We start from the raw sequence: 57,671 nt of genomic DNA on the forward strand, positions 1-57,671 counted from the left end.
TCAGTGGATGCGCGGAAATCGCCGGGGGCGATATATACTGCGCGCCATTCTTCAAGGGAGAGCCGTGTGGCCATCGATATTCACTGGATTCGCGACAACGATAGCCTCGGTCAGTTTTGCGCCGAGTGGCAGCAGCTGCCATTCGTTGCCCTCGACACCGAATTCATGCGGGTCGACACCTTTTACCCGATCGCAGGCTTGCTGCAGATCGGTGATGGCGTACGCGCTTACCTGATTGACCCACTGACCATCGACAACTGGCAGCCTCTGGCCGCGTTGCTGGAAAACCCGGCCGTGGTCAAAGTCGTCCATGCGTGCAGCGAAGACCTCGAAGTATTGCTGCGTCTGACCGGCAGCCTGCCGGCGCCGCTGTTCGATACGCAACTGGCCGCCGCTTACCTGAACCTCGGCTTCTCGATGGGTTATTCGCGGTTGGTGCAGGAAGTGCTCGGCATTGACCTGCCCAAGGGCGAAACCCGTTCCGACTGGCTGCAACGTCCGCTGTCCGACACCCAGATCAGCTACGCCGCCGAAGATGCCTTGCACCTGGCGGAAGTTTTCATACAGCTGCGTCCGAAGCTGTCCGACGACAAGTACGCCTGGGTCCTGGAAGACGGCGCCGAGCTGGTGGCCAACCTGCGCCGCGAGATCGATCCCTACGAGGTCTATCGCGAAGCCAAGCTGGCCTGGAAGCTCTCCCGCGCCCAACTCGCCGTGTTGCGTGAACTCTGCGCCTGGCGTGAGCGTGAAGCCCGCGCCCGCGACCTGCCGCGCAATCGCATCGTCCGTGAACACTCGCTGTGGCCGTTGGCACGCACGCAACCGGACAACCTCGGCGCGTTGGCGAAAATCGAAGACATGCACCCGCGTACCGTGCGTCAGGACGGCGAATTTCTGCTTGATCTGATCAAGCGCTCTGGCAGTGTGTCGCCAGATCAATGGCCGCCCGCCGTGCCGGAGCCATTGCCGGTGGACGCCGCCAATCTGGTCAAACAGCTGCGTGCGATCGGCCAGGCCGAAGCCGAGCGCCTGAACATTGCGCCGGAACTGATGCTGCGCAAGAAAACCCTGGAAGCGCTGCTCAAGAGCGGCTACCCCAACGGTCCTTACCAATTGCCTGATTCGCTGCGTGGCTGGCGCCGCGAATTGATGGGCCAGGCGCTGCTCGACAGCCTGGCCACCGCCGGAGAACAGCCTTGAAACGTATTTGCTCCATCTATCGAAGCCTGAAGAAAAACGAGATGTACCTCTATGTGCTCAAAAGCGATGCACTGGAGCGCGTCCCGGAAAGTCTGATGGCCGCCTTCGGCAAACCTCATCACGCTTTCGATCTGGTGCTGACCCCCGAGCGAAAACTGTCGCGCGAGGACATCACCGTGGTCCTGGAAAACCTTGAGAAACAGGGCTATCACCTGCAAATGCCACCGGCCGAAGACGAATACATCGAACACTTGCCGGAAGAATTGCTGCGACGCAACGACCCGATGTGATCGGCAGACAGGCTCTGTTCAGAGTCTGTGTGAAACACTGGAATGATTTTGGCGATGGCCAGGGCGACGGAGCGAAACTCCGTCGGCGGCCGTTTGCTCTGTTTTCGAAAGGTTTGAACCATGCGCGTTCTGATTGCTGAACACGACCACCCCGTGTACGCCCAACTGTTGCGCCAGGCTGCGCCTGATCTGGAAGTGCTGACCAGCGGCGACTCCGCCGAACTGGCCAGCCAGGCGGCCGACTGCCCGATCTGGCTGGGTCAGCCGGACCTGTTGGCGAACCTGTTGCGCCAGGGCCACCAGCCACAATGGCTGCAATCGACCTGGGCCGGCATCACGCCGCTGCTGGCCGACGGTTTGCGCCGCGATTACCGGCTGACGCGTGCGGTGGGAATTTTTGGTCAGGTCATGGCCGAATACGTCCTGACCTACATGCTTGGCCACGAGCGCGAAGTGCTGGCGCGGTTGGTCAGCCAGGTCGAGCGCAAGTGGGACAGTCGTCAGGGCCAGAGCCTGGCGGGACGCAAGGTGTTGATCGTCGGCACCGGTGACATCGGTTTGACCGTGGCAAAGTTCCTCGTGCCATTTGGTGTTGAGCTGTACGGTATCGCCAGCGAAGCCCGCGAGCAGGCGCCGTTTGTTGAAGTCGGCGTGCTGGCGGACTTGCCACGGCTGGTCGGTGAAGTGGATTTCGTCATCAATCTGCTGCCCAACACCCCCAATACCCACGACTTGTACGACGCGGCGCTGTTCAAGCAGTTCAAGCCGACCGGGTTGTTCATCAATGTCGGGCGCGGCGTGGCCGTGGTCGACGCGGACCTGGTGGAAGCCTTGAAAGAAGGGCATCTGGCGGGCGCGGTCATCGACGTTTGCCGTCAGGAGCCGCTGCCGCAGCGTCATCCATTCTGGACCGCCTGGGGCCTGCTGCTGACCGGCCACAGCTCGGCACCGACCTCGCCATCAATGATGGTCAAGCTGTTTGTCGAAAACTTGCGGGCGTATCAGGCGGGCGAGGCGTTGCGCGGGGAAGTCGACTTCAACCGCGGCTACTGAACCCACCGCTCACTCGAACAGTGTGCAAAACCTGTGGGAGCGAGCCTGCTCGCGATAGCGGTGTGACAGTCAACGTTGATGTTGACTGTGACGGCCTCATCGCGAGCAGGCTCGCTCCCACATGGGTTGTGCTGTGAATCCACTATTTTGTGAACACCAGGAATCAACTGTGGGAGCGAGCCTGCTCGCGATGGCGGTGTGACAGTCAACGTTGATGTTGAACGTGACGGCCTCATCGCGAGCAGGCTCGCTTCCACATGGGTTGTGCTGTGAATCCACTATTTTGTGAACACCAGGAATCAACTGTGGGAGCGAGCCTGCTCGCGATGGCGGTGTGACAGTCAACGTTGATGTTGACTGTGACGGCCTCATCGCGAGCAGGCTCGCTCCCACATGGGTTCTGCTGTGAATCCACTATTTTGTGAACACCAGGAATCAACTGTGGGAGCGAGCCTGCTCGCGATAGCGGTGTGACAGTCAACGTTGATGTTGAATGTGACGGCCTCATCGCGAGCAGGCTCGCTCCCACATGGTTTCTGCTGTGAATCCACTATTTTGTGAACACCAGGAATCAACTGTGGGAGCGAGCCTGCTCGCGATAGCGGTGTGACAGTCAACGTTGATGTTGACTGTGACGGCCTCATCGCGAGCAGGCTCGCTCCCACATGGTTTCTGCTGTGAATCCACTATTTTGTGAACACCAGGAATCAACTGTGGGAGCGAGCCTGCTCGCGATGGGCGTGTGACAGTCAACGTTGATGTTGACTGTGACGGCCTCATCGCGAGCAGGCTCGCTCCCACATGGTTTCTGCTGTGAATCCACTATTTTGTGAACACCAGGAATCAACTGTGGGAGCGAGCCTGCTCGCGATGGCGGTGTGACAGTCAACGTTGATGTTGAATGTGACGACCTCATCGCGAGCAGGCTCGCTCCCACATGGTTTCTGCTGTGAATCCACTATTTTGTGAACACCCGGAATCAACTGTGGGAGCGAGCCTGCTCGCGATGGCGGTGTGACAGTCAACGTTGATGTTGAATGTGACGGCCTCATCGCGAGCAGGCTTGCTCCCACATGGGTTCTGCTGTGAATCCACTATTTTGTGAACGCCAGAAATCAACTGTAGGAGCGAGCCTGCTCGCGATGGCGGTGTGACAGTCAACGTTGATGTTGAATGTGACGACCTCATCGCGAGCAGGCTCGCTCCCACATGGGTTGTGCTGTGAATCCACTATTTTGTGAGCACCAGGAATCAACTGTGGGAGCGAGCCTGCTCGCGATGGCGGTGTGACAGTCAACGTTGATGTTGAACGTGACGGCCTCATCGCGAGCAGGCTCGCTCCCACATGGGTTCGGCTGTGAATCCACTATTTTGTGAACACCAGGAATCAACTGTGGGAGCGAGCCTGCTCGCGATGGCGGTGTGACAGTCAACGTTGATGTTGAATGTGACGACCTCATCGCGAGCAGGCTCGCTCCCACATGGGTTCTGCTGTGAATCCACTATTTTGTGAACACCAGGAATCAACTGTGGGAGCGAGCCTGCTCGCGATGGCGGTCTGTCAGTCAATATTGACGGAGACTGATACACCGCCATCGCAAGAGACTCGCTCCCGAATTTCTTTTGCGCTGTGGCTTAGAGGGTGAAATCGCCTTCGGCCGCCAGTTCGCTCAGTGGGCGACGCGGGCTTGGTTCTTCGCGCGCTTGCAGGTAATCGGCCAGCGTCGCTTTATCGCCCAGTTTGCCCACGGCTACTGCCGCGTGCAGTGCGTAACCTTCAGGAATGTTCAGCTCTTTGCGGGTCAGGTCCTGGTCGAAACCGGCCATGCCGTGGGTGTGCCAGCCGCTGATGCTCGCTTGCAGCGCCAGATGGCCCCAGGCCGAACCGGTGTCGAAGGTGTGCCACAGGGCCGGGGTCTCTTCGGTGGCGCCGGGTACCGCGAAGGTGGTTTTAGAGATCACGATCACCAATGCCGAGGCGTGTTGCGCCCAGCCGCGGTTGAATTCATTCAGCAGGCCCAGAAAACGCTCCCAGTTCGGCGTATCGCGGCGCGCGTAGAGAAACCGCCAAGGCTGGGAGTTGTAGGCCGATGGCGCCCAGCGTGCGGCTTCGAAGAAGCTCAACAGGGTTTCTTCGGGAATGGTTTCGCCGGTGAAGGCGCGGGGCGACCAGCGATCGGTGAACTGAGGGTGGATCGCATACTCGGCAACGCGTGGGTTTGCACTCATCAAGAGATTCCTTGCTTCGTTTGAAAGTGAGGGGCGTCTAAAACCCGCAGGCGCAGTTCACCTGAATGCAACGCGGTTGAGCGTTAATGGCATTTGGGCATGGCTCCTTGCGACTGGCAAAACTACGTGGCGGCGCAAAAACTGACAAGTCCGATCTACCGGCAGTCGCCAATGCTTGGCCCGCAAGGGCCTTGGCACTAGACTGGCGGCCTTTTCACCACCTGATGTTGATGCTCGAACCATGGCCGCCAAAGTCGAACCGTTCTGGATACGCAAAACCCTCGATCAACTCGATCCGCAGGAGTGGGAATCGCTGTGCGACGGGTGCGGTCTGTGCTGCCTGCAAAAGCTCGAAGATGAAGAGGACAACTCGGTCTATTACACGCGCATCGCCTGCAAACTGCTGGACCTGAAAACCTGCCAGTGCACCGACTACCCGAACCGTCGTGACTTTGTGCCGGACTGCATCCAGCTCACGCCGGGCAAGGCCGAAGAATTCCGCTGGTTGCCGCCGACCTGCGGCTATCGATTGGTCAGTGAAGGCAAGGACTTGCCCCTGTGGCATCACCTGGTGTGCGGTGATCGCGATGCGGTGCACCATGAACGCATTTCCCAGTCCGGGCGCATGCTCGCCGAAGGCAGCGTGTCCGAGGATGACTGGGAAGACCATCTGATCTTTCGCGCGGGCTGAATGCCCCACTGCATGTGTGGCCACCAACAGGCAGTAACGACAAAAAAAGGGGCCGCTTCGCAGCCCGGCGCGAGCAAGCTCGCTCGCCACAACAGGAGTGTGTATGGCTGTGCGATTGCGGCGGGCGCTGGCCGTCGGGCTACTGGCCCTGAGTTCGTCCGTGTGGGCGGCGAAAAAAGTCGATCTGGATTATCACGTGCGCCTGATGCCGCACAGCGATCAGGCCGAAGTGCGGCTGACGCTGGCCCAGGGCTCGGCGGTGCGCAGTCTGGATTTCGATCTGGGCGACGGCAGCCACTACAGCGACTTCAAGGCCGACGGCCAATGGCAGCTCACGGCGGGCAAGCAGACGCGCGGCGTTTGGCGTCCGGCCACTGACAAGGCCAGCCTGACTTACCGCGTGCGCATCAGCCATGGACGCAAGAGCGGCAGCTTCGATACGCGCATGACGCCAACCTGGGCACTGATGCGCGGCGACGACCTGGTGCCGCCGGCCAGACTCGATCAGCAGGACGGCATCGAGCTGATTTCACGCCTTGAATTCGAACTGCCCAGTGGCTGGAAAAGCGTCGAGACCGCCTGGCCGCGCATCGGCAAGAACAAATTCCGCATCGATAACGTCTCTCGACTGTTCGACCGGCCCACGGGCTGGATGCTCGCCGGCCACCTCGGCAGCCGTCGCACGCGGCTTGGGGAAACCGAAGTCACCGTCGCCTCGCCTCAAGGCCAGGGCATGCGCCGCATGGACGTGCTGACGCTGCTGACCTTTGTCTGGCCGCAGGTTCAAGCCGTGTTCCCCCGTCATCCCGTCAAGCTGCTGATCGTCGGCGCCAACGACCCGATGTGGCGCGGCAGCCTGGCCGCGCGCGAGTCGATCTATCTGAACACGCGTCTACCGCTGGTCAGTGAAAGCGGCACCAGCGCGGTGGTGCGTGAATTGGCGCAGGTGTTCGGGCGGATCAACGACAAACAGCGCAGTGACTGGATCAGTGAAGGGTTTGCCGAGTATTACGCCATCGAGCTAGTGCGCCGCGCGGGTGGCATGAGTGATGAGCGGTATGAGAGTTTGCACCGCAGGCTGGTCAAGGACAGCCAGAAAGTCACCACGTTGCGTGGCGAACAGGCGAACCCGGCGCAGGTCTCCAAAGCGGTGTTGTTGCTACAGGAACTGGATCGCGAGATTCGTTTGAAAACGCGCAACAAGCGCTCGCTTGATGATGTGTTGCGCGGGGCGATGCATCTGGGGAGTGTGGATACCAAAGAGTTTGTTCAGCTCGCGGAAAGCGTGATTGGCGAGTCTTCCAAGGTCCTTGATACCGAGTTGCTTCAGTAAAACCGTCTTCGCGGGCAAGCCTCGCTCCTACAGGGTTTATGTGATCACACCAATTCTGTAGGAGCGAGGCTTGCCCGCGAAGAGGCCGTCAGCCTCAGCAAAAATCCCGGATCAAACCCCGGTCTTCGGCGACTTCAACGAATCGTTGCCTGTCACCGTAGCGGTATGGGTCGCCGCCTCGGCATTCGCCTTCAACTTGCCCAACTCTTCCCCGGCCCGCTCGATCTTCGCCCGAACGTTGTTCATGTCCTGACGGCTTTTCTCCAGCAGGCTTTTCGCCGAGCTGTGCCCGGTAATCCCGCGAGCCAGGGCGACGCCGCCGATGGCCACCTGGATCAACCCGAAAAACCCGCCGCGACGCAGGCCCTTGCCCATCATCAGCACGCCGCCGGCCAGGGAGCCGACACGTTCCCAGCCGTGAACGTTCTGCTCGGAATGAGTCTGGAACGGGGTGGATTCGATGCGTTCTACGCGCTTGAGTTCGCTCATGATCTGTCTCCTGGCAGGCAAGGCTGCTTCAACAATAGATAGTTAAGCTGACTGCCGGGGCGGGCGGCTTGTTCCATCGAATGTGAGGTGATTCAGCGGAATTTTGCCCCGGAGCGGGTGTTGAGCCCCTTGGACATGCGGTCGTAGAGCACGACGTTGACCGTGGCGGCCAGGTTCATGCAGCCAGTGGTCGGGATGTAGACCACGTCTTCGCACCAGTCGCGAATCTCTTTATCCAGCGAACCGTCTTCCGGGCCGAAGATGTACAGGGCGCGGTCAGGGTGGGTGTATTCCGGCAGCGAGCGGGCGCCTTCGACCAGTTCCACCGCGACGGGCACACAGCCCAAGGGCAGGATTTTCTTCAAGTCGTCGATGCCGATCAGCGGGATGTCGTAGTGGACGCGCTTGGTGTCGGTGACGAAGTCGGCGGCGCGTTCATAACGCTTGCCGGTGTAGAACACGGACGCGACGCCATAGCAGCCGGCGGCGCGCATGACCGAGCCGACGTTTTCCGGTGATTTGGGGTTATACAAACCAATGCAGCTGTACCGTTTGTCTGCCACGAGCGGGGTGCCTTCGGGGAAAAAACGGCGATTATACGGGGATTGGGGGAGGGGTGTCCGGTTTGGAGATTGGTGGTGACCGGGAGATTGTCTTCGCGGGCAAGCCTCGCTCCTACAGGGACAGAGTCGATCACAATTGGGTGAACGACATGTATCCGTAGGAGCGAGGCTTGCCCGCGAACGGGCCAGTCCAGCCAATGAAAGTCTTCAGTCGTCTTTTTTCATCAGCCCCGCCAACGCCGCAAACGGGTTATGCGTCGCCTTGGCGATTTTCGGCGTGCTCAGCGAGCCTTCGTGAAAATACTGCTGGTCGGTATACCGCGAGTGTTCGTTGTCGTGGCAATACAGGCACAACAATTCCCAGTTCGAGCCGTCCTGCGGGTTGTTGTCGTGGTTGTGGTCGCGGTGGTGCACGGTCAACTCGCTCAGGCGTTTGCCGGAGAACTCGCGGGCGCAGCGGCCGCACACGTGCGGGTACATCTTCAGGGCTTTGTCGCGGTAACCCATTTCCTTGTCGCGCTGGTTGTCGGCGAGGATGCGATCCAGCTTCGAGGTATTGGTCGGCGTTGACGAACTCATGGGTTCACCTTTGTAAAAGACTAATGACGGTTATGGCGTGAGTTTAGCTCAGCCCTTGAGCTTCTCGGCAATCCAGATGGTGTGGCGGGTGCCTTTGTTGCCGTGGGCGAAGACCTGGACTTCTTCGGCCTTGAAACCGGCCTTCTTCAGCTTGTCGGAAAACTGCTTGTCGGCGCTGGCCGACCACACTGCCAGCACGCCTTTGGGCCGCAGGGCCTTGGCGCAGGCGCTCAGGCCACCGGCGGAGTAAAGCCAGCTGTTGGCCCGTTGGGTCAGGCCTTCGGGGCCGTTGTCGACGTCGAGCATGATCGCGTCGAAACCTTGCGGCTCGGCTTGCAGGACTTTGGCCACGTCTTCCATGCGAATCACGGTGCGCGGGTCGAGCAGCGGATTGCCGGCTTTCTCGCCCAGCGGCCCGCGATTCCATTCCACCACGCCAGGCACCAGCTCGGCGACCACCACTTCAGCGGTCTTGCCCAAATGCTTGAGGGCCGAAGCGAGGGTAAAACCCATGCCGAGGCCGCCGATCAGCACTCGCGAGTTCGGCCGGCCGGCCACTTTGCGACACGGGATCTCGGCCAGGGCATCTTCTGAGCCGTGCATGCGGGTGTTCATCAATTGCCCGCCGTCGCCGCCCTGGATCTTGATGACGAAATCCTCGCCATACTCGAACAGGCACAAGGCGCCGCCGTTTTCAGGGATAGGGGCGGTGTCGAGCAGAACGAAACGTTTCATGGAAATCTCAAATTGGGGGAAGGCAAACAGAGGCAGTTGGGAGTAGCCTGCCAATGACAACAAGGCCAACGGAGCCATTGATGAAGCGCACCATTCTAACGGTCATTGCCTTGGCCGCGCTCTCGATAAGTGCAGTGCAGGCCCAGCAGTTGCAAACCATTCCAGCAAGCCCTGCGCCGATGCCCGGTTCGCCCGGCACGGCGACCCCGACGCCGTATCCGCCCATCACCCCGACCACCTTGCCCAAGGCCGGGCCTGGCAGTGGCGGCCCACCGCTGGTGCCGATCGAGATGCCCAGTCCGCCGACCAAGGATCAACCGGTGCCGGGGATTGAGCCGAACAGCACGAAAACCAAAACCCCAGGCGGTTAAACCTGCTGCGAGAGCAGTTGCCCGTCGGCCATGCGCAAGCGTTTGGAAAGGGCGACGGCGAGGGCGCGGATGATCTTGGCGGCGATTTTCGGCGCCTCGTTGATCATTTTTTCCAGAGAGTCCTTACCCAGGTTCAGCAGTTGGCAGTTGCTGGCGGCCACGCAACTGGCCGAGCGGCGCTCGCCATCAAGCACCGCCATTTCGCCGAACGAGCGACCGCTGCGCAGGGTGGCCATGGTCACCAGCTGCCCGTCGCCGTTGGTCTTCTGCACCGACACCTGGCCGGTATGGATGATGCACATGAAACTGCCGGCATCACCCTCATGGAAAATCTCTTCGCCTTCGGCGATGGTGCTGATGCTGAAGTAGCCGGAGGCCGCGGCGAAGTCTGCCGGCAGCAATTGATCGAACAGGCCGCAGTCCATCAGCCAGTCGCGGATTTCGTTGTTCAGTAAGGTCGGTTCTGACATGTCGGCACGGTCTTTTTCTTGTGTCTGGTTCCGGTTGTTCGGGATATCCCCAATCCCTGTGGGAGTTGTGTTGTATTGGGCCCGGTGTCTGGTCTTAAGACCGAAACACCGGGCCAAGTTCCTCAGGCAATCCCCAAAACCTTGAAAACAAATGCGTATTCGAGTGCTACGTCACGCAATCCCTGGTACCGACCGCTCATCCCGCCATGCCCGGCGCCCAGTTCTGTCTTGAGCAACAGGGGATTGGTGTCGGTTTTGGTCGCGCGCAATTTCGCCACCCACTTCGCCGCTTCCCAGTACTGCACGCGGCTGTCGTTGTAGCCGGCGATCACCAGGGTCGCCGGATAGGCTTGCGCGGTGACGTTTTCGTAAGGGGCGTAGGCCTTGATCCGATCATAAACGTCCGGTTCTTCAGGATTGCCCCACTCGTCGTATTCGGTGACGGTCAACGGCAGGTCCGGGTCGAGCATGGTGTTGAGCACGTCGACGAACGGCACTTCGGCAATGGCCGCGCCAAACAGCTCGGGTCGCTGATTGAGTACCGCGCCGATCAGCAAACCGCCGGCACTGCCGCCGCTGATCGCCAATTGTGCTGAGGTGGTGAAGCCGTTGTCGATCAGGTGCTCGGCACAGGCGATAAAGTCGCTGAAGGTGTTGTGCTTGTGTTCCTGCTTGCCGGCGCGATACCAGGCCTCGCCCAGTTCACCGCCGCCCCGTACGTGGGCAATCGCAAACGCCACGCCGCGATCCAGCAAGCTCAAGCGGGCATGAGAGAACCACGGGTCAAGGCTTTCGCCGTAAGCGCCGTAGCCGTAGAGATACAGGGGCGTCGGCTGACCGAGGGCTTCGCGCTTGACCACCAGGCTGATCGGTACTTGCGTGCCATCGGGTGCCGTCGCCCACAGGCGCTGGCTGACGTAGGCGTCGGCGTCGAACGGGCCGAGCACCGGGGTTTCCTTGAGTACTTTCTGCTCGCCACTGTCCAGCTCCAGCTGGCGAATTTGCGCCGGACGGTTCAGGGCTTCGTAACGCAGACGGATCCGCTCGCTGACAAACTCCAGGCTGTTCTGCACATGCAGGCTGTACGCCGCATCCGGCAGTTGCACACGGTAGCTCGGCAAATCCTGCGGGTGGACTTCAATCACCGGCAAGCCACCGACCCGCAGGCTCAACGTCATCGCGCCGACGTTCAGGCTCATGCCCTCGATCATCGTGCTGTCGCTGTGGGGGATAAGGTTCTGCCAGTCGGCCTCGGTGGGCGCAACACCGGTATCGACGGCGGTGTACAGGGCAAAGTTGATGCCGTCGCGATTGGTGCGGATGAACCAGGCCCACTCGCCGTTCAGCGTGCCGTGGTCGACGTCGTATTCATGGTCTTCAACCCGTGGCGCCAGGCAAGTGAAGGCCTGCTGCGGCTGCGCGGCGTCGAGGGCCCAGACTTCGCTGGTGGTCTTGCTGCCCAGCGACAGCAGTAATTGCTGTTCGGAACTGGAGCGATAGCAATGCAGGAAGAATCGGCCGTCCGGCTCGTTGAACACTTCCTCGGCCGCCGTGCCGTCCAGTCGATAGCGCAGCAGTTTGTGCGGACGGTGGGTGTCGTCCAGCTCGCCGAAAAACAGCGTCAGGCTGTCATTGGCCCAGGTCATGCTGCCGTCGCAATCCTGGAACTCAAGTTCACTGACACGGCCGTTGGACAATTCCTTCACGAACAGCGTGTAGATCTCATCGCCCGTGGAATCGATGCTGTAGGCCAGGCGCTGGTGATCCGGGCTGACGCTGAAGGCGCCGAGGGAAAAGAAGCCGCCATTGGCCAGTTCGTTCGGGTCCAGCAGCAGCTGTTCCTGGCTTTCGTCGAGTTGCAGGCTGTCATCAGCCGGGCGTGGGCAGCGGTAGTGGCGGGCGTATTCGTCACCGGCGGTGGTGCGCGTGTAATACAGGTACGGGCCCCAAGGGGAGGGCAGCGACAGGTCGGTTTCGAGAATCCGGCCCTTGATCTCCTCGAACAGGGTTTCGCGCAGCCTGGCCTGATCGGCGGTCTGCGCCTCTTGGTAGCTGTTTTCAGCCTTGAGGTAGTCGAGCACCGCGTCGGTGTCGCGCTCCTGCAGCCAGGCATACGGGTCAGGGCCGTCGGCCTTGTGGGCAATCGGGGCGCTGGTGACGTTGGCGGATAAGGGCATGAAGGACTCTCGGACGTTGTACGAAAAATAGGGTTTTGCAGGCGCAATGCAAATATTGATGCCTGTGCAGACCCTGTAGGAGTGAGCCTGTGTGGCCAGGGAGCTTGCTCCCGCTGGGTTGCGAAGCGACCCCAAAAGCGCTGCGACTGCTTCGCAGCCGAACGGGAGCAAGCTCCCTCGCCACAGTTCGCTCCCACATGGATTACGCCTGACGGGCGAAAAGTCGTTACTATAAGCGCCTCTTTGCCTGCCTTGCCATGGACACCATGACCGAGAACGACTATCTGATCGCTTGGGGCCTCTACGCCTTTGCCGCTTTAGGCTGCCTGTTGGTGTGGATGCGCATCACCCGCTGGATGTGGCGTTGGCTGCGTGAACCGCTGCGGCTGCTGGTCGCCGTACTGCTATTCAGCCCGACCATCATCGACCCGGTGAAGGAAAAAGTGGCCCCGGCCATCGCCATCACTGCGCTCGATCTGCTGTTCAAGGTGGGCAACAACGCTTGGCGGGCGGTTTCCGACCTGTTCATGTACGGCATGATCGCTTTTGGCATTTATCTGGTGTTCGTGGCGATCCGGTTCCCTATTGAACGGGCTTCCAACGCTCGCAAGGAACAGGCCGCCGCCGCCAAGGCCGCCGCCCGGGCCGACGATCTTGACGACGATCATCCGTTCGGCGGTGCCGGCGATGATCGTTACGGTCGTCCGCCAGTGCCGAGCAACCCTCAGCGATTGCGGGTCGAACCGCGTTTGTAATCCGGCCTTGAAGCGAGAGTCCGAGCATGTGTGAGTTATTGGGCATGAGCGCCAATGTGCCGACCGATATCGTGTTCAGCTTCACCGGGCTGATGCAGCGCGGCGGCCGCACCGGTCCGCACCGTGACGGTTGGGGCATCGCTTTCTATGAGGGGCGCGGTCTGCGGTTGTTTCAGGACCCGGCGGCCAGCAGCGAGTCAGAAGTGGCGAACCTGGTGCAGCGCTATCCGATCAAAAGCGAAGTGGTGATCGGGCATATCCGTCAGGCCAACGTGGGCAAGGTCTGCCTGTCCAACACGCACCCTTTCGTGCGTGAGCTGTGGGGCCGCAACTGGTGTTTCGCCCATAACGGTCAGCTGGCGGATTTTCAGCCGATCAAAAGCTTTTATCGCCCCGTCGGTGACACCGACAGCGAAGCGGCGTTCTGTGACCTGCTCAACCGTGTGCGCGCAGCGTTTCCAGAACCGGTCGAGATCGAAGCGCTGCTGCCGGACCTGGTCGCCGCTTGCGCCGAATACCGCAGCAGAGGCGTGTTCAACTGCCTGTTGAGCGACGGCGACTGGCTGTTCTGCTATTGCTCGACCAAATTGGTCCAGATCACTCGTCGCGCGCCATTCGGCCCGGCGCGGTTGAAGGATGTCGATGTGATCGTCGACTTCCAGGCCGAAACCACGCCTAACGATGTGGTCACGGTGATCGCCACCGAACCCCTGACCGAAAACGAAACCTGGACCCGCTACGAACCGGGCCAATGGAGCCTCTGGCGACGCGGCGAATGCGTCAGCCAGGGCAAGACCGAATAAGGATCTCACCCGATGTTGCTCAGTTATCTACGGCTGGTGTTGTTTGCGGCGGGCCTGTTGATCGGTGTCCAGGTGCCCGGGTTCATCAGCGATTACGCGAAACGGGTCGAAGCGCATCTGATTGAGGCGCAAACCAGCCTGAGCGGTTTCCAGGGCACCGCCAATCAGTTCTTCAAGGGCGATATGCAGGCGCTGGTCGCCCATTACCGCGCCAGTGAAGACCCGATTTTCCGCAGCGACGCCGAGAGCCTGAGCACCTTGCTCACCCGTCAGGTGGCGCTCGATAAACAGTTCCACGCCATGCAGGGCCCGTGGTACATCCGCGTTCTGCAGGTCGCATTGGCGGCGGATCCGGATATCCGCAAGGAAACCTGGAATGGCTACAGCTACCAGATCCTGCTGACACCGGAAGCGATGATCTGGGGCATGAGCGGTGCGTTGCTGCTGTCCTTCGGCATTGAATGCCTGTTCCGTCTGATCGACTGGGTGGTGCTGGGCGGCAAACGCCTGCGCCAGAGCCGGCCGATCGAAGATCGGGATGTGCGCGGCCTGTAACACTGATCGCTCCCACGCAGAGCGTGGGAGCGATCATCATCAGCGCCGATCAGCGTGCGAGGACGATGTAGTCTTCACCCACCTTGCGCGCATACCCCTCCAGCACCTGCTGACACAACGCAACAATCTCCTCGACCCACTCCACACCCACCCGCCACGACACCACGACCTGCAAATTAGGCAGCTGTTGATCGATGGCCAGCAAGGTCAATTCCCCCGCGCCAGTTCCTCGGCTACCAGAACCGGCGGCAACGCACCAATGCCGAATCCGTCGCGCAGCAATCGGGTGATCGCCGACACCGAGTTCACGCAGTTCAGCCGCGGCGTCATGACCCCGTTCGCCTGCATCAGACTCAGAATGTCCTGATGTGGATGTGAGTTTTTCGAGTAGGTAATGATCCGCTCGCGCGCCAGATCGGCAATGCCGGTGTACCCACGGTTGTAGATCGAATTGCTGGCGACAATCCAGCCCATCGGATGGCTCGCCAGTTCAAGGCTGCGCACGCTTTCCTGACGCACCAGATCGGTTTGCAGGATCAGATCGAGAAAGCCTTTTTGCAGCTGATCGCAGAGGTTGAGCGCCGTATCGGCCACCAGCTCGATTTCCACCCGCGGATAGTGATCCATCATCTGTGCCACCAACGGGCTCAGCCACGTGTGAATCACCGTGTCCATCACGCCGATCCGCACGCGCCCGACCTTGCTCGAGCGCGTCTCGATCGACTGCTTGAGGGCTTGCATGGTGTCCATCATCTGCTCGGCGTACTCGAGCACTTTCAAGCCTTCGGGCGTCAGGCTCACCCCCCGCGAGTCGCGCAGAAACAACTTCACCCCGAGCTCGCCTTCGAGTACCGCGATGCGGCTGGAAATCGATGCCTGGGTGGTGAAGAGCTTGTCAGCCGTCAGGCGGAAACTCTTGAGTCGGGCGACCCAGACAAAGGTCTCGAGAAATTTCAGGTTCATGGCGTTAAGTTTTTCTTATGCCTAGGGCGGGTTTTTATTAGTTGGACGCAGCAGGGCCGGACAACCAAAAATCAGGCCATCCGGTTCCCACGATAGGCGTCGTCGGGGCTCAGAACAATACCAATAAAATTTGCACGGAGAGTTGCCATGAGTGCGCCCGACACGCTCGACATCCCCAAAGCCACGTCTCGGCCGGGACCTTTCGACTGGTACCGCAACATCAATCAGCAGGAACGCCGCACCTTCTGGAGCTGCAAGATCGGCTATGGCCTGGACGGCATGGACACCCAGATGCTCAGCTTCGTGGTGCCGACCCTGATTGCCATGTGGGGCATCACGACTGGCGAGGCCGGGCTGATCCATACCAGCACGCTCATTGCGTCGGCCATCGGTGGTTGGGTGGCGGGGATTCTGTCGGACCGCATCGGCCGTGTGCGCACCTTGCAACTGACGGTGCTGTGGTTTGCCTTCTTCACCTTCCTCTGCGGCTTCGCGCAAAACTACGAGCAACTGTTGATCAGCCGCACCTTGATGGGCTTCGGTTTTGGCGGTGAGTGGACCGCCGGCGCAGTGCTGATGGGCGAGGTGATTCGCGCCAAGGACCGCGGCAAGGCCGTGGGCATGGTGCAATCGGGCTGGGCGCTGGGTTGGGGGCTGACGGCGATTCTCTATGCGCTGCTGTTCTCGGTATTGCCGCCGGAAGATGCCTGGCGTGCGCTGTTCATCCTCGGCATCGTGCCGGCGATTTTCGTGATCTTCGTCCGTCGACTGGTCAAGGACCCGGAAATCTACCGCGAAGCCAAGGCCAAGCAGGAGCCGGGCAACGCCGCGAAGTTCTACGAGATCTTCGCCCCCGGTATCCTCTTCACCACGATTCGCGCTTCGGTGCTGACCACGGGCGCACTGGGCGGTTACTACGCGATCACGTCCTGGCTGCCGACGTTTCTGAAAAACGAACGCGGTTTAAGCGTACTCGGCACGGGCGGTTATCTGGCGATGGTGATCGTCGGTTCCTACGTCGGCTACGTCATCAGTGCCTATTTGACGGACATCCTCGGCCGCAAACGAAACTTCATCCTGTTCGCCGTCGGCTCGTTCACCATCGTGTTGCTCTACACCCAGTTGCCGGTCAGTAACGGCGTGATGCTGTGGCTGGGCTTCCCGCTGGGCTTCTTCGCTTCGGGGATTTTCAGTGGCATGGGCGCGTTTTTGACCGAGCTGTTTCCGACACGTATTCGCGGTTCGGGGCAGGGCTTTTGCTACAACATCGGCCGGGCACTGGCGGCGTTGTTTCCGTTGCTGATCGGTTTGATGAGCCAGAAGGTGCCATTGAGCGTAGGCATCGGGGCTTTTGCGGCGGTGTCCTACGGTGTGGTGATCCTTGCTGCGTTGAGCTTGCCGGAAACCCGTGGCAAACAACTTGAAGCCGAGTAGCTGATAATCTGCGGGCATCTGCCCGACAGCAAAAAAAGAAAATGCCTACAGGAGTGTTCACCGTGAGCCGCCTGCTATTGAATTGCGACATCGGCGAGAGTTTCGGCAACTGGACCATGGGTCTGGACGCCGAGGTCATGCCCTTCATCGATTGCGCCAACATCGCCTGCGGCTTCCATGCCGGCGACCCGAGCATCATGCGCAAGACCGTCGGCCTGGCCCTGAGTAACGGCGTGCAGATCGGCGCGCATCCGGCCTATCAGGACCTGGTGGGTTTCGGCCGCCGCTCCATGGCCTACACCGCCCAGGAACTTCAGGACATTTTGCATTACCAGATCGGCGCCCTCGACGGCATCTGCCGGGCCCAAGGCGGGCGCGTCAGTTACGTCAAACCCCACGGCGCAATGTACAACGACATGATGGCCAACCCGGCGCAATTGCGCGCGGTGCTTCAGGCCGTGGCGGCGTATGACCGGACCTTGCCGCTGATGCTCATGGCCACGCGCGACAACAGCGCCGCCCAGCAACTGGGCGATGAATACGGCGTGACCTTGTGGTTCGAAGCCTTCGCCGACCGTGCCTACGACAGTGCCGGCATGTTGGTTTCGCGGCAACTGCCGGGGGCGGTGCATCACGATCCAGAGAAAATAATCGAGCAAGCGCTGACCATCGCCCGTGGCGACAACCTCACCGCCAGCGACGGCAGCGCCTTGCACTTGCGGGCCAACACCTTGTGCGTCCACGGTGACAACGCCAGTTCGGTGGCGGCGGTGCGGCGGATTCGCGAAGCCCTTGATCAGCAGAGCGCACCATGAAACCGCGGGTTGAGGTGGTGGCGCTGGATTGCCTGATGGTGCGTCTGTTCGATGAAATTGCCGAAGCCAACATGCCGTGGATGCTGGCGGCCAGCGAAAACCTGCGCGCTGCGTTTGCCGGGCATCTGATTGATCTGGTGCCGTCTTACACGACATTGATGGTGCATTACGACCTGACGGCGTTGAGTCCGGCTCAAGCCCGGGAATTGATCGCTCAAGCGCTGATCGACCTGTCGCCCAACGCGAGCACTCGCGGTAAATGCCATGTGCTGCCGGTCTGGTATGACTTGAGCGTCGGTCCGGAGTTGAGCTTGTTGTCTCAGCGCAGCGGGCTGTCGGTGGACGAGGTGATCCGCCGCCACAGCGAGCGCGAGTATCAAGTGTTCGCCCTGGGTTTCGCGCCGGGGTTCGCTTTCATGGGGCTGGTGGAAGAAGTGCTCGCCGCGCCGCGCCTGAATACGCCGCGTAAAAAGGTGGCTGCCGGCAGTGTCGGCATCGCCGAGCGGCAAACCGCCGCCTACCCGGTGGTGTCCCCCGGCGGCTGGAACCTGATCGGCCGCACGCCCGCCAAATTGTTCGACCGCGAACGCGATGGTTACAGCCTGATGCAACCGGGTGACACCGTGCGCTTTGAAGCGGTCGACCATGCGCAGTTCATCAACCTGGGCGGTGACGACACGCCATTGGAGGCCCAGGCATGAGCCGTCTATTGATTGAGGCGAGTACGCCGCTGTGCCTGTTGCAGGACGCGGGTCGTTTCGGCGTGCGGCATCTGGGTGTGACCCAGGGCGGCGGGCTGGATTGGCGTTCGATGTCGTGGGCCAATTGGTTGTTGGGCAATGGCCTTGATGCGCCGGTGATTGAAATCACCCTCGGCGGTTTCAGCGTCGTAGCCGAAGAAGACTGCGTGTTGGCGCTGGCCGGGGCGGACCTGGGCGCGCAAGTGGATGGCGAGGCATTGGCGCCGTGGCGCAGTTTCCGGCTGAACAAGGGCCAGCGATTGCAATTCACTCAACCGCTGCTCGGGGCGCGGGCCTATCTGGCGGCACCGGGCGGGTTTGACGCGCCAAAGGTGTTGGGCAGCAGCGCGACGGTGGTCCGTGAAGAACTCGGCGGCCTGGATGGTATGGGCCGGCCATTGGCCAAAGGCGCGCCGTTGAGCTATCGCGGGAGTGCGCTGTTATTGCTGCGGGAGTTACCGGCAGAACACCGGCCTAATTTCAAAGTCGATTCGCCACTGGATGTGGTCCTCGGCGCGCAGATCGGTGAGTTCAGCGGGCAGAGCCTGTTCGATGCGTTCAACAGCGTCTGGACCCTCGACAGCCGTGCCGATCGCATGGGCATTCGCTTGCTGGGAACGCCGTTGCAGTATCAGGGCCAGCCGATGATTTCCGAAGGCATCCCGCTAGGCGCGGTCCAGGTCCCGCCGGACGGGCAGCCGATTGTGTTGCTCAATGATCGGCAGACCATTGGCGGTTATCCGCGATTGGGGGCGTTGACGCCGTTGGCACTCGCGCGGCTGGCGCAGTGCTTGCCGGGGGCGAAAGTGCGGTTGCGGCCTGTGGTGCAGGAGGTGGCGCATCGCGAACAGGTCGAGTATTTACAGCGATTTTCAAACCGCTAAAAGCTTCGCGGGCAAGCCTCGCTCCTACAGGGTTGGTGCACGATGCACGAACACAGAAACCTGTAGGAGCGAGGCTTGCCCGCGAAGACGTTTTCACAGACAACAAAAATCTCTATTTGGACAGAAACCGCATCCCTTCCTCCAACCCCCGCAACGTCAACGGGTACATCTGGTCGTCAATCAGGTCCCGCACAATATTGGTCGACGACGTATACCCCCACGTATCTTTCGGATAGGGGTTGATCCAGATGACCTTCTTGTACTTCTCCATGAACCGCTGCATCCACACATAACCGGCTTCTTCGTTCCAGTGCTCGACGCTGCCGCCGGCCTGGGTGATTTCATACGGTGCCATCGCAGCGTCACCAATGAAGATCACTTTGTAGTCGGCGCCGTACTTGTGCAGCAGGTCCTGGGTCGATGTGCGCTCGGAGGTGCGGCGCATGTTGTTCTTCCACACAGACTCATAAATGAAGTTGTGGAAGTAGAAGTACTCCAGGTGCTTGAACTCGGTCTTGCAGGCCGAGAACAGTTCCTCGCAGATCTTCACATGCGCGTCCATCGAGCCGCCGATGTCGAACAGCAGCAACAGCTTGACGGTGTTACGCCGCTCCGGCCGCATCTGGATATTCAGCAGGCCGGCATCGCGCGCGGTGTGGTCGATAGTGCCGTCGATGTCCAGCTCTTCCGCCGCACCCTGACGGGCAAATTTGCGCAAGCGGCGCAGGGCGACCTTGATGTTGCGCGTGCCCAGTTCCACCGAATCGTCGAGGTTCTTGTACTCGCGCTGATCCCACACCTTGACCGCTTTGCCCTGGCGCTTGCCGGCATCGCCGACGCGAATGCCTTCCGGGTTGAAGCCGCCGGAGCCAAACGGACTGGTGCCGCCGGTGCCGATCCATTTGTTACCGCCGGCATGGCGTTCTTTCTGTTCTTCGAGGCGTTTCTTGAATTCTTCGATCAGCTTGTCCAGACCGCCGAGGGACTGGATCGCGGCCCGTTCTTCTTCGGTCAGGGAACGCTCGAATTCCTTGCGCAGCCAATCTTCAGGAATCAAGGCCTGAAGGTGATCGTCGAGTTTCTCCAGGCCATTGAAGTAGGCGCCGAACGCGCGGTCGAACTTGTCGAAATGCCGTTCGTCCTTCACCAGAATCGCCCGGGACAGGTAATAGAACTCGTCCATGTCGGCGAAGGTCACGCGTTGTTTCAGCGCATTGATCAGGTCCAGAAGCTCACGCACCGAGACCGGCACCTTGGCTGCGCGCATTTCATTGAACAGGTTGAGCAGCATGGCGATCAGCCTCTTAGCGGGTGCCGCGACGGCTCATGAACGCCAGGCGCTCAAGCAATTGAACATCCTGTTCGTTCTTCACCAGGGCGCCTGCCAAGGGTGGGATCGCTTTGGTCGGATCGCGTTCGCGCAGTACGGCTTCGCCGATGTTGTCGGCCATCAGCAGCTTCAGCCAGTCCACCAGTTCCGAGGTCGACGGCTTCTTCTTCAGGCCCGGCACCTTGCGCACGTCGAAGAACACGTCCAGCGCTTCGCTGACCAGGTCTTTCTTGATGTTCGGGTAGTGCACGTCGACGATTTTCTGCAGCGTCACGCGATCCGGGAACGCGATGTAGTGGAAGAAGCAGCGGCGCAGGAAGGCGTCCGGCAGCTCTTTCTCGTTGTTGGAGGTAATGATGATGATCGGGCGTTTCTTGGCCTTGATGGTCTCGTCGATCTCGTAAACGTAGAACTCCATCTTGTCGAGTTCTTGCAAGAGGTCGTTCGGGAACTCGATGTCGGCCTTGTCGATTTCGTCGATCAGCAGAATCACTCGCTCTTCGGACTCGAACGCTTCCCAGAGCTTGCCCTTTTTCAGGTAGTTGCGAACGTCGTGGACTTTTTCCGTGCCCAGTTGCGAGTCACGCAGGCGACTGACCGCGTCGTACTCGTACAGGCCCTGATGCGCCTTGGTGGTGGACTTGATGTGCCAGGTGATCAATTTCGCACCGAAGGACTCGGCCAATTGCTCGGCGAGCATGGTTTTGCCGGTGCCTGGCTCGCCCTTGACCAGCAGTGGACGCTCCAGGGTAATGGCGGCGTTGACCGCCAGCTTCAGGTCATCGGTGGCGACGTAGGCCTGGGTGCCTTCGAACTTCATCTGCTAATCCTCGAACGGTAAGCCGACCTGAATCAGGCAGGGCGGGGCGCAATAAGTGTAGTGCCCGACTATAACGCGCAGGCCGGTCGACTGTGAACGCAGACGGCTTATTCAGTCTCTGAATGGGGCGTCACTTGGTGACTTAACCCTGATCCGGTTTCGGCCGCTCATACCGGGCATTGAATGCCTGAACGAAACCATTGCGTAAAATCTGCAAAAACGCCTGGAACGCGCTGATATCTTGTCGATGCACGTTGCCGCTCAGTTCTACGCGAGTAGCAAACTGGTTCTTGCCCTGGTTTTTCAGCACGGTTTCGGAGCCGCCGACAATGGCTTCCCAGATGGACCGGAACAGCCCTTTGTCCTTGTTTTCCACGTCCTGCTGCCAGTTGAACACGTCCACGTCTTTGAGCAGTGGCTTGATATAGCCGGTCAATTGGGCTTTTTTGGCTTGCGCTTCAATGACCACATCGCCGTGACCGGCGTTGAAGTCGAATTTGCCATAGGCCGAGGCGAAGTCGTTCATGCGCTTGAGCTCGATATCCTTGGCGCGCAGGCGGAATTCGAAGTCTTCGAAATTGCTCAAGGGGTCGAAGGTGGCCGTGGTTTCCAGCGGGGCGTGGCCCAGCAACAGGGCCTTGCCTTCAAAGCGCGCGTCGCGCTTGCCTTCGGTATCGACCACGTTGGTCAGGTTATAGAGGCTGGCGTTGACCTGAGTGGCGTTCATGTTGACGGGGGCTTGGAATTGAAGTTTCGAAAGTTGATCTTGCCGTCGTAGATGCGTATTTCGTTAAAGGTGAACGGCGCCAGTTTGCTCAACTGTGCGCGCCAGTCGGTGCCTTGACCGGTCTGGGAGTTTTGTTTGTTGGCGCCGCCGTCGACGAAGTTCACCTCAGGGTTGAAGAACTGCACTTCGGCCACCACAGCGCGGTCGGACCAGAGTGAGTGCCAACTGACAGACAGGTCGATTAGCGGTGCATTGACGAAAGGCACCGGGACCTTGCCGTCGACCTTGACGATTTTCAGCCCGTTGATCTTGTAGGCGCCGCGCCACAGCGCGAGGTCGACGTCGGTGACCTGGCCCCGGTAATCGCCCATGTCCGCCAGTTTCTCGTTCAAGTAATCGCGCACCAGGTAGGGCAGGGCGAAGTGCAGGGCAATCAGCAGCACAACGAGACCGGCGAGGGTCCACAGGGGCCAACGGTATCGACGTTTCATGGCGGCAAATCTCTGACGATGTAAAGCCATTGACTGCGGTGTTTACCGGACGTTCGACCTGACTGGACGACCACTGGCAACAGGCATACCTTTGGGGCTTATTCAACGCTGTACAAGGACCCAGCCATGAGCCGTATATACGCTGACAACGCCCATTCCATTGGCAATACGCCGCTGGTGCAGATCAACCGCATTGCCCCGCGCGGTGTGACCATCCTGGCCAAGATCGAAGGGCGCAACCCGGGTTACTCGGTCAAGTGCCGGATCGGCGCGAGCATGATCTGGGACGCCGAAAGCTCCGGCAAACTCAAGCCTGGCATGACCATCGTCGAACCGACGTCGGGCAATACCGGCATTGGCCTGGCCTTTGTTGCCGCGGCCCGTGGTTACAAGTTGATGCTGACCATGCCGGCGTCGATGAGTATCGAGCGACGCAAGGTCCTCAAGGCACTGGGCGCCGAACTGGTGCTGACCGAACCGGCCAAAAGCATGAAAGGCGCCATTGAGAAGGCTGCCGAGATCCTGGCCAGCGATCCGGCCAAATACTTCATGCCGTCGCAGTTCGACAACCCGGCCAACCCGGCCATTCACGAGAAAACCACCGGTCCGGAAATCTGGAACGATACTGACGGCGCAGTCGATGTGCTGGTCGCGGGCGTTGGAACCGGCGGAACCATTACCGGTGTTTCGCGGTATATCAAGAATACCCAGGGCAAACCGATTATCTCGGTAGCTGTGGAACCGGTGGTGTCGCCGGTGATTACCCAGGCGATAGCCGGTGAAGAGATCAAGCCGAGCCCGCACAAGATCCAGGGGATCGGTGCCGGTTTTGTCCCGAAGAATCTGGACTTGTCGATCGTCGATCGGGTTGAGTTGGTCACCGATGACGAATCGAAGGCCATGGCGCTGCGCCTGATGCAGGAAGAAGGGATTTTGTGCGGTATTTCCTGTGGCGCCGCGATGGCGGTGGCGGTGCGTCTGGCCGAAACACCGGAAATGCAGGGCAAGACCATCGTGGTGATCCTGCCGGATTCCGGTGAGCGCTACTTGTCGAGCATGTTGTTCAGCGACCTGTTTACCGAGCAGGAAAATCAGCAGTAGGCGCTGCCTGCGATGGTTTGATCTTTTGGTGAGAGGGCTGATTCAGGTCAGCCCCCGTTCAGGAACTTTATGTTAATAAGTGCTTTATTGCACAAACCTTAATACTGAATGTCGATTTTTGCGGGTTTTTCCCGAGGCCGGTAGTGTTTATCATGGCCGGCTGCCACGTCGGGTAAATGGCGTTGTGCGAAGAGCCTAACCTCAAGGAGCCGTAGATGACCTTTTCCTTTGCCGCGAAAGCGTCAGTGTTGCTGCTATTTCTGGGCAGCACCCTCTATGTGCATTTGCGCGGGAAGGCGCGATTGCCGGTTCTGCGTCAATTCGTCAATCACTCGGCCTTGTTTGCGCCTTACAACGCCTTGATGTACCTGTTCTCCGGCGTGCCGTCCAAACCCTATCTGGACCGCAGCAAGTTCCCGGAGCTGGACGTGCTCAAAGACAACTGGGAAGTCATCCGCGACGAAGCCATGCACCTGTTCGACGAGGGTTACATCCGCGCCGCCGAAAGACACAACGATGCGGGGTTTGGTTCGTTTTTCAAGAAAGGCTGGAAACGTTTCTACCTCAAGTGGTACGACAAACCCCTGCCATCCGCTGAAGCCTTGTGCCCGAAAACCGTGGCGCTGGTGAGCAGTATTCCCAACGTAAAGGGTGCAATGTTCGCGTTGCTGCCGGGTGGCAGCCACCTCAACCCGCACCGCGACCCGTTTGCCGGTTCGCTGCGCTATCACCTGGGGCTGTCGACGCCGAACTCCGACGATTGCCGTATCTTTGTCGACGGCCAGGTGTATGCCTGGCGTGATGGTGAAGATGTGATGTTTGATGAGACCTACGTGCATTGGGTCAAGAACGAATCCGAGAAAACCCGCGTCATTCTGTTCTGCGACATCGAACGACCGCTGAGCAACCGCGTCATGACCTTCATCAACCGCTGGCTCAGCGGCTTGCTCGGTCGCGCCACCGCACCTCAAAACCTTGATGATGAACGTGTCGGCGGGATTAACCAGGCGTATGCCTGGAGCAAGAATTCCAGCGACAAGGTCAGTGGTGTGGTCAAACGCTGGAAGCGTCGTAATCCCAAGGCGTACCGCGTGCTGCGGCCGGTGTTGGCGGTGGTGGTGCTGACGTTGTTGGGGTATTGGTTGTTTGCGTGACTGGATTCAAAAGAAAAACCGCTCCTTGGGAGCGGTTTTTTTATGAGCAGAATTTAAATGGCGCGCCCGCGACGAGGTGTCGTGACTGGCCCTTTGTCCAAGTCATTGCAATCCATGTCCGCCGCTGGTTATAGTCGGCGCTCGGTGGTTCTCTTACCCACCGCCCACCCCATCAAAAAAGATCAGCCCATGCCAGCTTCCCTCATCAATGCGGTAGTCGATTCAGCGGTCAACGCTGGCGTCGTGCCGTGCGGGAAAAAGCAGCCTGCGCAGATCAGTCATTACCCCCCACCTGTCAGTAGCACGCCGGTGTACGCAGTCGTATCACCGCCGGGCGTTGGCGTTTCGGGCTGATCAGCGTTCTTTGCTGTTCTGCGCGCCCGCCTGAAAAAAACTACTGAATTTCAGCTTCGGCTGAGTTGGCTTCTTGCCTGACTACAGGTGGTATACATGTTTGTCCTGTCGAAAAAATCCGCGCTCGCGGCGGCGTCCACGAGCCTGTTCGTTCTGCTGTGGAGCAGCGGTGCGATCTTCTCCAAATGGGGCCTGGCCCACGCATCGCCCTTTGCCTTTCTGCTGATTCGCTTTGCCATCGCCTTGTGCGGATTGATGCTGCTGGTGCCGTTGCTCAAGCTGAAATTGCCCAAGGGTGGCAAAGCGATGTTGTATGCGATGGCCACGGGCGTGGTGTTGCTGGGGCTTATCAGATTTTTTATCTGCTGGCCCTGGACCTCAAAGTCACACCGGGCGTTATGGCAACCATCATGGGTGTGCAGCCGATTCTCACGGTGGTGATCATGGAGCGTCAGCGCTCGGCCAGCCGGATGTTCGGTCTGGCGCTGGGCCTGGTCGGGTTGATCATGGTGGTTTACCAGGGCATCGGTCTGGCGGGCATGTCTTTGGCCGGGATGCTTTTTGGTTTGCTGGCGTTGGCAAGCATGACCTTTGGCTCGATCATGCAGAAGCGCATCACCGACAATCCCCTCGGCACACTGCCGGTGCAGTACCTCGCGGGGCTGATGCTCTGCGGGATCTTCGTGCCGTTCCAGCCGTTTCATTTCGAACACGGCAGCGGGTTCATCGTGCCGGTGCTGTGGATGGGATTGGTGGTGTCGGTGCTGGCAACGTTGCTGCTGTACCGCTTGATCGCCCGGGGCAATCTGGTGAATGTCACCAGTCTGTTTTACCTGGTGCCGGCCGTGACGGCGGTGATGGACTACCTGATTTTCGGTAATCGGCTGGCGGTATTGAGCATGCTCGGCATGCTGCTGATCATCGTCGGGCTGGTATTTGTGTTCCGTAAAACAGCGTAAAGCAGCGTGAAAATGAAAGGCCCGGAGCATTGGCTCCGGGCCTTTTTTATTTGGTCAGCGCGTGCTCGGCCCGCACCGAATTCATGAACGCCTGCATCGCTGACGATTGAATGCGGTGACGGCGGGTAATCAGCCCGTACGGCGGCAGCCGTGCTTCAAACTTGATCGGCAACACCGCCAGCAAATCACGGCCCGGGTAATCCTCCACCACCGACACCGGTGTGACGCCCAGCATGTCGGTCTGCTGGATCAAGGACAGCAAGGTCATGATCGAGGTGGTCTCGACGATGCTGCTGGGGATGTCGACCCGCGCATTGTGGAATACCTGATTGATGATCGCGCGCATCGGGCTCGGTTGCTGTTGCAGTACCCAGGTCATGTTCTGCAACTCGGCCCAGCTCAGGTTTTTCTCTTTCGCCAACGGGTTCTGCGCCCCGGAGATGACGCACAAGGCTTCTTCGCCGAGGCTGTCGAACAGCAACTCTTCGGCCCGTGCGCCCGCCGGAATCCGGCCCAATACGATATCCAGCTGGTCCTGCAACAGCGCCTGCACCAGCACGTCGCTGGTGTCGACCTGAATGCTCATCGACAAGCGTGGATGGCTTTGCTTCAAGGTCGCGATGGTGCGGGTCAACAGCCCCGAGGCCAGCGCCGGAATCGCACCGACCGCAACCCGGCCAAGGTTGCCGGATTCGAGCGCGACCAGTTCTTCACGCATGCCGCTCAGTTCAGCAAACACCATGCGCGCGTAGTAGATGACGGTTTCCCCGAACGGGGTCGAGCGCATGCCCCGGGGCAGACGCTCGAAGAGTTCGACGCCGAGCAAGTCCTCGGCTTCGTGCAACATCTTGGTGGCTGCCGGCTGGGTCATGCCGATGTGGTCGGCGGCGCGGCGCAACGAGCCGAATTCCTGCAATGCCAGCATCAGCCGCAGTTGGCGCAGACGCAGTCGACTGTGGATCACATTGGCAGCAGGAATTCGGGTCATGGGCCGTGCTCGCAATTAGGACTGCGGCAAGCCTGACAACAAATGCCAGGCGTTGCCAGCATTGCCGTGTTACAGCACCGATTTAGGCTTGGCGACCTGGGGTTTGCGCAGCCCCGTCAGGGTGCCCAGCGCCTTGGAAATCAACGGCCAGAACAGCATCAGCAACGCCGCCGTGGTCAGGCAGCCCACTAACGGGTTGGACCAGAAAATCCCCACGTGGCCGTCGGAGAACAGCATCGACTGACGGAACGCATCTTCCGCCTTGTCGCCCAGTACCGCCGCCAGCACCAGCGGCGCAATCGGGTAACCGAGTTTCTTGAACAGATAACCCAGCGCGCCGAAGCCCAGCATCAACACCACGTCGACGAACGAGTTGTGCACCGAGTAGGCACCGATGGCACAGACCATGATGATGATCGGCGCGATGATCGAGAACGGAATGCGCAGGATCGAAGCGAACAGCGGCACGGTGGCCAGCACCACGATCAGGCTGACCACGTTCCCGAGGTACATGCTGGCGATCAGGCCCCAGACAAAATCGTGCTGCTCGACGAACAACGTCGGGCCAGGATGCAGGCCCCAGATCATCAACCCGCCGAGCATGACCGCTGCGGTCGCCGATCCGGGAATGCCCAGGGTCAGCATCGGCAACAGCGCGCTGGTGCCGGCGGCGTGGTCGGCGGTTTCCGGGGCGATCACGCCTTCGAGTTCACCCTTGCCGAAGTTCTCGCGGTTCTTCGAAAAGCGCCGCGCCAGACTGTAGCTCATGAACGAGGCCGCCGTCGGGCCACCCGGTGTGATGCCCATCCAGCAACCGACCAGGGTGCTGCGCAGGATCGTCCACCAGTAACGCGGCAACTTGGCCCAGGTGCGCAGGATGACCATCGGCGTGATGCGCGCATGCTCGCCGCGAAACACCAGGCCTTCCTCGACGGTGCAGAGAATTTCGCCGATCCCGAACAATCCGATCACGGCCACCTCGAAGCTGATGCCCGTCATCAACGCGGGCTGGTCGAAGGTCAGGCGCAGGTTGCCGGAGACAGTGTCCATGCCCACGGCGGCCATGGCGAAACCAATCATCATCGCCACCACGGTTTTCAGCGGCGGATTCTTGCTCATGCCGATGAAGGTGCAAAACGCCAACAGGTACACCGCGAAGAACTCCGGCGAACTGAAAGACATGGCGAATGCGGCAATCTTGGTCGACAGGAAGGTCAGCAACAACACCCCGGCCAGCGCGCCGATCAGCGCCGAACTGAATGCGGCCGTCAACGCTTCGGCAGCGCGACCTTCGCGGGCCATCGGGTAACCGTCGAACGTGGTCGCCACCGATGAGGGCTCACCGGGGATGTTGAACAGAATCGAGGTGATCGAACCGCCGAACAGCGCGCCCCAATACATGCACGACAGCAAAATGATTGCCGACACCGGCGACATGGTGAAGGTCAGCGGCAGCAACAACGCCACGCCATTGGGGGCGCCGAGGCCGGGCAATACGCCGACCAGAATGCCCAGCAGCACGCCGATCACCATCAGGCCGATGTGGCCCGGGGTGAGGATCAGGTTCATGCCTTGCAGCAGGGAATCGAACTCGCTCATTTGAAACTTCTCCCGGCCAGTGCAATCCAGTCGCCCATCGGGCCGGCATCCAGCGGGACCTTGAACCACAACGCGAAAATCAGGTAGCTGGCCAGCACCGCGCCGAGGGACACGGTGCCGATCATCCATTTGCCGTAAGGCTTGGCGCGCACCTTGTCACGCCACATGAACCAGGCGATGAAGCAGGCCGAGGCCACGTAAATGCCGGTGAACGGCATGGCGCCGACGAACAGCGCAATCGGGATGAACACCGACAGCACTTGCTTGAATGCACTGCGGCTGACGAATGCAATGCTCAGGGCGTGCCAGCGCACCACGGTCAACACGCCGTTGCCCACGCTCGCGGCGCTCAACAGCAATCCGATGTAGAAGGGGAAGTAACCCGGCTCGGGGCCTGAATCGCCCCAGCCGATACCTTGTTCGAGACTGCCGAACATCACCACCGCGCCGATCAGCGTGGTGAAGAGTGTCAGGCCGAGTTCGACCCAGCGGGTACCGACCAGCGCCGGTGAATCCGAAGAATGGGACATGAAAGCACCTCCAGAGGTGACGGCCGTGCGCACGCACACGGCCGTGAACAACTCAGTTTTTCAGCCAGCCGGCTTCTTTGAACACCGGGGTGACGCGGGCGGTGTCTTTCTCAATGTAGGCGGTCAGCGGCTCGCCTTCGAGGAACGTCGGCACCAGCGCGTTCTGCTTCACGTAGGCCTTGAACTCTGGAGTCTCGGTGACTTTGCGCATCAGCTCGACATAGAACGCCCGCTGTTCGGCGGTGACGTCGCCGGGCATGAACACGGTGCGCGGGAAGCGGTATTGATCGATACCCAGGCCTTGTTCGTGGCAGGTCGGAACGTCGGCCCAGGATTTATCACCCGCGACTTTCTCGGTGTAGCTCATGCGTTCCTTGCTGAACACGCAGAGCGGTTCGACCTGGTCGCCGCGCCATTGGCTGATGCTTTCGCTGGGGTTGTTGACGTTGGCGGCGATGTGTTTGCCGGCCAGTTGGGTCGCGGCTTCACTGCCGCTCTTGAACGGGATGTACACCAGTTTGCTGTTGTTGGTCTGGTTCAGCAGCAGGGTCAGGGTCTGGTCGACATCCTTGGACTGACTGCCGCCCATGCGCAGTTTCGACGGATCAACCTTGGCCGCTTCGTAGAAGCCTTTGGCGTCTTTCCAGGGGGCATCCTTGTAGTTCCAGAGAATGAAGTCGTCCTCTGCAACGGCCGCCACGGGAGTCAGCTCCTGCCATTGATAGCCAAGCTTGGAAACCAGCGGCAACAGGTAGATGTTGTTGGTGCCGATCACCAGTTTTTCCGGATCGCCCTTGTTCATTTTCAGGTCAAGGAACGCTTCGGCACCGTTGCCGCCGCCCTTGTTGAGGACGATGGTATTCACGTCGAGGAACTTGTGTGTGGTGATGATCGACTGGATCAGCCGACCGAGCTGGTCAGTACCGCCGCCGGGGCCGCCGGCAACGAGGATTTCGACGTTCTTGTCCGGCTGCCAGGCAGCGTTGGCGAGTGCGGGGAGGGCGCCGGCGGCGACCAGTGTGCAGCCAAGAAACAGACGGGATGTGCGACGGACGAATGCATTTCGCATGGAAGGGCCTCGTTTTTTGTAATTGTTATGAATGACTTGTCGGTGCTCAAAAGCTGCAAGCCTGGACTGAGTGTGGGAAGCCTCCGCTTCGGCGTCTAGTCAAAACAATACATACACCGATAGCCTGCGGTTATAGGTCATCAGGGGCAAATACGTGACGAGGGCTGGAAACTGTGTGCCAGAGCGTTTTGAGAGAAAAGTCAGTCAAGGCGGCCGGCGATGAAAGCCCCCTGAAAGCGCGGTATGCCATAACCCGAGGCTATCGCCGTATCTCAATCATTGATTAGACGGTTATCACCGAGCCTTCGATAGTGCTCATCAGCGCGGCGAACCTGTCACGCACGGCATTCACAACAATAAGAAACGAGGTACGCACCATGGCTCGTCCCAGTGCTTCCCTGCATCTGCCTGGCGCAGCTGCCCAACCGATCAACGCGGCCACACCCCTGGCCGGTACCACCAAAGCCAGCAGCGTGCGCTGGCGGATCTTCGCGATCGTCTTCGCGCTGACCATGGTCAACCTGATCGACCGGGTCTCGCTGTCGATCGCCATGCCGACCATTGCCCATGAATTTTCCCTGTCGCCAAGCATGCAAGGGCTGATCCTCAGCAGCTTCTTCTGGGCGTATGCGCTGTTGCAGATTCCCGGTGGCTGGCTGATCGATCGCTTCGGCCCGCATCGGGTCATCAGTTGGTCCACCGGGTTGTGGGGCACCTTTCAAGTGTTGGCGGCGTTTGCGACCGGCGGCTTGTCATTGCTGTTCGCCCGCGTTGCACTCGGGGCCGCCGAAGCGCCGTTGTTCCCGTCCGGTGGCAAGCTGATCTCCCTGTGGCTGGCGCCGAGCGAACGCAGTCGCGGCGCGGTGCTGATGGACAGCGGCAGCCCGTTGGGCGTGGCGCTGGGCGGGTTGATCATTGCTTACCTGATTGCATCCCTGGATTCGTGGCGCCTGGCGTTCGTGATTGCCGGTATCGCGACCCTGGTGCTGGCCTGGCTGGCCCGGCGTTATCTGCGCGATGACCCGGCCACTCACCCGCAAGTGAATGCCGAAGAACTGGAGAAGATCAACGCCGGGCGCGCGACGCCGGCTGCCGAAGCCGCCCGTGTGCCGGTCAAAGGCCTGGGCATCGCGGCCCGTTCCCTGAGCGGCTTGCTGATCGGCCGTGCCAGTTGGGCGATGGTGTATTTCGGTTTGCTGACCTGGGGCCCGAGCTATCTGGCCCAGGCTCGCGGCTTCGATATCAAAGGCATCGGCGCGGCGACCTTCGTGATTTTCGTGTGCGGGGCCCTGGGTTCGTTGACCGGTGGTTTCCTCTGTGACGGGTTGATCCGCAAAGGTGTCAGCCGTGGCGTGGCGGTCAAGAGCCTGCTGGCGTTTTCCGGTGTGGTCGCCCTCGGCGCCTTTCTGTTGTTGCCGACGCTGAGCAATCCGTTTGCCGCCGTGGCGTTGTTGGCCATGACCGCGTTTTTCCTGATGTGGGGCAGCCTCTACTGGAGCTTCCCGGCATTGCTGGCGGCACCGGCGCGGGTCGGGTTGATCGGCGGCGTGATGAACATGGCCGGCAGCACCGGCGGGATCGCGGTGCCGATCCTGGTGGGGATCATTGTGCAAATGACCGGAGGTTTTGCGCCGGTGCTGGGGTTCTTTGCCGTGTGCTCGGCAGTCTTTGTGCTGGCGACGTTGTTCATCAGTCTCGACGAGGTGCGCCATGGCTGAACAATTATCTGGCGAAGCATGGAACGGTCCGATCATCGATGCCCATCATCACTTCTGGGACCCAACGATCAATGACCATCCGTGGCTGGCGCCCGAAGCCAATATCCCGTTCCGCTACGGCGACTACAGCGCGATTAAACGGCGCTATTTTCCTGAGGACTATTTCGCTGACGCCGGCCCGCACCGTGTGGTGCAAACGGTGTACGTCGAGACCGAATGGGACCCGCAAGACCCGATTGGCGAAACCGTTTTTATCGAAAGTCTGACGGCCCGTTACGGCGTACCCAATGCGGTCGTGGCGCAGGCCTGGCTCGACCACCCGGACGCCCTCGCGGTACTGGCCGAACAAGCGAGTTTCAAATGCGTGCGCAGCGTGCGTCACAAACCGGGTGGAGCGACTTCACCGGCGCAGGTTGGTCATGTGCGCAGCCTGATGAGCGACGAACACTGGCGGCGCAGTTTTGCCGCCCTCGAAGGGCTGGGGTTGCACTTCGATTTGCAGACCCCCTGGTGGAACCTGCACGAAGCCGAACGGCTGGCTCGGGACTTTCCCGGCACTACGCTGATTCTCAACCACGCAGGGTTGCCCAATGACCGCAGCGCCGAAGGCCTGGCCGGTTGGCGCCTGGCGATGGCTCGGCTGGCCAAATGGCCAAACGTGCAGGTGAAGATTTCCGGCCTTGGCCAGAGGGGGCAGGCATGGCGCGCCAAGGACAACGCCTGGATCGTGCGTGAAGTGATCGCCATGTTCGGCACTGACCGGGCGATGTTCGCCAGCAACTTCCCGGTGGACAGCCTGTGCGGCTCGTTCGACGACATCTACAGCGGTTTCAAATCCATCGTTGCTGATCTGCCGAGCGCCGATCAGGAGCGACTGTTCTACAGCAACGCGCAGCGGGTTTATCGCTGCGAGCCTTGCGCCGTTGACCGCCAATGGCCTGAACCCTTGAGGAGTGAAGCATGAACAAAACAACCATCGCGATGGTGCTGGGTGACCCGGCAGGCATCGGCCCGGAACTGATCGCACGTTTGCTTGCGGAGCCTGAAGTGCGCAGCCAGGCCAATGTGATCCTGATCGCCGACGAGGCCGAAATGCGTCGCGGCATGCGCATCGCCGGGACGGAGTTTCCTTACCGTCGCGTCGAGTCGCTGGATCAGTTGGAGTTTCATGATGACACACCGCTGTTCTATGATTTTCGCGGAGACACCGTCGGTGAATTTCCACGCAGTGAAGCCAGTGTCATCGGCGGTCGCTACAGCCTCGACACGCTGGAACAAGCCCTGCGCCTGACCGAGGCCGGGACCACCGACGCGGTGTTGTTCGGGCCGTTGAACAAGACCTCGCTGCACATGGCCGGGATGGCCCACAGCGATGAGCTGCACTGGTTCGCCGAGCTGCTGGATTTCCACGGGCCGTTCTGTGAATTCAACGTGCTCGACAACCTCTGGACCTCCCGCGTGACCTCCCACGTGGCATTAGCGCAAGTGCCAGGCATGCTGACCCAGACGCGGGTAGTGGAAGCGATCCAGTTGATCGACACCGCGCTCAAGCGCAACGGCCTGGAAAAACCGCGCATTGGCGTGTGTGGGCTGAACCCGCACAACGGCGACAACGGCTCGTTCGGACGCGAAGAACTGGACATCATCGGCCCGGCGGTTCGTTCGGCCCAGGCGCTGGGGATTGCGGCCGAAGGGCCATACCCGGCGGACACGATTTTCCTCAAGGTCCAGGGCGATGCCAGTGCCTTTGACGCGGTGGTGACGATGTATCACGACCAGGGGCAGATCGCGATCAAGTTGATGGGCTTCTCCCGAGGCGTGACGGTGCAGGGTGGCTTGCCGATCCCGATTACCACGCCGGCCCATGGCACCGCCTTCGACATCGCGGGGCAGGGCAAGGCCAACGTCGGCGCGATCCGCCAGGCCTTCGAAATTGCCTGCCGAATGGGCGTCAACAACTACTGACACAACACTGATCCCCTGTGGGAGCGAGCCTGCTCGCGATAGCGGTCTGACAGTCACTAAAAAGGTGGCTGCACTACCGCTTTCGCGAGCAGGCTCGCTCCCACATTTGTTTTGTGTGTGGCTGATAACCCTATCTACTCACTATTCGGTTTTTCCTATCACCGCAGGTTATCGCCGGATACGCATAAGTGATTATCCGCACCCCCGAGCGCTGGCTAAAGTCGCTCCATCGAATGCCGGAACCCGCCCCCCGCGCGGTTTTGTGCAGCGACCCGACAACTACAAAAAGCCGGCAGCGCAAGGAACTGTATTCATGAAAATCAAAGCCATCCGTACCCGCGTTTTTGAGTGGAAAGGCAAAGTCGTTCCGCCTCAAGCACACTTCTGCACCAACGCCAGCGACATCCTGTTCGAACGTGGCGACGCCATGGGCTCGTTCCGGTTCCATGGCTGGCTGGTGGTGGAAGTCGAGACCGATACCGGCCTCGTCGGCATCGGTAACTGTGCCCTGGCGCCGCGTGTGGCCAAGGAAATCATCGACACCTACCTGGCGCCGATTGCGATTGGCGAAGACCCGTTCGACAACGAATACATCTGGCAGAAGATGTACCGCCAGAGCCACGCCTGGGGCCGCAAAGGCATCGGCATGGCGGCGATCTCGGCGATCGACATCGCGATCTGGGACATCATGGGCAAAGCCGTGAACAAACCGGTGTTCAAACTGCTCGGCGGCCGGACCAAGGAAAAGATCTGGACCTACGCCTCCAAGCTCTACGCCAATGACAACCTCGACCTGTTCCTCGAAGAGGCCCAGGGCTATCTGAACCAGGGCTTCACCGCGCTGAAAATGCGTTTCGGCTACGGCCCGAAAGACGGCCCGGCGGGCATGCGCAAGAACATCGAGCAAGTGCGTGCCCTGCGTAACCTGGCCGGTCCCGACATCGACATCATGCTCGAGTGCTACATGGGCTGGACCCTGGAATACGCCCGCCGCATGCTGCCCAAACTTGCTGAATTCGAACCACGCTGGCTGGAAGAGCCGGTGATTGCCGACGACATCGAAGGCTACATCGAGCTGAAGAAAATGGGGATCATGCCAATCTCCGGCGGCGAGCATGAGTTCACCTCCTACGGCTTCAAAGACCTGCTGGAACGCCGCGCCGTCGACGTGATCCAGTACGACACCAATCGCGTGGGCGGTATCACCGCAGCGCGCAAGATCAACGCCATGGCCGAAGCCTGGTCGGTGCCGGTGATCCCGCACGCCGGGCAGATGCACAACTACCACCTGACCATGTCCACCACCGCCTCGCCGATGGCCGAGTTCTTCCCGGTATTCGACGTCGAGGTCGGCAACGAACTCTTCTACTACGTGTTCAAGGGCGAACCGCAACCGGTCAACGGCTACATCCAGCTCGACGATGACAAGCCCGGCCTGGGCCTGGAAATCTCCGATGAGTACTTGAGCGACTTCAACATCATCGAGTGACCCAAATCCCAATTTTCTGGAGGCCGTCATGCGCCTGATTCAATTTGAAAACACTGCCGGTGAACGCCAGGTGGGTCTCGTTGAGGGCTCGCAGGTCGAGGTGCTGCAAGGCACCCGTAGCACCCGTGAACTGGCCCTCGCGGCGATTCGTGCCCAACGCAGCCTGCAAGAAGAAGTCGCACTGCGCGGCACCGAACCGGGACCGGATTACGCCCAGCTGTTGCAGCAGGGCAAAGTCCTGCCACCGCTGGACCACGAAGACCCGGCCCATTGCCTGATCAGCGGCACCGGCCTGACCCATTTGGGCAGCGCCTCGGCGCGGGACAAAATGCACCAGCAGGAGGGCGCGGTCGAAGCCGGCATGACCGACACCATGCGCATTTTCAAATGGGGCCTGGAGGGTGGTAAACCGGCGGCCGGGCAGGTCGGCGCGCAACCGGAATGGTTCTATAAAGGTGATGGCAGCATCGTCGTGCGCCCCGGCGCGGATTTCCCGGTGCCGCCGTTTGCCGAAGACGCCGGCGAGGAACCCGAGCTGACCGGCCTCTACGTGATCGGCGACGACGGCCAGCCGTATCGCGTCGGTTATGCCTTGGGCAACGAGTTCTCCGACCATGTGATGGAGCGGCGCAATTACCTGTATCTCGCCCATTCGAAACTGCGCTTCTGCGCCTACGGTCCGGAGCTGCGCGTCGGCGAGTTGCCCAAGCACCTTGCAGGCACCAGTCGGATCAAGCGCAACGGCGAAACGATCTGGGAAAAGGAGTTTCTCAGCGGCGAAGACAACATGTGCCACAGCCTCGCCAACCTCGAATTCCACCACTTCAAATACGCGCAGTTTTTGCGTCCCGGCGATGTCCACGTGCATTACTTCGGCACCGCAACGTTGTCGTTTGCCGACGGGATAAAAACCCAGCCGGGCGATCGCTTCCAGATCAGCCTCGATGAGTTCGGCGCGCCACTGGAAAACGGCATCGGCGAAAGTGCCCAACCGTTGGCCATCGGCCAGGTGCGCACGCTTTAAGTCTTCAATCACCGGCGTTGTCGGCCGGTCAAGGGATCACTCATGACCACGCTACTCGGACACAACTACATCGGCGGTCGCCGCAGTGCCAACGGTACGCAACAGCTGCAAAGCCTCGATGCCACGACGGGCGAAGCGCTGCCGGTCCGTTTTTTCCAGGCCACTGAAGCGGAAGTGGACGCCGCAGCCAGCGCTGCGGCCGCTGCCTACCCGGTTTACCGCAACCTCAGCGCGGAGAAACGCGCTCAGTTCCTCGACGCCATCGCCGATGAAATCGATGCCCTGGGCGATGACTTCGTCGCCACTGTGTGCCGCGAAACCGCATTGCCGTCCGGGCGTATCCAGGGTGAGCGCGGGCGCACCAGCGGCCAGATGCGCTTGTTTGCCAAGGTCCTGCGTCGCGGCGATTTCTACGGCGCGCGCATTGATCGGGCACTGCCGGATCGCCAGCCGTTGCCACGTCCGGACCTGCGTCAGTACCGCATCGGCCTGGGGCCTGTCGCCGTGTTCGGTGCCAGCAACTTTCCGTTGGCATTTTCAACCGCCGGTGGCGATACCGCTTCGGCGCTGGCCGCCGGCTGCCCGGTGGTGTTCAAGGCGCACAGCGGGCACATGGCGACGGCCGAGTGGGTCGCGGACGCAATCATCCGCGCCGCCGAGCGCACCGAAATGCCGCCCGGCGTCTTCAACATGATCTACGGCGGGGGTGTCGGCGAATGGCTGGTCAAGCATCCGGCGATTCAGGCGGTGGGCTTCACCGGTTCGCTCAAGGGCGGCAATGCCTTGAGCCACATGGCCGCGACCCGGCCACAGCCGATTCCGGTGTTTGCCGAAATGTCGAGCATCAACCCGGTGTTCCTGCTGCCCGAAGCGCTCAAGGTTCGCGGTGAGCAAATCGCTGCGCAACTGGCCGGGTCGGTGACCCTGGGCTGCGGGCAGTTCTGCACCAACCCGGGCCTGGTCATCGGTTTGCGTTCGCCGCAGTTCAGCCAGTTCCTGGAAACGTTTTGCGCCAGCATGAACCAGCAACCGGCCCAGACCATGCTCAATGCCGGCGCGCTGGTCAGTTACAGCCGAGGCCTTGGCGAGTTGCACGAACATCCGGGGCTGACGCACTTGGCGGGCAAGCCGCAACAGGGCAATCAGGCACAACCGCAGGTGTTCAAGGCTGACGTCAGTCTGTTGCTCAAGGGCGACGAGCTGCTTCAGGAGGAGGTGTTCGGACCGACCACCATCGTCATCGAGCTTGAGGGCCGGGCGCAGCTGGCGGCAGCGTTGCACGGTCTGCGCGGGCAATTGACGGCGACGCTGATTGGCGAGACGGACGAGTTGCTGGAGTACCGTTGGCTGGCGGAGTTGCTGCAGGAAAAGGTCGGGCGGATTCTGCTCAATGGCTACCCGACCGGGGTCGAGGTGTGTGAGGCGATGGTGCATGGCGGGCCGTATCCGGCGACGTCTGATTCGCGCGGCACATCGGTTGGCACCTTGGCGATTGACCGGTTCCTGCGGCCGGTGTGCTTCCAGAATTACCCGGATGCGTTGTTGCCCGAGGCGTTGCAGAACGCCAATCCGCTGGGGATTCGGCGGTTGGTGGATGGGGAGGTGAGTCAGGCAGCGTTGTAGTCTCTACCGCCTTCACGAGCAGGCTCGCTCCCACATTGGATTTGCGGTGAACACAAAATCCTGTGGGAGCGAGCCTGCTCGCGAAGCGTCATCAGCCACACCGCCAAACTACTTGGCAGTCACCTCAGCCACTTTCACCACCGCCGGCTTCAACACCAGCCACAACGCCGCAGCAATCAACACCCCGCCATAGATATGCGCCATCGACAACGGCTCATCCAGCAACAGCGCTCCCCACAACACCCCGAACGGCGGGATCAGGAAGGTCGTGGTCATCGACCTCACCGGCCCGATCGAGCTGAGCAGGCGGAAGTAAATGATGTACGCCAGGGCGGTACACATCAGTCCCAATCCAAGCAACGACAACCAGACGTTCCAGCCGCCCCAGCTTGCCGGTGGCTGGCTGATTACGCTGTAGCCGAACAACGGCAACAGGAACAGCGTCGCCCCGAGCATGCTGCCCAGCGCTGAAAGACGGCTGTCGAGACCGCCGGCGTGGTCAAGCCAGCGGCGGGCCAGGAACCCGGCAAAGCCATAACAGGTGGTGGCGAGCAGGCAGGCGGCGGCGCCCATCAACAATTCCATGTCGAACGCCACCGGACCGGCACGGGTCAGCACGCCTACGCCAAACAGCCCGAGGAACACCCCGCCAAGCTTGGCCGCGGTGAGTTTTTCATGGAAGAACAGGCCGCCGATCAACACGCCCATCAGCGGCGTGGTGGCGTTGAAGATCGCTGAGTAACCGGCCGGCAGCACTTGGGCGGCCACGGAATAGAGGGTCGCCGGAATCCCGGAGTTGATCACCCCGAGCAGCATCACCGTCTTGAGTTTGCCTTTGAAGTCCCAGCTGATGCGCATCAGGCCGAGAATCACCAGCAAGCCGACGGCGGCAATCGACACTCGGAAAAAGGCCGTGGGGATTGTGCCAATCACCGGGGCGATAATGCGCATGAACAGAAAGCTCGCGCCCCAGATCGCGGCCAGCGACAGCAATCGGAAAATATCGACAGGACTCACGGTGCACTCCTTCCTTGATGGGGACGAGAGTGTTGCCGAGCGCCTTATCCATGGCAACCGAAAAACGAGCATTTAACTCGAGCCGAAAATTACGCTTCTCCTGCACCCGGTTCACTGGCTAAGCTCAGGGCTCACGAATTCCCGCAGAGGTCTCACCCATGCCGCAGCAATGGCCAGCCGCCGACATCGCCCGAATGATCCTCGATGGCTTTGACGATTACCGCGAGCATTTCCGCCAGATCACCGACGGCGCCCGGGCCCGCTTCGAGCAGGCCCAGTGGCAGGAGGCGCAAATTGCCTCGGCCGCGCGGATCAATCTGTACGAAGAAAAAGTCAGCGAAACCGTGGAACGGCTGCGCGTCGCGTTTGACAGCGACACACTGGACGTCAGTTGCTGGCCTCTGGTCAAAAGCGCTTACATCACGCTGATCGACCTGCGTTTCGACGATGAACTGTCCGAGACCTGGTACAACTCGATTTTCTGCGGGCTGTTCAGCCATGACCTGATCAGCGACGGCTGCATGTTTATCCACACCACCCGGCCCAGCCTGCGCCGGGCCCGCGCCGCGCAAACCCGAACCTATAAGCCCCAGGGCCAGTTGTCCGGCATGCTCGCGAGCATTTTTGCCGATTACAGCTTCAGCGAGGATTACGCCGACCTGGCCGGCGACCTGCACCGCCTCGAAGCCCAACTGCGTGAGAACCTGCCGGATTGGGTGTGCAAGGACCCTGAACTGAGCGTCGAGCTGTTTTCCTCGGTGCTCTACCGCAACAAAGGCGCGTACCTGGTGGGGCGCATCTATACCCGGGACGAACAATGGCCGCTGGTGATTCCGCTGCTGCACCGTGAAGGCCGCGGGATTCAGATCGATGCGCTGATTACCGACGAAGCCGATGTGTCGATCATTTTTTCGTTCACCCGTTCGTATTTCATGGTGGATGTGCCGGTGCCGGCGGAGTTCATCGGCTTCCTCAAGCGCATCCTGCCGGGCAAGCACGTCGCCGAGTTGTACACCTCCATCGGCTTCTACAAACACGGCAAGTCCGAGTTCTATCGGGCGCTGATCAATCACCTGGCCAACACCGACGACCAATTCATCATGGCCCCCGGCGTGCGAGGCATGGTGATGAGCGTGTTTACCCTGCCGGGTTTCAACACCGTGTTCAAAATCATCAAGGACCGTTTCTCGCCGTCGAAAAACGTCGACCGTGCCACGGTGATCGAAAAATACCGTTTGGTGAAAAGCGTCGACCGCGTCGGACGCATGGCCGATACCCAGGAGTTCGCCGATTTTCGCTTCCCATTGAGCAAGTTCGACCCGGCGTGCCTGGAAGAGCTGCTTGAGGTGGCGGCGTCCACGGTGTCGGTGGAAGGCGACACCGTGCTGATCCGTCACTGCTGGACCGAGCGGCGGATGACGCCGCTGAACCTGTACCTGGAAAACGCCAACGAGGCGCAGGTCCACGAGGCCCTGGAAGATTACGGGCTGGCGATCAAGCAACTGGCGGCGGCGAACATCTTTCCCGGCGACATGCTGTTGAAGAACTTCGGCGTCACCCGGCACGGTCGCGTGGTGTTTTATGACTATGACGAGATTTGCTTCCTGACCGAAGCCAACTTCCGCCACATCCCGCAACCGCGTACGCCGGAAGACGAGATGGCCTCCGAGCCGTGGTATTCGATCGGGCCGCTGGATGTGTTTCCCGAGGAGTTTCCGCCGTTCCTGTTTGCCGATTCCGGGCAAAGGAAGCTGTTTGACCAGTTGCATGGCGAGCTATACAACGCCGATTACTGGAAAAGCCTGCAGGAAGCCATTCGTGCCGGCAAAATCATCGACGTATTCCCGTATCGCCGCAAAGGCCTGGATAACGAATAAACCCCTGAGTGAACACCCCTGTGGCGAGGGAGCTTGCTCCCGCTGGGTCGCGAAGCGACCCCAAAACCATCCACCGTCGTGTTTCAGATACACCGCGATGACCGGATTACGACTGCCGCGCAGCCGAGCGGGAGCAAGCTCCCTCACCACAAAGGCAGGTTGAATTCGTCGCCGAGCCCCCAAATCTGCGACAATCCGGCCCCTGCGCCACTAGACGACTTTTGCGTACCTGATGACTGACGAATCGCCTTCCATCGACAAACTGCTGAAAAACCTCGATCACGCCATGCTCGCCGACCGCCACCGGCTGCGGCGGCAGTTGCTTGAGCTGCGCAAGAAACCTGACGAGGCCAAGCTGGCCCAGTGGGTGACGCGCATGCAGGCGTCCTGTGACCAGGTGCTGGCGCGGCGTGCCAGCCTGCCGGTGATTCGTTACGACGACAGTTTGCCGATCGCCGCCAAGCGCGACGAAATCAAGGAAGCGCTGCTCAAGCATCAGGTGCTGATCATCGCCGGCGAAACCGGCTCGGGTAAAACCACCCAGTTGCCGAAGATCTGCCTGGAAATCGGCCGCGGCCAGCATGGCTTGATCGGCCACACCCAACCGCGTCGAATCGCTGCGCGCAGCGTGGCCAGCCGGGTTGCCGAAGAACTGGCGACGCCATTGGGCGCGCTGGTCGGCTATCAGGTGCGGTTCGAGGATCAGAGCGACTCCAACACCCTGATCAAATTGATGACCGACGGCATCCTGCTGGCGGAAACCCAGAACGACCGTTACCTCGAACGCTACGACACGATCATCGTCGACGAAGCCCACGAACGCAGCCTCAACATCGACTTCCTGCTCGGTTACCTGAAAACCCTGCTGCCGCGTCGCCCGGACCTGAAAGTCATCATCACCTCGGCGACCATCGACCTGGAACGCTTCTCCAGGCATTTCGATGACGCACCCATCGTTGAAGTTTCGGGCCGGACTTTCCCGGTTGAAACCTGGTATCGCCCGCTGACGCTTGAGCAGGACGAGGAGGGCAACCGCGTCGAGGACGACTTGACCGTGGATCAGGCGATCCTCGCCACCCTCGACGAAATTGCCGCGTTCGAACGTAGCGAGCGCAAGAGCCCCGGCGACGTGTTGGTGTTCCTGCCCGGCGAGCGCGAGATTCGCGACGCCGCCGACATGCTGCGCAAGGCCCAGCTCAAGCACACCGAGATTCTGCCGCTGTACGCGCGCTTGTCGCCGGCCGAACAGCAGCGGATTTTCCAGTCGCACCCTGGCCGTCGCGTGGTGCTGGCGACCAACGTCGCGGAAACTTCGCTGACGGTGCCGGGCATCCGTTACGTGATCGACAGCGGCACCGCGCGCATCAGCCGTTACAGCTATCGCGCCAAGGTTCAGCGTCTGCCCATCGAAGCCATTTCCCAGGCCAGCGCCAACCAGCGTAAAGGTCGATGCGGTCGGGTCGAGCCGGGTATTTGCATTCGACTTTATGGCGAAGACGACTTCATCGGTCGCCCTGAATTTACCGACCCGGAAATTCTGCGCACCAACCTCGCCGCCGTGATTTTGCAGATGCTGCACTTGCGTCTCGGCGAGATCACCGACTTCCCGTTTATCGAACCGCCGGATGGCAAGGCGATCAGCGACGGTTTCAACCTGCTGCAAGAACTCTCGGCCGTGGACCGCAACAGCCAGCTGACCCCGCTCGGCCGCCAGTTGGCGCGCCTGCCGGTGGATCCGCGCATGGGCCGCATGCTGCTGGAAGCGGCAAAACTCGGCAGCTTGCAGGAAGTGTTGATCGTCGCCAGCGCCATGTCGATCCAGGACCCGCGCGAGCGTCCGCCGGAGCGCCAGCAAGCGGCGGATCAGGCCCACGCACAGTGGAAGGACGTGGACTCGGATTTCGCCGGGCTGGTCAATCTGTGGCGTGGTTTTGAAGAACAGCGTCAGGCCCTGACCGCCAGCCCGCTGCGCAATTGGTGCCGCAAGAACTTCCTGAATTACCTGCGTCTGCGCGAATGGCGCGACTCGCACCGTCAGTTGAGCCTGATCTGCCGCGACATGCAGTTGAGCCTGAACAAAGAGCCGGCGGATTACCCGAAGCTGCACAAAGCCGTGCTCTCGGGCCTGCTCAGCCAGATCGGCCAGAAAACCGATGAGGGCGATTACCTCGGCGCCCGTCAGCGGCGTTTCTGGATTCACCCGTCCTCCGGGTTGGGCAAGAAGCGCCCGCAATGGCTGATGACCGCCGAACTGGTGGAAACCACCAAGCTCTATGCGCGGATGGTGGCCAAGATCGACTCGGACTGGATCGAGCCGCTGGCCGGGCACCTGATCAAGAAAAACCACTTCGAACCGCACTGGGAGAAAAAGCGCGGCCAGGTCGTGGCCTTCGAGCAGATCACGCTGTTCGGGCTGATCGTGGTGGGTCGTCGGCCGGTGCATTACGGGCCGATCGATCCCGTCGTTTCTCGTGAGTTCTTCATTCGCGAAGGCCTGGTACGCGGCGAGATTCAATCCAAGGCCAAGTGCCTGACGGCCAATGCGCAACTGCTGGAACAACTCGACGAACTGGAAGCCAAGGCTCGGCGTCGCGACATTCTCGCTGACGAAGAAACCCTGTTCGCTTTCTACGATGCGCGATTGCCGGCGGAGATCCACCAGACCGCAACGTTCGACAGCTGGTACCGGGTCAACAGCCAGAAAGACCCGCAGCTGCTGATCATGCGCGAAGAAGACGTTCTGGCCCGTGAGGCCAGCGAAGTCACCGCCCTGCATTACCCGGACACCTTGCACATCGGCGATCTGGAACTGGCCCTGAGTTACCACTTCGAACCGAACCACCCCCGCGATGGCGTGACCCTGCGTGTGCCGGCGCCGCTGTTGCCGATGTTGCCGCCGGAACGTCTGGAATGGCTGGTGCCGGGCGTGATCGAGGCCAAGTGCATCGCGCTGGTGCGCAACCTGCCCAAGGCCCTGCGCAAGAATTTCGTGCCGGTGCCGGACTTCGTCAAAGCCGCGTTACAGCGCATGACCTTCGCCGAGGGCTCGTTGCCGCAGGCGTTGGGCCGCGAGCTGCTGCGCATGACGGGCGCGCGGGTCAGCGATGAGGCGTGGGCGGAAGCTTCACAGCAAGTCGACAGTCATCTGCGGATGAACCTGGAAATCGTCGACGGCCAGGGCAAGTTCCTCGGCGAAGGGCGAGATCTGGCCGAGTTGACCGCACGCTTTGCCGAAGCCAGCCAAGCCGCGTTGGCCGTGCCGCAAACCGCGAAAAACCAACAGCCGGTGGAACCGAAAGTCTTTGCCGCCGTCGCCGAGAAAACCCAGCAGAAGATCGCCGGGTTGTCGATGACGGTGTATCCGGCGCTGGTGGAAGAGAGCGGGACAGTCAAGGAAGGGCGTTTTTCGACCCCCGCCGAGGCCGAGTTCCAGCATCGCCGCGCCTTGCAGCGATTGCTGATGCAGCAGTTGGCCGAGCCGGCGAAGTTCCTGCGCGGCAAGCTGCCGGGGCTGACCGAGCTGGGGCTGATGTACCGTGAACTGGGGCGCATTGATGCGCTGGTGGAAGACATTCTGCTGGCCAGCCTCGACAGTTGCATTCTTGAGGGCGAAGACCCGTTGCCACGGGATGGCGCCGGGCTGGCCTCGTTGGCCGAGCGCAAGCGCGGTGGCTGGACCGAGCACGCCGAGCGCCTGGCCAAGTTGACGCTGGAGATTCTCAAGCACTGGCACGGCCTGCAAAAACGCTTCAAGGGCAAGATTGATCTGGCGCAAGCCGTGGCCCTGAACGACATCAAGCAGCAGCTCAGTCATCTGGTGTATCCGGGGTTTGTCCGGGAGACGCCGATGCAGTGGCTCAAGGAATTGCCGCGTTACCTGAAGGCTGTCGAGCAACGCTTCGAGAAGATTGGCGCACAGGTGCAGAGGGATCGGGTCTGGAGTGGCGAACTGTCCGGTCTCTGGACCCAATACCAGACCCGCGCCAACAAACACGCCCAGGAAGGCAAGCGCGATCCGCAACTGGAGCTCTATCGCTGGTGGCTGGAGGAATACCGGGTTTCGCTGTTCGCCCAGCAACTGGGGACCAAAGTGCCGATCTCCGACAAGCGCCTGAACAAGCAATGGACCCAGGTCGAACCCTGACCCCGAGACTTGTGCAATACCTGTGGGAGCGAGCCTGCTCGCGCTGGCGGCATCACAGTCGACATAGATGTTGGAGGTGATGGCCCCATCACGAGCAGGCTCGCTCCCACAGGTTTTTGTATTGCCTGGCAGGTGGGAGTCATCGAGCAAAATGGCGCCAAAACCCAATGTTTATGGCAAACTTCGCGCCTATAAACGCCGGTCCCGCAGTTTTGAGCCTCTCAAGGTTCGGGCGGTACGGAATAAAGCGATGCCAGGTGTGCTTTCCGTGACGGGAACAGACCCTTTGTGTGTTGGTACGTCGGTGCCAACGCTTTCTGCCTGAACAGATTAGAGAAACGACCATGCATAACGTCGTCATCAGCGGCACCGGCCTGTACACCCCGGCCAACAGCATCTCCAATGAAGAGCTGGTGCAGTCTTTCAACGCTTACGTCGCGCAATTCAACGCCGATAACGCCGACGCCATCGCTCGTGGCGAAGTCGAAGCGTTGACCGAATCCAGCGCTGCGTTTATCGAAAAAGCTTCCGGTATCAAAAGCCGCTTTGTGATGGACAAGGATGGCATCCTCGACCCGCAACGCATGGCGCCGCGTCTGCCTGAGCGTTCCAACGACGAATGGTCGGTGCTTTGCCAGATGGCCATCGGCGCAGCCGAACAAGCCTTGCAGCGTGCCGGCAAGACCGCCGCCGACATCGACGGCGTCATTGTGGCGTGCTCCAACCTGCAGCGCGCCTACCCGGCCATCGCCATCGAAGTCCAGGAAGCGCTGGGTATCCAGGGCTTTGGTTTCGACATGAACGTGGCTTGCTCCTCGGCGACCTTCGGCATCCAGGCGGCCGCCAACAGCGTGCAACTGGGCCAGGCCCGGGCAATCCTGATGGTCAACCCGGAAGTTTGCACCGGTCACTTGAACTTCCGCGACCGTGACAGCCACTTCATTTTTGGCGACGCGGCGACGGCGGTGATCATTGAGCGTGCCGACCTGGCGACCTCCCCGTACCAGTTCGACATCGTCAGCACCAAACTGCTGACCAAGTTCTCCAACAATATTCGCAACAACTTCGGCTTCCTCAACCGCGCGGCGGAAGAGGGCATCGGAGCCAAGGACAAATTGTTCGTGCAGGAAGGCCGCAAGGTGTTCCGCGACGTCTGCCCGATGGTGGCCGAGCTGATCGCTACGCACCTGGAAGAGAACAAGCTCAACGTCAGTGACGTGAAACGTTTCTGGTTGCACCAGGCCAACCTCAGCATGAACCACCTGATCGTGAAGAAGCTGCTGGGCCGTGAAGCCACCGAAGAAGAAGCCCCGGTGATTCTCGACACCTACGCCAACACCAGCTCCGCCGGGTCGGTGATTTCCTTTCACAAGCATCAGGATGATCTGCCCGCCGGTTCCCTGGCCGTGCTCAGCTCGTTCGGCGCGGGTTACTCGATTGGTAGCGTGCTGTTGCGCAAGCGTTGAGGGGAAGGCTGTCGCTATTTCCGTTGATTTGCGGTGGTTTTTCCTACAGCCGAAGCAGTCGGGACGCTGTAGTTTTCGGAAATGACAGCAGGACGTTGCCGACGGCGACGCCCTGCTGACTCATTTTTCGAGGTCAGGACAAGGGGTTTGTGAATGGCGGCTGACGACGCGCAACTGCTGCAACGATTGCTGGCAGGTGAACAACAAGCCTTCAAAGAGTTGGTCAGCACTTACCAGAGCCCGATGCGTGCAGTCGCTTATGCGATCGTCGGCAACCGGCATGCTGACGAAGTGGTGCAGGATGCGTGGCTGTCGGTCGTGCGCAACCTGAGCAAGTTCGAGGCGCGTTCGAGCCTCAAGACCTGGTTGCTGACCATCACCGCCAATGCGGCGAAGGGCCGTTACAAGCAGAACCGTCGCGAGGTGCTGCTTGATGACCTTCCATCGCCCCATGGCACGATCGATGATGATCGTTTTTCGTCCGCTGATGGCCACTGGCTGGTGGCACCGTTCGCCTGGCACCAGGACACCCCGGAGGCGTTGCTCACCGAACGCGAGTTGCGCGAGTGCCTCGAACACACGTTGCTCAGCCTGTCGGAACTGCAAAGCAGCGTCTTGCTGTTGCGCGAGCGTCAGGGCCTGGAACTGGAAGACATCTGTAATCTTCTGGACATCTCGCTCTCCAATGTTCGCGTGCTGCTGCATCGGGCACGGTTGAAGGTCTTTGCGACCGTGGAGCATTTTGAGGAAACCGGCGAATGCTGACCTGTAAGGAGCAAGTGGCACGTGCCAGTGATTATCTCGATGGCCAGTTGAGCTTTCGGGAGAAGTTGCTGGTGCGGCATCATTTAATGTTCTGCCCCAATTGCCGGCGGTTCATTCGTCAGATGCGTTTGATGCAGCAGACGCTGCGCGTCTTGCCGGAGGAGGCTGTGCCGGAGGTCGATGCACTCGCCGAACGTCTCGCTGCGGAGCGTCGCAAGGACATTCCGTAAAGTCGTGGCGTTATCGCAGGGAACAGAAGCAGGCCGGCGTGGATGCATCGAACGGATGATGGGGATCGATCCATCCACGCCAGACTGTAAAGCGCCTCAAGCGTCCATGACCTGAGGCGTGGAGCGGTACTGCTTAGAACTTGGCTTCGGCGTCCAGTTGCAGAGTGTTGATGTCCGAATCCTTGAGGTTGGCGTTGGTGTAGTCAGAGTTAGCCATGAAGTACGTCGCACCCAGGGCGAAGTTCTTGTCCAGCTCGTAACTCACTTTCAACTTGCTGCCACGCGAACCGGTGAAACCGTTGGCGAAGTCGGAGTCGGTGAAGGCGCCGACCACGGCGTTACGCTGCACGTCGCGGTAGTTGTAGTCCACGGCGAAGCCATAGAACTTGGTCTTTACACCGGCCAGCCAGGCAGAATCCTGATCGTTGCTGGCGTCTTTGTTGTTGACGTACTGACCGTACAGCGAGAGCGGCAGTGGCAGGCCGGTGATGTCGATCTGACCAAAGCCTTCGTACAGTTTGAACTGCTCGTTCGGGGTGTTGCCGTTGGTGGCCAGTACGGACGGGATGCTGGTGCCGCCGGCGGTGATGTCGTCGTCGTTGTCGTAGCCGTAGACGCTGCCACCCAGAGTCAGTTTCAGGTTGTCGGTGAGGGCGAAGCGCGCGCCCAACTGGCCGGCGTACAGACGCAAGTCGTGCTTGAACTGCACGCCGTCGCCGTCGACGTTGTCCTTGAGGGTGTAGTGGCCGGCGCTACCGAACACCTCGGTGCTGGCGCCCAGCGGGTATTTATACGACACGGACAGACCTTCAGGGCTGATGTCGCTATCCCAGATGATGTCGCCCATGCTCACCCATTGCTGTGGCATCTTGCCGCCAACGATGTGCAGGTTCTTGATCGCGTCCGGGTGGTAGTCGACGTAACCCTGGTCCAGCCAGATCGACTTCTTGTCGAAGTAGTTGTCCAGGCTCTGGTTGGTGGAGCGCGCGTCGTCGTTGTTGCCGGTGGCGATACGGATACCGGTGTCGACTTGCGGGTTGATTTCGGTATAGGCACCCAGACGGGCACGAACGCGCTGACGGTCCTGGTCCCGGTTGTTCGAGACACCATCGTTCTTGACCGTTTCCTGACGGAAACGCACGTCGCCCTTGAATTGGGTCTTGGCAGCCCAGGCCAGTTTCTGGTCGAAGGTGCTCAGCTCATTGGTTTTCTTCGCGGTGGCCGCGATCTGCTCGTTGGTCTCTTGCTGAGCCTGACGGGCGATTTGCTGATCTTTTTGATCCCTGGCCAGCTCGGCTTGCAGTTCGCTGTATTGCGCATTGGTAATCGAGCCGTTTGCCTTAAGCATGTCGAGCAGTTTGGCGTCGACTGCGGCACTGGCCGGAACACTCATGGCCAGCAGCAGACCGCCACACAGGGCCGCCGCAGTTTTCGTGGAAGCAAGACGCATATCAATCTCCGAAGATGTAAGGGGATGACTGAGCCATCCGGGACACAACCGACCGTTGAGGGACGGAAACAGTGGCCGGGTAGAACCCGACGCTCTAAAAACTGGCGCCAGTATCGCGATGGTTTATTACAGAGCGGTGGCAAAGTGATGGCGTCTCGATGACGATACAAAGACCGTATGAACTTTTGATCCAGAACCCTGTCAGGCGGTTTTGACGGATGTGTAATGGCGGGCGATAGGCGATACTCGCCGGGCTGTTACGCGAAGAAGTCGAGAGGGTGTCAATGCCGCTGCAACGTCTGGAAAGCCTGTCCGATATTGGTCCGCGCACGTGGGATGCCCTGGTGCCGGAGAATCAGCCGTTTCTACGCCATGCCTTCCTCAGTGCACTGGAAGACAGCGGCAGCCTCGGCCCCCATTCCGGCTGGCAGCCCGAGCATCTGTTGCACCTCGAAGAAGGGCGTCTGATCGCCGCGTTACCCAGTTACCGCAAGTGGCATTCCTACGGCGAGTACGTGTTCGATCACGCCTGGGCCGATGCCTGCGAGCGTGCCGGCATCGACTATTACCCGAAGCTGTTGACCGCCGTGCCGTTCAGCCCGGTCAGTGGGCCACGGTTGCTGGCGCGTAATGTCGAGGACGGTTTTGAACTACTGAAGAGCCTGCCGGGCTACCTTGAAATCGAAGAACTCTCCAGCGCCCACATCAACTTCACAGACCCTTTCACCGATGCGGCATTGGCCGAACAACCCGGCTGGTTGCAGCGGATCGGCTGTCAGTACCACTGGCAGAATCGCGGATATCGGGACTTTCAAGACTTCCTCGACGTCCTCAGTTCGCGCAAACGCAAACAGATGCGCAAAGAGCGCGAGCAAGTGGCGGGGCAGGGTATTGAGTTCGAATGGCTGGAAGGCAAGCAACTGGATCAGGCGCAGTGGGATTTTGTCTATGCCTGCTACGCCAATACCTACGCAGTGCGTAGGCAACGGCCCTATTTGACGCGGGAATTTTTCAGTCTGTTGGCCGAGCGCATGCCCGAAGCCATTCGCGTGGTGTTGGCCAAGCAAGGTTCACGACCCGTGGCCATGGCCTTCAGTCTGGTGGGCGGCGACAGTTTTTACGGGCGTTACTGGGGCTGCCTGGCGGAGTTCGACCGCCTGCATTTCGAGACCTGCTTCTACCAGGGCATGGACTACGCGATTGCCAATGGCTTCCAGCGTTTTGACGCCGGCGCCCAGGGCGAACACAAGCTGATTCGCGGGTTCGAACCGGTGATCACCCATTCCTGGCACTATCTGCGTCATCCGGGACTGAAAGCCGCGGTCAAAGACTTCCTTCACCAGGAGCGTCTTGGGGTGTTGGCCTATGCCGAGGAAGCGAGGACCGCGTTGCCTTATCGGCAAGCATGATCCTCGCCCGTGGCCTCAAGTGCCTTCCTTGCCTAGCCAGCGATAGGTCACGCCGCCGATCACCGCGCCCAACAGCGGTGCCACCCAGAACATCCACAATTGCGCGATGGCCCAGCCACCGACCATCAGCGCCGGACCGGTGCTGCGGGCCGGATTGACCGAAGTGTTGGTGACGGGAATCGAGATCAAGTGAATCAGCGTCAAGGCCAGGCCGATGGCAATCGGTGCAAGCCCGGCGGGCGCGCGTTTGTCGGTGGCACCGAGGATGATCAGCACGAACATTGCGGTCATCACCAGTTCACAGACAAAGCCCGCGGCCATCGAGTACTTGCCCGGGGAGTGTTCGCCGTAGCCGTTGGACGCCAGGCCGGCGGAGAGGTCGAAGCCTTCCTTGCCGCTGGCGATGTAGTAGATCAGCGCGGCGGCGATAATGGCGCCAATCACCTGGGCGATGATGTACGCGGGCAACTCCCGCGCCGGGAACCGACCGCCGACGCACAGGCCGACGGAGACGGCAGGGTTGAGGTGGCAACCGGAGATATGGCCGATGGCGAAGGCCATGGTCAACACGGTGAGACCAAACGCAATGGCCACACCCAGCACCCCGATCCCGAGGGGCGAAGAGGCGGCGAGCACCGCACTGCCGCAACCCCCCAATACCAGCCAGAACGTACCTAACAACTCAGTGACAGAACGTTTGAACAGCGACATGAGAGCGTCCTTGATAGGCGACCTATCGAGACTGTATCGCGTGATGCATCCTGCAGACTTACGACAGGCTCATCTCCAGAACCTTGGCTGAGTACAGCAGGGTTTCTGCGGATTTCCAGCGGCCACAAAAAACCGCCAGGGCCTGTGGTTAGCAGGCTGTGGCGGTTTTTTGGTGGATTTAGAGGGCGCTTGTGGCGAGGGAGCTTGCTCCCGCTGGACAGCGAAGCTGTCCCTATGGCAAAAACTCCACTGTGTCAGAAAAACCAGGCTGCCTGAAATTACGACTGCTGCGCAGCCGAGCGGGAGCAAGCTCCCTTGCCACAAAAGCTCACTCCCACAGGTTCGATGGTGATCTCACGATATCAGTCGATACCGACAAACCCACCCGTCTGGTGCTGCCACAGCCGCGCATACAATCCACCATGCGCCAGCAGTTCGGCGTGGGTGCCGGTTTCGGCGATCTTGCCTTTTTCCAGCACCACCAGCCGGTCCATCCGGGCGATGGTCGAGAGTCGGTGGGCGATGGCGATCACGGTTTTGCCTTGCATCAGGGTTTCCAGGCTTTCCTGGATCGCCGCTTCGACTTCCGAGTCCAGCGCCGAGGTCGCCTCGTCCATGATCAGGATGGGTGCGTCCTTGAGCAGCACACGAGCAATCGCAATCCGCTGACGCTGGCCGCCGGAGAGTTTCACCCCGCGCTCACCCACGTGCGCATCGAAACCGGTACGGCCTTCGGCGTCCGACAGCAACGGAATGAACTCATCGGCGCGCGCCTTGTGCACCGCTTCCCACAGCTCGGCGTCGGTGGCATCGGGTCTGCCGTAAAGCAGGTTGTCGCGAATCGAACGGTGCAGCAACGAGGTGTCCTGGGTGATCATGCCGATGCGCTCGCGCAGGCTTTCCTGGCCGACTTCGGCGATGTTCTGCCCATCGATGAGGATTCGCCCGCCCTGCACGTCATAGAGGCGTAGCAGCAGGTTGACCAGGGTCGATTTGCCGGCACCGGATGGCCCGATCAAGCCGATTTTCTCACCGGGCTTGATCGTCAGGTTAAGGTCGCCAATGATTCCGCTCTTCTTGCCGTAGTGAAAATCCACGTGCTCGAAACGCACTTCGCCTCGGGGCACGGCCAGCGGTTTGGCCTGATCGCGGTCAGTGATGCTGACCGGTTGGGCGATGGTCCGCAAACCGTCCTGGACCATGCCAATGTTTTCGAAGATGCCAGTGACCACCCACATGATCCAGCCGGACATGTTGACGATACGAATCACCAGGCCAGTCGCCAGGGCAATCGCGCCCACCGAGATCAGCGACTGCGTCCACAGCCACAGGGCCAGGCCGGTGGTGGTGACGATCAGCAGGCCGTTCATGCTGGTGATGGCCACGTCCATGCTGGTGACCACGCGCCCGGCCAGTTGGGCTTTTTCGGTTTGCTCCTTGATGGCTTCCTTGGCGTATTGCTGTTCATGGTTGGTATGGGCGAACAACTTCAAGGTGGTGATGTTGGTGTAGCCGTCGACGATCCGTCCCATGAGTTTGGAGCGCGCATCGGAGGATTGCACCGAGCGGTCCTTGACCCGCGGCACGAAGTAATAAAGCGCGCCGATGAACCCGGCGATCCAGGTCGTCAGCGGGATCATCAGGCGCCAGTCTGCTTCGGCAAACAGCACCAGCGCGCTGATGGCGTAGATCAGCACATGCCACAGGGCATCCACCGCTTGCACGGCGGAATCGCGCAGGGCGTTGCCGGTCTGCATGATGCGCTGGGCGATGCGCCCGGCGAAGTCGTTCTGGAAGAAGTTCAGACTCTGTTTGAGGACATAGCGGTGGTTCTGCCAGAGAATCAGGCTGGTCATGCCAGGGTTCAGCGTCTGGTGCACCAGCAGGTCGTGCAGACCGAAGAAAATCGGTCGCAGAACCAGGGTCACTACCACCATCCAGGTCAGTTCAAGTGCGTGGTCCTGGAAGAAATCGGGGTTCGGCGTGCCTTGGGCCAGGTCGATGATGCGGCTCAGGTAGTTGAACAGCGCGACTTCGATCAAGGAGGCGAACAGGCCGACAATCAGCAGGGCGGCGAAACTCGGCCAGACCTGCTTCAAGTAATAGGTATAGAAGGGGAGAACCCGATCTGGCGGAGCCGCCGTCGGAGCGTCGCGGAATATGTCGATCAGTTTCTCGAAACGGCGATAAAGCATCAGTTCTCCGCCCGCGCGCGGGCTCTCCTTTAAACGATATGAGCGGCGCCGGATGCCGGCAGCCGCTCAAGCACTCCTGTGCAGATTAGTTGATCACTTTGGCCGACTTGATGAAAACAGAGTCGGCCGGCACATCTTTCATGCCGCCTTTGGTGGTGGTCGGGGAATTGACGATGATGTCCACCACATCCATGCCTTTGACGACTTTACCGAACACGGCATAGCCATCGCCCTGGTCGAGGAAGTCGTTGTCCTTGACGTTGATAAAGAACTGGCTGGTGGCCGAATCCGGGTTCGAGGTGCGGGCCATGGACAGCGTGCCACGCACGTTATGCAGGCCGTTTTTGGATTCGTTCTTGATCGGCGCCTTGGTTTCTTTTTGCTGCATCTGTTGAGTGAAACCACCGCCCTGGACCATGAAGCCAGGAATCACGCGGTGGAAAATCGTGTTGTTGTAAAAGCCGCTGTTGACGTAATCAAGGAAGTTTTTGGTACTGATCGGTGCCTTGACCGGGTCCAGTTCGATTTCGATCTGGCCGTTGGTGGTTTCCAGCAATACGTGCGGCGCCTTGGCGGCGGGCGTTGCGGCCATCAGGTTGGCGGCAAACAGAACGGAGCCGGCGACGAGGGCAATTTTTTTCAGCATGGGTCAGTGATCCTGAGTGAGGGGGTGTCGACTGCGGTGAGAAACTCGAGCAGGGTTTGGTTGAAGCGTTCGGGTTGATCCAGCGGGGTGGCGTGGCGGGAATCGGCGATCACCACCAGCCGCGCATCGGGCAGCAGTTTTACGTAGGTTTCCTTCAGCGAGACCGGCGTGTAATCGCGGTCGGCGGTGACGATCAGGGTTGGACAGGCGACTTTGGAAAGTCGTTCCTGAACACCCCAGCCAACAATGGCATCGAAGCTGGCGAGATAAGCATGTTTGTCGTTTTTTGCCCAGCGCTCGGCCATTTTCTGGCGCAAATCAGCTTGTTCGGGTTTGGGGAACAGCTTGGCACCCAAGGCCTTGCCGATGGCGCCCAGACTGAGGGCACGCATCAGGCTCCAGCGTTTGAACCACTGCCAGTAATCGTCGCGGGTGCGCAGCTTGACCTCCGGCGCACTGTTGACGATGCACAGGCTTTTAAGCATGTGCGACTGATCCACGGCCAGTTGAAAACCGATCATGCCGCCCATGGACAAGCCCACGTAATGCGTGGGGCCGAGGTTCAGGTGTTCCATCAGGGCGACCAGGTCGGCGCTGAACCCGGCAATGCTGTAACGCTCCCGGGGTTTGTCGGAGCGGCCGTGACCGCGCACATCCGGAACGATTACACGGTAATGGGCTGACAGCGCCGGGATCTGCTTTTCCCAGTCCAGGGTACTGGAACCCAGCCCGTGGACCAGCAGCAACGGCGTGCCGTGACCGTATTCCTCATAGTGCAGGTTGCAACCTTCATGTTCGAAATAGGCCATGCGGATACTCCGTGTCAGGCTTGTTCAGGGCGGCGAACGGCGCATCCAGCGGCGCGGTGTCGAAGGTGCGCAGCAGTTCGATCAGGATTTGTGTCGCCGGGCCCAAGGGTTTTTCCTTGTTCGAATACAGATAAAAACTCGGGTTGCGGCTGCCGCCCTGGTCCAACGGTAGCAGCTTGAGCGTGCCTTCCTTGAGTTCGCGTTCGATCATGTGCCGGGGCAGCCAGGCGAAACCCAGGCCACTGCTGACAAACGTCGCCGCGGTGGCCAGGCTGCCGACGGTCCAGCGCTGTTCGGCGCCGAGCCAGCCGACGTCTCGTGGCTGCTGGCGACCGGAGTCGCGGATGACCACTTGCAGCTGGCTTTCAAGGTCCTGGAAATTAAGTTCGCGGTTGAGGCGATGCAAGGCGTGTTCGGGGTGGGCGACCGCGACAAACTCGACGTCGCTCAACTCCGCACCCAGGTAGCCCGGAATGCTGAAACCACTGATGGCCAGGTCGGCCACGCCTTCGAGCAGTACTTCTTCAACGCCCGACAACACTTCTTCGCGCAGACGCACCCGGCAACCACGGCTCTGCGGCATGAACGCGGTCAACGCGCGGACGAGGCGGGCGCTCGGGTAAGCCGCATCGACCACCAGCCGCACTTCCGCTTCCCAGCCTTGCTCCATGTGGTGGGCCAGGTCTTCCAGCTGGCTGGCCTGTTTCACCAGTTGCCGCGAGCGTCGCAACAACACGCCGCCGGCTTCGGTCAGCACCGCTTTGCGGCCGTCGATGCGCAGCAGCGGCACGCCGAGCTGGTCCTGCATACGCGCCACGGTGTAGCTCACCGACGATTGCGAGCGGTGCAGCGCTTCGGCGGCCTGGGCGAAACCGCCGTGGTCGACCACGGCTTGTAATGTTCGCCATTGATCAAGGGTCACGCGGGGCGCTTTCATGAATAGCTCCTCTTGTCCTAAGCTGGCAGTCCTTATTGGAGACTGCTGAATGAAAAAATTCTGTTGTTTGGTGCTGGCGCTGCTGCCGCTGACTGCGTTTGCTTACCCGATTGATGTGGAGAAAAACCTCAACGGCATGAAGATCGACTACAACGCCCACGACACGGATAACGACATCGCATCCATTCAGGTCAACAACTACGGCGATACCGATGCGATCTGCAAGGTGGTTTTCAACAATGGCCCGGAAGCGCCGCGCACCCGCTCTATCGAAGTGGCCGCTGGCAAACACAAAAATGCCACCGCCAAGTTCACCCGCACCATTATCAAGATGCGCATCAACCTGAGCTGCACCCCCAAATGACATAAAACCCTGTAGGGGCGAGGCTTGCCTGCGAAGACGGTGTGCCAATCGACATGGATGTTGAATGACACCGGCCCCTTCACGGGCAAGCCTCGCTCCTGCAGGTGCAGGGCATGATCAGCTTATAAACGAATTTATTGATGGGTTATAGCAGTTATTTGCGCTTTTTCATCGATATGACTCTGTTTAACCTTCACTCCATCGCCTTACAGCATTCTCAGATGGAGCCTACATCCCATGTCACGCGTTCTGATCATCGAAAGCAGCGCACGTCAGCAAGACTCGGTTTCCCGTCAGTTGACCCAGACGTTCGTCAGCCAGTGGAAAGCCGCTCACCCGAACGACCAGATCACCGTGCGTGACCTCGCCGTCAACCCGGTGCCGCACCTGGACATCAATCTGCTGGGCGGCTGGATGAAACCCGCCGAACAGCGCAGCGAAATCGAACAGGTCTCCCTGGAACGCTCCAACGAGTTGACCGACGAACTGTTGGCCGCTGACGTGCTGGTCATGGCCGCGCCGATGTACAACTTCGCCATCCCCAGCACCCTTAAAGCCTGGCTCGACCATGTGCTGCGTGCCGGCGTGACTTTCAAGTACACCGAGACCGGCCCGCAAGGTTTGCTCAGCGGCAAGCGCGCCTACGTGCTGACTGCTCGCGGCGGGATCTACGCCGGTAGCACCGCCGATCACCAGGAACCGTACCTGCGTCAGGTGATGGGTTTCATCGGGATTCACGACGTGACCTTCATTCACGCCGAAGGCATGAACCTGGGCGGTGACTTCCAGGAGAAAGGCTTGAACCAGGCCAACGCCAAGCTTTCCCAGGTGGCCTGAGGCTTTAATCGCCAGATAATCCCTTGATGTTCAAGTGGCCTGGCGCAACCCCTTCAAGGCTTTACGCGCATCGAACCTCCCTTTGCACTTGTTGCTCCTGAGTGCTGTCGCCCGATTGAACGCTTTAGCGAGATCGGGCTTTTTTTTGCCTGGGATTTTTGGGGTTGAACTCGAACCTGGAGCGAAGCTTGCTCGCGAAGACGGTGTCAGATCCAACATAGATAGCGGCTGACACAGCGTCTTCGCGAGCAAGCTTCGCTCCTACAGGAATCGATGTGTTCTCGTGATTGCCAGCAAAACCCGCTATCGTCGCCGCCATTCGAAACGAGGCGAGCATGGGCTATCTACTTTTTGTCACGCTGATCCAGGCGTTTTCCTTCAGTCTGATCGGCGAATACCTGGCCGGTCATGTCGACAGTTACTTCGCGGTGCTGGTGCGGGTTTTGTTGGCCGGGCTGGTATTTATCCCGTTGACGCGCTGGCGTTCGGTTGAGCCGGCGTTCATGCGCGGCATGCTGTTGATCGGCGCGTTGCAGTTCGGCGTGACCTACGTCTGCCTGTACCTGAGCTTCCGGGTGCTGACGGTGCCGGAAGTGTTGCTGTTCACCATCCTCACACCTCTGCACGTGACCCTGATCGAAGATGCCTTGAATCGGCGCTTCAATCCGTGGGCGCTGGTGGCCGCACTGGTGGCGGTGCTCGGTGCGGCGGTGATTCGTTACGACCGGATCAACCCGGATTTCT

At 60.3% G+C, this 57,671-nt stretch carries 49 protein-coding genes and 4 pseudogenes (1 of these 53 cut by a window edge); 31 read left to right on the plus strand and 22 right to left on the minus strand.

Going from position 1 to position 57,671, the window contains the following annotated elements:
* Positions 1–66: 66 nt before the first annotated feature.
* From rnd to HP062_RS28405, 3 genes are all read left to right on the plus strand, one after another.
* Positions 67–1,200 (plus strand): ribonuclease D, encoded by a 1,134-nt coding sequence (rnd, locus tag HP062_RS28395; protein ID WP_010462151.1) that lies wholly within the window; start codon positions 67–69, stop codon positions 1,198–1,200.
* Entirely contained in the window at positions 1,197–1,490 is a 294-nt protein-coding gene (locus HP062_RS28400; RefSeq protein ID WP_007898694.1) for a YcgL domain-containing protein, read from the plus strand. Before rnd ends, HP062_RS28400 begins: the two co-directional genes overlap by 4 nt.
* Positions 1,491–1,610: 120 nt before the next feature.
* The gene (locus HP062_RS28405; RefSeq protein ID WP_010462145.1) at positions 1,611–2,543 is read left to right on the plus strand and encodes a D-2-hydroxyacid dehydrogenase; all 933 of its coding nucleotides are present in this window, start codon (positions 1,611–1,613) and stop codon (positions 2,541–2,543) included.
* Positions 2,544–4,178: 1,635 nt separating this feature from the next.
* On the opposite strand, the gene HP062_RS28410 is transcribed toward HP062_RS28405, so the two are convergent.
* Entirely contained in the window at positions 4,179–4,772 is a 594-nt protein-coding gene (locus HP062_RS28410) for a nitroreductase family protein (RefSeq protein WP_077749176.1), read from the minus strand.
* Positions 4,773–5,013: 241 nt separating this feature from the next.
* Between HP062_RS28410 and HP062_RS28415 the strand changes: the two genes are divergently transcribed.
* Positions 5,014–5,463, plus strand: coding sequence for a YcgN family cysteine cluster protein (locus tag HP062_RS28415; protein WP_010462140.1), 450 nt, complete (start codon positions 5,014–5,016; stop codon positions 5,461–5,463).
* A gap of 103 nt (positions 5,464–5,566) precedes the next feature.
* On the plus strand, positions 5,567–6,796 hold the full coding sequence (locus HP062_RS28420) for a hypothetical protein (RefSeq protein ID WP_154913915.1): 1,230 nt from the start codon (positions 5,567–5,569) through the stop codon (positions 6,794–6,796).
* A gap of 111 nt (positions 6,797–6,907) precedes the next feature.
* Here the strand turns inward: HP062_RS28420 and HP062_RS28425 are convergent, their stop codons facing one another.
* The 4 genes from HP062_RS28425 to HP062_RS28440 all read right to left on the minus strand — a co-directional run bounded on the left by HP062_RS28425 (position 6,908) and on the right by HP062_RS28440 (position 9,162).
* Positions 6,908–7,285 (minus strand): DUF2892 domain-containing protein, encoded by a 378-nt coding sequence (locus HP062_RS28425; protein WP_154503533.1) that lies wholly within the window; start codon positions 7,283–7,285, stop codon positions 6,908–6,910.
* Between the two features lie 92 nt (positions 7,286–7,377).
* Entirely contained in the window at positions 7,378–7,848 is a 471-nt protein-coding gene (locus tag HP062_RS28430; protein ID WP_008153126.1) for an RNA methyltransferase, read from the minus strand.
* A gap of 207 nt (positions 7,849–8,055) precedes the next feature.
* Positions 8,056–8,427, minus strand: coding sequence for a YajD family HNH nuclease (locus HP062_RS28435; RefSeq protein ID WP_010462132.1), 372 nt, complete (start codon positions 8,425–8,427; stop codon positions 8,056–8,058).
* 48 nt (positions 8,428–8,475) lie between these two features.
* On the minus strand, positions 8,476–9,162 hold the full coding sequence (locus tag HP062_RS28440) for a spermidine synthase (RefSeq protein ID WP_027925870.1): 687 nt from the start codon (positions 9,160–9,162) through the stop codon (positions 8,476–8,478).
* Between the two features lie 80 nt (positions 9,163–9,242).
* On the opposite strand from HP062_RS28440, the gene HP062_RS28445 reads away from it, so the two are divergent.
* Positions 9,243–9,533: a hypothetical protein gene (locus tag HP062_RS28445; protein WP_010462128.1), complete on the plus strand. Its 291-nt coding sequence runs from the start codon at positions 9,243–9,245 to the stop codon at positions 9,531–9,533.
* Here HP062_RS28445 and HP062_RS28450 read toward each other — a convergent pair.
* Positions 9,530–10,003, minus strand: coding sequence for a cyclic nucleotide-binding domain-containing protein (locus HP062_RS28450; protein WP_077749165.1), 474 nt, complete (start codon positions 10,001–10,003; stop codon positions 9,530–9,532). The two genes, HP062_RS28445 and HP062_RS28450, sit on opposite strands and share 4 nt — an antisense overlap.
* A gap of 122 nt (positions 10,004–10,125) precedes the next feature.
* On the minus strand, positions 10,126–12,180 hold the full coding sequence (locus tag HP062_RS28455) for a S9 family peptidase (protein ID WP_172792396.1): 2,055 nt from the start codon (positions 12,178–12,180) through the stop codon (positions 10,126–10,128).
* Positions 12,181–12,437: 257 nt separating this feature from the next.
* On the opposite strand from HP062_RS28455, the gene HP062_RS28460 reads away from it, so the two are divergent.
* From HP062_RS28460 to HP062_RS28470, 3 genes are read left to right on the plus strand one after another with little or no spacing between them, the layout of a single operon-like run.
* Positions 12,438–12,935, plus strand: a complete 498-nt coding sequence (locus HP062_RS28460; RefSeq protein ID WP_172792397.1) for an MFS transporter — start codon at positions 12,438–12,440, stop codon at positions 12,933–12,935.
* A gap of 26 nt (positions 12,936–12,961) precedes the next feature.
* On the plus strand, positions 12,962–13,738 hold the full coding sequence (locus HP062_RS28465; protein ID WP_077749163.1) for a class II glutamine amidotransferase: 777 nt from the start codon (positions 12,962–12,964) through the stop codon (positions 13,736–13,738).
* Positions 13,739–13,750: 12 nt separating this feature from the next.
* Complete coding sequence (locus tag HP062_RS28470) at positions 13,751–14,293, plus strand: DUF2937 family protein (RefSeq protein ID WP_102595475.1); 543 nt, start codon at positions 13,751–13,753, stop codon at positions 14,291–14,293.
* Between the two features lie 49 nt (positions 14,294–14,342).
* Here HP062_RS28470 and HP062_RS28475 read toward each other — a convergent pair.
* Positions 14,343–15,256, minus strand: a pseudogene (locus HP062_RS28475) (LysR family transcriptional regulator).
* Positions 15,257–15,403: 147 nt separating this feature from the next.
* On the opposite strand from HP062_RS28475, the gene HP062_RS28480 reads away from it, so the two are divergent.
* The 4 genes from HP062_RS28480 to HP062_RS28495 all read left to right on the plus strand — a co-directional run bounded on the left by HP062_RS28480 (position 15,404) and on the right by HP062_RS28495 (position 19,129).
* Entirely contained in the window at positions 15,404–16,690 is a 1,287-nt protein-coding gene (locus HP062_RS28480; RefSeq protein WP_010462114.1) for an MFS transporter, read from the plus strand.
* A 62-nt stretch (positions 16,691–16,752) separates the two neighbouring features.
* On the plus strand, positions 16,753–17,505 hold the full coding sequence (locus HP062_RS28485) for a 5-oxoprolinase subunit PxpA (RefSeq protein WP_172792398.1): 753 nt from the start codon (positions 16,753–16,755) through the stop codon (positions 17,503–17,505).
* Positions 17,502–18,206, plus strand: a complete 705-nt coding sequence (gene pxpB / locus HP062_RS28490) for a 5-oxoprolinase subunit PxpB (RefSeq protein ID WP_172792399.1) — start codon at positions 17,502–17,504, stop codon at positions 18,204–18,206. The genes HP062_RS28485 and pxpB overlap by 4 nt, the downstream gene beginning before the upstream one ends.
* On the plus strand, positions 18,203–19,129 hold the full coding sequence (locus tag HP062_RS28495; protein ID WP_010462108.1) for a biotin-dependent carboxyltransferase family protein: 927 nt from the start codon (positions 18,203–18,205) through the stop codon (positions 19,127–19,129). The genes pxpB and HP062_RS28495 overlap by 4 nt, the downstream gene beginning before the upstream one ends.
* Positions 19,130–19,241: 112 nt before the next feature.
* Here HP062_RS28495 and HP062_RS28500 read toward each other — a convergent pair whose 3' ends face one another.
* The 3 genes and pseudogenes from HP062_RS28500 to HP062_RS28510 all read right to left on the minus strand — a co-directional run bounded on the left by HP062_RS28500 (position 19,242) and on the right by HP062_RS28510 (position 22,497).
* Positions 19,242–20,420 (minus strand): VWA domain-containing protein, encoded by a 1,179-nt coding sequence (locus HP062_RS28500; RefSeq protein ID WP_077749161.1) that lies wholly within the window; start codon positions 20,418–20,420, stop codon positions 19,242–19,244.
* A 13-nt stretch (positions 20,421–20,433) separates the two neighbouring features.
* The gene (locus HP062_RS28505) at positions 20,434–21,279 is read right to left on the minus strand and encodes a MoxR family ATPase (RefSeq protein WP_010462104.1); all 846 of its coding nucleotides are present in this window, start codon (positions 21,277–21,279) and stop codon (positions 20,434–20,436) included.
* A gap of 142 nt (positions 21,280–21,421) precedes the next feature.
* Positions 21,422–22,497: pseudogene (locus HP062_RS28510) on the minus strand (DUF748 domain-containing protein).
* A 126-nt stretch (positions 22,498–22,623) separates the two neighbouring features.
* Between HP062_RS28510 and cysK the strand changes: the two are divergent.
* The 3 genes and pseudogenes from cysK (at position 22,624) to HP062_RS28525 (ending at position 26,065) form a co-directional block, all read left to right on the plus strand.
* Complete coding sequence (gene cysK / locus HP062_RS28515) at positions 22,624–23,598, plus strand: cysteine synthase A (protein ID WP_145308112.1); 975 nt, start codon at positions 22,624–22,626, stop codon at positions 23,596–23,598.
* Positions 23,599–23,813: 215 nt separating this feature from the next.
* On the plus strand, positions 23,814–24,752 hold the full coding sequence (locus HP062_RS28520; protein WP_010462099.1) for an aspartyl/asparaginyl beta-hydroxylase domain-containing protein: 939 nt from the start codon (positions 23,814–23,816) through the stop codon (positions 24,750–24,752).
* A 450-nt stretch (positions 24,753–25,202) separates the two neighbouring features.
* Positions 25,203–26,065, plus strand: a pseudogene (locus HP062_RS28525) (DMT family transporter).
* Between the two features lie 46 nt (positions 26,066–26,111).
* Here the strand turns inward: HP062_RS28525 and HP062_RS28530 are convergent.
* The 4 genes from HP062_RS28530 to HP062_RS28545 form a co-directional block, all read right to left on the minus strand.
* On the minus strand, positions 26,112–27,053 hold the full coding sequence (locus tag HP062_RS28530; RefSeq protein WP_077749159.1) for a LysR family transcriptional regulator: 942 nt from the start codon (positions 27,051–27,053) through the stop codon (positions 26,112–26,114).
* A 69-nt stretch (positions 27,054–27,122) separates the two neighbouring features.
* On the minus strand, positions 27,123–28,652 hold the full coding sequence (locus HP062_RS28535) for a tripartite tricarboxylate transporter permease (protein ID WP_010462093.1): 1,530 nt from the start codon (positions 28,650–28,652) through the stop codon (positions 27,123–27,125).
* Positions 28,649–29,182 (minus strand): tripartite tricarboxylate transporter TctB family protein, encoded by a 534-nt coding sequence (locus tag HP062_RS28540; protein WP_010462091.1) that lies wholly within the window; start codon positions 29,180–29,182, stop codon positions 28,649–28,651. Before HP062_RS28540 ends, HP062_RS28535 begins: the two co-directional genes overlap by 4 nt.
* Positions 29,183–29,234: 52 nt before the next feature.
* On the minus strand, positions 29,235–30,251 hold the full coding sequence (locus HP062_RS28545; protein ID WP_172792400.1) for a tripartite tricarboxylate transporter substrate binding protein: 1,017 nt from the start codon (positions 30,249–30,251) through the stop codon (positions 29,235–29,237).
* 377 nt (positions 30,252–30,628) lie between these two features.
* On the opposite strand from HP062_RS28545, the gene HP062_RS28550 reads away from it, so the two are divergent.
* The 6 genes from HP062_RS28550 (at position 30,629) to HP062_RS28575 (ending at position 38,070) form a co-directional block, all read left to right on the plus strand.
* Positions 30,629–31,969, plus strand: coding sequence for an MFS transporter (locus HP062_RS28550; protein ID WP_010462087.1), 1,341 nt, complete (start codon positions 30,629–30,631; stop codon positions 31,967–31,969).
* Positions 31,962–32,933 carry an amidohydrolase gene (locus HP062_RS28555; protein ID WP_172792401.1) on the plus strand — a complete coding sequence of 324 codons (972 nt, stop codon included), beginning with the start codon at positions 31,962–31,964 and terminating at the stop codon, positions 32,931–32,933. The genes HP062_RS28550 and HP062_RS28555 overlap by 8 nt, the downstream gene beginning before the upstream one ends.
* Positions 32,930–33,934, plus strand: coding sequence for a 4-hydroxythreonine-4-phosphate dehydrogenase PdxA (locus tag HP062_RS28560; protein ID WP_102595481.1), 1,005 nt, complete (start codon positions 32,930–32,932; stop codon positions 33,932–33,934). Before HP062_RS28555 ends, HP062_RS28560 begins: the two co-directional genes overlap by 4 nt.
* A gap of 313 nt (positions 33,935–34,247) precedes the next feature.
* On the plus strand, positions 34,248–35,423 hold the full coding sequence (locus HP062_RS28565) for an L-rhamnonate dehydratase (protein ID WP_010462080.1): 1,176 nt from the start codon (positions 34,248–34,250) through the stop codon (positions 35,421–35,423).
* A gap of 28 nt (positions 35,424–35,451) precedes the next feature.
* Positions 35,452–36,447, plus strand: coding sequence for an AraD1 family protein (gene araD1, locus HP062_RS28570; protein WP_172792402.1), 996 nt, complete (start codon positions 35,452–35,454; stop codon positions 36,445–36,447).
* Positions 36,448–36,489: 42 nt separating this feature from the next.
* The gene (locus HP062_RS28575) at positions 36,490–38,070 is read left to right on the plus strand and encodes an aldehyde dehydrogenase (NADP(+)) (protein ID WP_172792403.1); all 1,581 of its coding nucleotides are present in this window, start codon (positions 36,490–36,492) and stop codon (positions 38,068–38,070) included.
* 108 nt (positions 38,071–38,178) lie between these two features.
* Here the strand turns inward: HP062_RS28575 and HP062_RS28580 are convergent, their stop codons facing one another.
* Complete coding sequence (locus HP062_RS28580) at positions 38,179–39,087, minus strand: DMT family transporter (RefSeq protein ID WP_010462074.1); 909 nt, start codon at positions 39,085–39,087, stop codon at positions 38,179–38,181.
* Between the two features lie 158 nt (positions 39,088–39,245).
* Between HP062_RS28580 and aceK the strand changes: the two genes are divergently transcribed.
* From aceK to HP062_RS28605, 5 genes are all read left to right on the plus strand, one after another.
* On the plus strand, positions 39,246–40,964 hold the full coding sequence (gene aceK, locus HP062_RS28585) for a bifunctional isocitrate dehydrogenase kinase/phosphatase (RefSeq protein ID WP_010462072.1): 1,719 nt from the start codon (positions 39,246–39,248) through the stop codon (positions 40,962–40,964).
* Positions 40,965–41,196: 232 nt separating this feature from the next.
* Positions 41,197–45,108, plus strand: a complete 3,912-nt coding sequence (gene hrpA, locus HP062_RS28590; RefSeq protein ID WP_102594232.1) for an ATP-dependent RNA helicase HrpA — start codon at positions 41,197–41,199, stop codon at positions 45,106–45,108.
* 344 nt (positions 45,109–45,452) lie between these two features.
* Positions 45,453–46,574, plus strand: coding sequence for a beta-ketoacyl-ACP synthase III (locus HP062_RS28595; protein ID WP_077749153.1), 1,122 nt, complete (start codon positions 45,453–45,455; stop codon positions 46,572–46,574).
* Positions 46,575–46,727: 153 nt separating this feature from the next.
* Entirely contained in the window at positions 46,728–47,339 is a 612-nt protein-coding gene (locus HP062_RS28600) for an RNA polymerase sigma factor (protein WP_102594233.1), read from the plus strand.
* Positions 47,333–47,569: an anti-sigma factor gene (locus tag HP062_RS28605; protein ID WP_010462064.1), complete on the plus strand. Its 237-nt coding sequence runs from the start codon at positions 47,333–47,335 to the stop codon at positions 47,567–47,569. The genes HP062_RS28600 and HP062_RS28605 overlap by 7 nt, the downstream gene beginning before the upstream one ends.
* Before the next feature lie 133 nt (positions 47,570–47,702).
* Here HP062_RS28605 and HP062_RS28610 read toward each other — a convergent pair whose 3' ends face one another.
* Positions 47,703–49,019, minus strand: coding sequence for a putative porin (locus tag HP062_RS28610; RefSeq protein WP_010462062.1), 1,317 nt, complete (start codon positions 49,017–49,019; stop codon positions 47,703–47,705).
* A 284-nt stretch (positions 49,020–49,303) separates the two neighbouring features.
* Here HP062_RS28610 and HP062_RS28615 point away from each other — a divergent pair, with 284 nt between their 5' ends.
* Positions 49,304–50,428 carry a GNAT family N-acetyltransferase gene (locus HP062_RS28615; protein ID WP_010462060.1) on the plus strand — a complete coding sequence of 375 codons (1,125 nt, stop codon included), beginning with the start codon at positions 49,304–49,306 and terminating at the stop codon, positions 50,426–50,428.
* 15 nt (positions 50,429–50,443) lie between these two features.
* On the opposite strand, the gene aqpZ is transcribed toward HP062_RS28615, so the two are convergent.
* The 5 genes and pseudogenes from aqpZ to HP062_RS28640 all read right to left on the minus strand — a co-directional run bounded on the left by aqpZ (position 50,444) and on the right by HP062_RS28640 (position 55,726).
* Entirely contained in the window at positions 50,444–51,139 is a 696-nt protein-coding gene (gene aqpZ, locus HP062_RS28620) for an aquaporin Z (RefSeq protein ID WP_010462058.1), read from the minus strand.
* Between the two features lie 362 nt (positions 51,140–51,501).
* Positions 51,502–53,334 (minus strand): ABC transporter ATP-binding protein, encoded by a 1,833-nt coding sequence (locus tag HP062_RS28625; protein WP_010462056.1) that lies wholly within the window; start codon positions 53,332–53,334, stop codon positions 51,502–51,504.
* An 85-nt stretch (positions 53,335–53,419) separates the two neighbouring features.
* A complete protein-coding gene (locus HP062_RS28630; protein ID WP_010462054.1) occupies positions 53,420–53,980 on the minus strand; it encodes a peptidylprolyl isomerase A in 561 nt (186 codons plus the stop codon).
* Between the two features lie 3 nt (positions 53,981–53,983).
* Positions 53,984–54,789, minus strand: a pseudogene (locus HP062_RS28635) (alpha/beta fold hydrolase).
* On the minus strand, positions 54,770–55,726 hold the full coding sequence (locus HP062_RS28640; RefSeq protein ID WP_172792404.1) for a LysR family transcriptional regulator: 957 nt from the start codon (positions 55,724–55,726) through the stop codon (positions 54,770–54,772). The pseudogene HP062_RS28635 and the gene HP062_RS28640 overlap by 20 nt, the downstream one beginning before the upstream one ends.
* 49 nt (positions 55,727–55,775) lie before the next feature.
* On the opposite strand from HP062_RS28640, the gene HP062_RS28645 reads away from it, so the two are divergent.
* The 3 genes from HP062_RS28645 to HP062_RS28655 all read left to right on the plus strand — a co-directional run.
* Entirely contained in the window at positions 55,776–56,090 is a 315-nt protein-coding gene (locus tag HP062_RS28645; RefSeq protein ID WP_010462048.1) for a hypothetical protein, read from the plus strand.
* Positions 56,091–56,327: 237 nt separating this feature from the next.
* Positions 56,328–56,927 carry an FMN-dependent NADH-azoreductase gene (locus tag HP062_RS28650; protein ID WP_172792405.1) on the plus strand — a complete coding sequence of 200 codons (600 nt, stop codon included), beginning with the start codon at positions 56,328–56,330 and terminating at the stop codon, positions 56,925–56,927.
* 335 nt (positions 56,928–57,262) lie between these two features.
* Positions 57,263–57,671, plus strand: the 5' end (the start) of a protein-coding gene (locus HP062_RS28655; protein ID WP_172792406.1) for a carboxylate/amino acid/amine transporter. It continues 455 nt past the right edge of the window; the window shows 409 of its 864 coding nt (coding positions 1–409); it begins with the start codon at positions 57,263–57,265; its stop codon lies off the right edge, out of view.

The sequence above is a fragment of the Pseudomonas sp. B14-6 genome, assembly GCF_013260315.1.
Classification (GTDB): Bacteria; Pseudomonadota; Gammaproteobacteria; order Pseudomonadales; family Pseudomonadaceae; genus Aquipseudomonas; species Aquipseudomonas mandelii.

Bases quoted from the DNA above. Each gene is read 5' to 3' on its own strand.
- HP062_RS28455 (WP_172792396.1), bottom strand. From the start codon at position 12,180: ATGCCCTTATCCGCCAACGTCACCAGCGCCCCGATTGCCCACAAGGCC.
- HP062_RS28520 (WP_010462099.1), top strand. From the start codon at position 23,814: ATGACCTTTTCCTTTGCCGCGAAAGCGTCAGTGTTGCTGCTATTTCTG.
- HP062_RS28600 (WP_102594233.1), top strand. From the start codon at position 46,728: ATGGCGGCTGACGACGCGCAACTGCTGCAACGATTGCTGGCAGGTGAA.
- HP062_RS28650 (WP_172792405.1), top strand. From the start codon at position 56,328: ATGTCACGCGTTCTGATCATCGAAAGCAGCGCACGTCAGCAAGACTCG.
- hrpA (WP_102594232.1), top strand. From the start codon at position 41,197: ATGACTGACGAATCGCCTTCCATCGACAAACTGCTGAAAAACCTCGAT.
- HP062_RS28540 (WP_010462091.1), bottom strand. From the start codon at position 29,182: ATGTCCCATTCTTCGGATTCACCGGCGCTGGTCGGTACCCGCTGGGTC.
- HP062_RS28440 (WP_027925870.1), bottom strand. From the start codon at position 9,162: ATGAAACGTTTCGTTCTGCTCGACACCGCCCCTATCCCTGAAAACGGC.
- HP062_RS28640 (WP_172792404.1), bottom strand. From the start codon at position 55,726: ATGAAAGCGCCCCGCGTGACCCTTGATCAATGGCGAACATTACAAGCC.
- HP062_RS28480 (WP_010462114.1), top strand. From the start codon at position 15,404: ATGAGTGCGCCCGACACGCTCGACATCCCCAAAGCCACGTCTCGGCCG.
- HP062_RS28645 (WP_010462048.1), top strand. From the start codon at position 55,776: ATGAAAAAATTCTGTTGTTTGGTGCTGGCGCTGCTGCCGCTGACTGCG.
- HP062_RS28565 (WP_010462080.1), top strand. From the start codon at position 34,248: ATGAAAATCAAAGCCATCCGTACCCGCGTTTTTGAGTGGAAAGGCAAA.
- HP062_RS28425 (WP_154503533.1), bottom strand. From the start codon at position 7,285: ATGAGCGAACTCAAGCGCGTAGAACGCATCGAATCCACCCCGTTCCAG.
- HP062_RS28405 (WP_010462145.1), top strand. From the start codon at position 1,611: ATGCGCGTTCTGATTGCTGAACACGACCACCCCGTGTACGCCCAACTG.
- HP062_RS28505 (WP_010462104.1), bottom strand. From the start codon at position 21,279: ATGAAGTTCGAAGGCACCCAGGCCTACGTCGCCACCGATGACCTGAAG.
- HP062_RS28460 (WP_172792397.1), top strand. From the start codon at position 12,438: ATGGACACCATGACCGAGAACGACTATCTGATCGCTTGGGGCCTCTAC.
- HP062_RS28435 (WP_010462132.1), bottom strand. From the start codon at position 8,427: ATGAGTTCGTCAACGCCGACCAATACCTCGAAGCTGGATCGCATCCTC.
- HP062_RS28625 (WP_010462056.1), bottom strand. From the start codon at position 53,334: ATGCTTTATCGCCGTTTCGAGAAACTGATCGACATATTCCGCGACGCT.
- aqpZ (WP_010462058.1), bottom strand. From the start codon at position 51,139: ATGTCGCTGTTCAAACGTTCTGTCACTGAGTTGTTAGGTACGTTCTGG.
- HP062_RS28530 (WP_077749159.1), bottom strand. From the start codon at position 27,053: ATGACCCGAATTCCTGCTGCCAATGTGATCCACAGTCGACTGCGTCTG.
- HP062_RS28595 (WP_077749153.1), top strand. From the start codon at position 45,453: ATGCATAACGTCGTCATCAGCGGCACCGGCCTGTACACCCCGGCCAAC.
- araD1 (WP_172792402.1), top strand. From the start codon at position 35,452: ATGCGCCTGATTCAATTTGAAAACACTGCCGGTGAACGCCAGGTGGGT.
- HP062_RS28465 (WP_077749163.1), top strand. From the start codon at position 12,962: ATGTGTGAGTTATTGGGCATGAGCGCCAATGTGCCGACCGATATCGTG.
- pxpB (WP_172792399.1), top strand. From the start codon at position 17,502: ATGAAACCGCGGGTTGAGGTGGTGGCGCTGGATTGCCTGATGGTGCGT.
- HP062_RS28495 (WP_010462108.1), top strand. From the start codon at position 18,203: ATGAGCCGTCTATTGATTGAGGCGAGTACGCCGCTGTGCCTGTTGCAG.
- HP062_RS28605 (WP_010462064.1), top strand. From the start codon at position 47,333: ATGCTGACCTGTAAGGAGCAAGTGGCACGTGCCAGTGATTATCTCGAT.
- HP062_RS28560 (WP_102595481.1), top strand. From the start codon at position 32,930: ATGAACAAAACAACCATCGCGATGGTGCTGGGTGACCCGGCAGGCATC.
- HP062_RS28410 (WP_077749176.1), bottom strand. From the start codon at position 4,772: ATGAGTGCAAACCCACGCGTTGCCGAGTATGCGATCCACCCTCAGTTC.
- HP062_RS28630 (WP_010462054.1), bottom strand. From the start codon at position 53,980: ATGCTGAAAAAAATTGCCCTCGTCGCCGGCTCCGTTCTGTTTGCCGCC.
- cysK (WP_145308112.1), top strand. From the start codon at position 22,624: ATGAGCCGTATATACGCTGACAACGCCCATTCCATTGGCAATACGCCG.
- HP062_RS28450 (WP_077749165.1), bottom strand. From the start codon at position 10,003: ATGTCAGAACCGACCTTACTGAACAACGAAATCCGCGACTGGCTGATG.
- HP062_RS28610 (WP_010462062.1), bottom strand. From the start codon at position 49,019: ATGCGTCTTGCTTCCACGAAAACTGCGGCGGCCCTGTGTGGCGGTCTG.
- HP062_RS28535 (WP_010462093.1), bottom strand. From the start codon at position 28,652: ATGAGCGAGTTCGATTCCCTGCTGCAAGGCATGAACCTGATCCTCACC.
- aceK (WP_010462072.1), top strand. From the start codon at position 39,246: ATGCCGCAGCAATGGCCAGCCGCCGACATCGCCCGAATGATCCTCGAT.
- HP062_RS28615 (WP_010462060.1), top strand. From the start codon at position 49,304: ATGCCGCTGCAACGTCTGGAAAGCCTGTCCGATATTGGTCCGCGCACG.
- HP062_RS28445 (WP_010462128.1), top strand. From the start codon at position 9,243: ATGAAGCGCACCATTCTAACGGTCATTGCCTTGGCCGCGCTCTCGATA.
- HP062_RS28555 (WP_172792401.1), top strand. From the start codon at position 31,962: ATGGCTGAACAATTATCTGGCGAAGCATGGAACGGTCCGATCATCGAT.
- HP062_RS28545 (WP_172792400.1), bottom strand. From the start codon at position 30,251: ATGCGAAATGCATTCGTCCGTCGCACATCCCGTCTGTTTCTTGGCTGC.
- HP062_RS28415 (WP_010462140.1), top strand. From the start codon at position 5,014: ATGGCCGCCAAAGTCGAACCGTTCTGGATACGCAAAACCCTCGATCAA.
- HP062_RS28470 (WP_102595475.1), top strand. From the start codon at position 13,751: ATGTTGCTCAGTTATCTACGGCTGGTGTTGTTTGCGGCGGGCCTGTTG.
- HP062_RS28575 (WP_172792403.1), top strand. From the start codon at position 36,490: ATGACCACGCTACTCGGACACAACTACATCGGCGGTCGCCGCAGTGCC.
- HP062_RS28420 (WP_154913915.1), top strand. From the start codon at position 5,567: ATGGCTGTGCGATTGCGGCGGGCGCTGGCCGTCGGGCTACTGGCCCTG.
- HP062_RS28550 (WP_010462087.1), top strand. From the start codon at position 30,629: ATGGCTCGTCCCAGTGCTTCCCTGCATCTGCCTGGCGCAGCTGCCCAA.
- HP062_RS28500 (WP_077749161.1), bottom strand. From the start codon at position 20,420: ATGCTGCTCAACCTGTTCAATGAAATGCGCGCAGCCAAGGTGCCGGTC.